Below are 57,671 nucleotides of genomic sequence, written 5' to 3'. Positions count from 1 at the left end.
CTAAAAATCATCTGAATAGCATGTATTTTGGTGTATTGGCGGTTGGTGCAGATGTTGCCGGTGGTTTTATGGCGATGAGTAAAGCACAGTCTAGAGGGAACAAGGTTTCACTTGCATTTAAGGCTGTGGAAGGACACTTTTTGAAACGACCTGAAGCTGATGTTCATTTTATTTGTAACGATGGCGCACTTATCGACGACATGTTGGATCAAACGATAAGCTCAGGAGAAAGGGTAAACGAAGTGGTAAAAATTACGGCCATTTGCCCCACACTACATGGTATGGAACCAATGGCCGAGTTTGATCTTACTTTGTCACTGAAGCGAATGGATTAAATGGGTCTTCAATCTCCATCTGCTCGATAGCGACAATCTTGCTTCGGTTAAGTACGATTTTCCAACGATAAAATTTTGGTTTACCGTCATGGTTGTCTTCTTTGGCAATTAGGTTAATCAGATGGCGTTTTTCTACAGATTCTTTGGTTACTTGCCCATTATTCAATGTATAAATCTTGCTTGACCCCTTATCCATCAGGCGAGTCAATGGGCGCATACTGACCATTAACGATTCGCGTGTTTCTTCATAACCACTTAAAAACTTAGAGGTCGACATTTCGGCTTCAGAGCGGTAGTGCAGAATTTGTTCTTCTCGTTGAACGACCCGTTTTTTACGAATCGTTTTGATTCTATCGGGCAGTTTTGACAGCGAGGTATACTCTAGCCACTCCAGTTTCTGCCCAACGGCTTTATTGGTTGTTGGATCTTTATAGCGCTTGCGCCATTTAGGTTTTCCTTTTCGAATAACGCGCCAAAGAACATCGCGCAGATCATCTTTGAATATTTCTCTCAGCGCGTAAACAAATGACATAGCAACAATGAAAGAAGCAGTAATTTCTCCCCAGTAATCTCGGGCGAGAATCACTGTAATGGTGACAAATAACATTACGAATCCAGTTGCTAAACCTTTCACCATCCGCTTCATGTTATTGCCAAGAGAAATCGTTTTCTCCTTCAAAACGATAGGGTGCTCAATTAAGCGTCTAAGGAGTCGCATTTTATTGCTCATCCGCGTTACGTCGTCACGTACACTTTGAGAATTATAGTTATTGAGTTTACGATGCGCTTTCTCACGCTCCACAATAGTGATGAGACGCTCTTTTACCGTTTTATAATCGCCTTCACGCGGCATATGAGCAACAAGCGACATAAAACGCTGCTCTGTATACCAAGAGAGGTAATTGTCAATATTGGCATAGTAGCGTTTAAGACTCTCTTCGTAGGGAATACTACGTCTTAAACGTTTAAGAATATCGAGAGCAAGCTCTATGACTTCGTCGACTTCTTCGGTGGTGACACTATCCTTATTGTGTTTGTTAAGTTCATTAACTGCTTTGTCTAGCGCAATCACATATTGATAGGCGAACAAACTCAAACTGACTCGGTACTGAGTAGATGATAGCTGGCCACGTTTCGCTAATCGGCTGTGTACTAAGGGAAGTAGTGTTTTGTCACTGTAATACGCTCGTTTTTGGGTTATTGAGCTGTAGTAGAAATCGCTTTCCTTGAGAACTTCTGGTGAAAGTCCAAGTTCGCCTGGAATAAAAAAGTAGAGATCGAGGTCGGACTCCTTGGTCGAAGCCATGGCATGAGCGATTTTTAGTGTTATGCCGTCATGCTTGTCAACGGTGATCAATGAAAGCTCCAGAAAATATAGAATTATCTTTCGAAAGCATATCAGACTTTAGGTATAATCACCGCAAATTTGTAGTGTATAACCTTCCGCCTTCTAAGCACTTTTTAATATTTGAATGATCATGCATCGACAGACTGGAACGGTGGAATAAATGGGTAGAACGCTATAGTCAATGTAAGAGCTGCGATAGAGCTTTTTGAGAATTACCTTGTTGGTAGCAATGCTACGGACAAAAAAAGAGATAAATTGAAATGATTAAAGTAGGTCAGATAAATCATCTGGAAGTTGTGAAACGTGCTGATTTTGGCGTGTTTCTAGAAGCTGGCGACTATGGGATGACGTTGCTACCAAACCGATTTGTGCCTGAAGGGACCGAAGTCGGCCAATCACTTGATGCTTTCTTGTATTTTGACTCTGACAATCAGTTGGTTGCAACAACTGAAACACCTATTGCCCAAGTTGGAGAGTGGGGGCTAATGAAAATTGAAGGGGTGAATAGTACTGGTGCGTTTGTGAATTGGGGAATTAAGGGTAAAGACCTATTGGTGCCTTTTAGTGAACAACGTGGTCGCTTGAGTGCGGGCCAGAACATTCTTGTGTATGTCTATACGGATAAGGCTTCGGGGCGTATTGTTGGTACAACAAAATTCAACAAACTGTTGGATAAAACCCCTGCAAATTACCAACAAAACCAGCAGGTTGATTTACTTATTGCTGAACGAAGTGACCTTGGTTATAAAGCAATCATCAATGGTCAGCATTGGGGCGTGATTTTCAAATCGGATGTCTTTGGTAAGCTGTTCATTGGTAAAAAGGTGAAGGGTTATATCAAGCAAGTTCGTGAAGACGGTAAAATCGATTTAGCGTTGCAGAAAGTCGGTGTCGATAAAATGGATGATCTAAGCAGCAAAGTTGTAGAGTTGTTAGAAAAGAAAGGTGGCTTCTTACCACTTAATGATAAATCTACACCGGAAGCGATCTTCTCTGCATTTCGTACCAGCAAGGGAACATTCAAGAAAACAATCGGTGGTCTGTACAAACAAGGTAAAATTGTCATCGAGAAAGATGGCATTCGCCTTGTTTAGAATTGATTGAGTTGAAAGGGCGCATTTAGCGCCTTTTTTATTGTCAAAAAAAGACCCAAAACGTCTTTGTTCTGGGTCTAGGGGAAGGGCTCCTACAGAGCCTGCGCTAACTTTTTGATATACTTCATGTAACCATGATTTAATTGTAGTACATCATATAGCGTATGCTGGCTTATGTAAGAATTTCATACTAACGTTTATCGATTAGAAAAGATTTTTATCTCTAACTAGCTCTCTTGGTAGACCGTTTTTTACACGATTTCCTACCCATTTACCTAAACCAATCACATCGTTACCGAGTTTAACAATCACTTCCCCTTTACCTGATTGCTGTTCTGGTCGAAGATCTCGTCCCATATACCATTCTCTGGCTTCATCAACTGAAAGTGCTATGGCACAAGGCTCATCCCCGGTTGCTAACGTTGTGGCTACTTGGTGCTGCCAACGGTAACCTTTCTTATGTGCTTCTGCGATTTTTATCCCCATCCGTGAGAAACGCAGTTCGCCAAGCATAGGTTCTAAATCTTCAGGAAACAGCCAAACGTCATTGTCTCTTAACCAGACTGAGCTATTTGCTGGTAAAACGATACCTAGCGTTTGTTCCAGTTGTGTCGCGATCTCTGAATGGATTTTTTTGGAAGCTTTTTCAAATGGGAATTTACCTAAACGCTTTTTTACTGCGGGAGGTGTCACGGATTGTTTTTTATTGATTTTAGCGACGAAAAATCCTTCACAGTCGTACACCTGAGGGAATATGTGCAAAAACCCTTCATCTGTTAACGCTTTTTCTGCTTGTGGGAATAAGCCTGTTAGAGGTTCAAAATCAACCGCTTCTCCAAACGTTTCTTTTAAGTGATTACAAACTTGTTGGTTCTCTTCTACGCTCAACGTACAGGTTGAATATACAAGGCTACCACCGGGTTTTAACGCGTGAAATGCACTTTCTATCAACGCTTTTTGAGTGTCTGAGATTGAAAGAACGGATGCTTTACTCCAATTTTTCATGGCGTCTGCGTCTTTACGCACAGTACCTTCACCAGAGCAAGGTGCATCGATAAGTACGGCATCAAATTGTTCAGGTAGCCACCCGCCAAAGACTCTTCCATCAAAGTTCGTCAGCGCGGCATTGCGGATACCGCAGCGTTCGATATTCGCGTGGAGAACTTTGACACGGCTTGATGAAAACTCGTTCGCAACTAAAATGCCGTTGTTTTCCATCAAAGCTGCTATTTGCGTTGTTTTGGAACCGGGTGCGGCTGCCATATCCAACACCGCGGTAAAATGTGCATCATCTGAGTTAAAAAGTGCCGAGACGGGCATCATCGAGCTGGCTTCCTGGATATAAAAAAGGCCTGCCATATGTTCTGCGGTATTACCCAGTGGTACCTTTGACTCATCTGCTTCAATCCAGAAACCTTCTTTACACCAAGGAACTGGAGACAACTGCCAACCTTTTAATTCCGCGCGTTGACAAAATTCCTCGACCGATATTTTTAAGGTGTTCACGCGAATACTTTTACGTAATGGGCGCTGACATGCTTGAATAAAGTCCTCCATATTTAGCTGTGATGGCAGGATGGACTCGATCATGGTGAGGAAGTCGTCTGGCAGATAAACGTTTTGGTGCACTGAGTTAATCTCGATTAGGTGTAAAGGAGTGGGATTATAGCGAAATGGATAAAAAAACGCAGCGGATATGCTGCGTTTTTAGTAACAATGAAGCGTGGCTTACGGCTTAGGAATTGCGGTTCGCCATTTAGGCCAACTTTCTTCCGGTGTTGGATACAAGTAGAAAGCATGACCTGAACGAGCAGGAGATTGCAGGTGTGCATTTTCCGGTGTTCCAAAGGTGATCCCACCTCGGACAATACTATCTAATGTGCCTGCTTTGATGTTTGCTCCAGACAAACCGATTGAAACATCAACGCCAGAGGTATTCCAGAACACACTGTTTTGTCTTACAAGGTATGCGTATTCAGGTTTAATAATAATGGTAGAGATAACGCGATCTGCGAAATCACCTAATTTAACATCCGTTACTTTTCCAACTTCAATTTCACGGTAAAGCACGGGCGTACCTACGGTGACAGAGCCTCGGCTTTCACTTTGAAGGGTAAACTTAACCCCTTTTGTAATTTGAGCTTGATGATGGAGCTCAAATTCACTGTGGGCAGCACCAGTGCCGGGAAGAACATTAATTGATTGCGATAATAAGTTCTGTAAATTCTTCACGCCATCTAAGCCAACTTTTGTTTTGGGAACCCAGAAATAGGAGCCTGCTTTTGCAAGTTTGGCGGCGTACTCCGGCATAATTCGGGCTTTAATCTCCACTTTATCATTTGTAAAGTTTGGAATGACAAGCGTGACTTCACCAACTTTTACACCGTTATATTTGATTGCGGTGCCTTGAGTGATGGTATTTTCACCCTTCGACATTAATGTAATCAGATGGCCAAATTTTCTTGCGGTATTGAAGTCTTCATAAAGTAGCCACTTTCCGTTTTGCTTGTTTTCCACACCCGGTAGGGAGTCGAAGGCAATTCCACCTTGAATCATGGTTTTTAATGGTGCGGCTTTAACGCTTACACCAGCTAGGCTCGCGTTCACTTCCACGCCGGAGCGATTCCAAAACACGGTTTGTGCTGTAATTAAGTGCTGATACTGTTTTTCGATACTTGCGGTGATATAGACGCCGCCATCAACCAAATGGAAGTCAGCCACATTACCCACTTGAAGGTTTCGGTAGAGTAGAGGGCTGCCTTTCGAAATTGGTGGAAGCTCATGAGCAAATAGCGTGATTTTTGTTGACCCTGATAGGTTGTATTTGGCTAGCTCAGCTAGGGATTTACTTTGGAATAGACGGTATTCTTCCAGTGCGCTATTACTGCCTTCACTTACAAAGCTGATTGAACCAGTTAAAAGCTGTTTGGCTGGTGGAACAGTAATATTAAGTCCAGATTCAGTGAGCTCAGCGCTTGCACTGCCTGTCACAAAGAATCGGTTCTGTGACTTGATAAGATGAGCGTACTGGTTGTCAATGAGTGTGTCGAATCGAACTTTATCACCATCAAGTGAAACCTTAGTGATGGAACCGACGGTGATCCCTCGATAGAGGATATTTGCCCCAACATCTAAACCAAATGAGTTATCAGAAACCAAGCTGACGCTAGTTGAGCGAGCTTGTTGCTTAGCAAAGTCATTTTTGCGTACGGCAGTGAAGTATCTTGAACGGTCACCTTTACCCGGCACGAGTGTCAGGAAGTTACCTTTAACTAGATTGGATAAGTTTTCTACCCCAGAAAGAGACACTTTGGCTTCTTCGAGGATAAATCGGCTGCCTTTAGTTAACATATCGTTAAATGCAGGTTGGATTGCCGCTGAAGCGATGATTTCTTTACGACCTTCACTGAGCTGCAAATCAGTCACTTGGCCAATTTCAATGCCGCGATACATGATTGGTGCGCCTGAAGCACTGATTTGGTTTTCATCAGGTAAGGTGATTTTGATTGGAATACCGCGGCCAGCCGTTTTCAAATCTCGGTAAAGGCGAAATTGAGTATTGTCCGCGACTGGTTGGCCGTCATCAGGAGAGTCAACAGCGATAGAGCCACCAATGAGAGCACTTAGGCTTTCAAGACGCACGTCAACGCCTTCGAACCCAATTTGCGCACCGATGCCACTGACGTTCCAAAAACGGCTTTCGTCGGTAATGATCTTGCGGTACTCATCTTTGATTGATGCTTGAATAATAACGCTCTTCGCATCGTTATTTAGCTGATAGTTGTATACTTCACCGATAGGGATCTTTTTGTACACAATCTGAGAACCGACGGATATTCCACCAAGGTCACGTGCTTTCAGTGTAATGTTGAGCCCATTTTTAGTCAGAATGTCTGAAGGAGCGCGTTCAAGAGCATGGAACACCGTTTCTGGCTCCGACTCTTCGGCTGAATCGCTTGGTTGAATGGCAATATAGTTACCCGAGACAAGCGTATCAAGGCCGGAAATACCCGACAAACTTGCGGTTGGCTTAACCATCCAAAATCGAGTTTCTTTTGAAAGTAATTTAGTCGCTTCAGGGTAGATATCGGCATCGACATAGATGCTTTCCAGATCTTCAGTCAGGTTAATTTCTCTTACCATCCCAACTTCTAAACCCTGATAGCGAATGGTCGTGCGACCAGCCACCAGCCCTTGCGCATCTGAGAAGTAGATTTGAACTCGTTGACCTGCGTCATGAATGGCCTTTGCCACGAGCCAACCGGCCAGCAGCATCGTTAAGATCGGGAGAATCCACAATGGAGATATGCCACGATTTCGTTTGATATCTGGCATATGGGATTTTTGGTTAGAAGATGGGTTACTCATTCAAAGTCTCTTCTTTTTCTGACGGTTGGGGATAGTTATCCCAAATAAATCTTGGGTCGATACTTTCAGCAGCAAGCATTGTAAGAACGACCACCATGCCAAAGGCTACGGCTCCGTATCCCGGCGTAAAGTCGAGTATTTGGCCTCTGTCGAGCAGAGTCATCATAATCGAGATCACAAACAGATCCATCATTGACCATTTACCTATCCATTTCACAAGGAAATAGATGGTCATGCGTTGTCTGTGGTATACCGAACGTTTGAATTTAATTGCGAGTAAGATGTAAGCCAAACCACAAATTTTAGCGACAGGGACAACGATACTTGCAACAAAAATAATGATAGCGATGCCTGTCATACCACTTTTTACAAGTGAGGCAACACCGGAAAAAATAGTGTCTTGCAGCCTTTGTCCATTCGTCAGCAACACAGATATGGCGATGAGGTTAGCTGGAAAAATAGCGATGGTAGCCGCGATTAAATAGGCCCATGTTTTTTGTAATGAACGGGGCTTACGGTGGTGAAGAGGGCTGTGGCATCGTATACATTGTTCCCCTTCAGGCTGTGACAGGTGACAGCTATGGCAATGGATTTCTTTCTTTTCGAACTGGTAGTTTTTCTCTTGATCCCAAGCTTCCCAATATCGCCTTACACTGACACGACTGAGTAACAATACAGTAAATAGTTGCAGTAATAATAAACTGTATAACCCAGGCCCAACAAAAATATCGGAATAATCTTGCAGTTTAAAACAGCTGATAGCCACGCTCACTAAGAAAACATCAATCATTACCCAATGTTTGAGGTGGTGGACTGTTTTTAGTGACCATTTGAGTAACTTGAAAGAGCGTATTTTAAGTGCGAAGTGCGCCCCAGTAACCGAAGAGCAGACCAAAAATGGTGCAATAGAGCTACAGAAAATAATGAGTAGAGATAGGAAGTAGAAACCTTCCTGAAGTAGGGTGAATACACCCGATGGGAGTGTTGCCGGTATCATCACTCCAAATAAACGAATTTTAATGAAATCAAAAAAGTGCGCTGGGAATAAAAGCAAAAGACAGGTGATGGATATTGCCAAGTTACCTGACAAGGATGGGCTGCCACCTCGATAGAGTTGGGTGCCGCATCGTGGACAATGAGCGCTTTTACCTTGCTTTACATCCAATACATCAACGGGTAATTCACAACCCTGACAAAGGCGAATGGAGGTAGGTGTGGCTTCATGAGAAACCAAAGGAGAACTATGGCGCTTCATAGTGCTGAAGCGCCTAAATAGATAGTTACATTGTCACAATTAAGCGTGAGATTGTGCACTGCCGTATAAGGTTTGATATAAGCCTTCTTGTTCAACTAGCTCTCCATGTGTACCAGCCTGACTCACTTGACCGTCTTCTAGTACATAAATTAAATCTGCTTGTTTTACCGCTGAAAGGCGGTGCGCCACAATCAATGTGGTTCTACCTTTCAAAAACTCCGATAGGGCTGTGTGTAAGGCTGCTTCTGTTGCAGTGTCCAAAGCGGAAGTTGCTTCATCTAGAATAACAAACTGAGGATTGCTCAAAATCATTCGAGCGATCGCTAAACGTTGTCGTTGACCACCAGATAGACGGATACCGCTTCGTCCTATTTGTGTATTAAGCCCATCACTCAGTTGAGTGATTACATCTTGCATTTGCGCAACTTCTAACGCTCGCCACAATTCAAGATCGCTGTAGTCGGAACCTAAGGTCAGATTATGCCTCAGGCTATCGTTAAATAGTATAGGTTGCTGTAATACGACAGCTATTTTATCGCGAATAATATCAAAAGTGATATCGTCGCTTGTTTCACCGTTGAAGCGAATTAAGCCTGAATCAGGTCTATAAACACCAATAAGTAGTTGAATTAACGTGGACTTACCACCACCACTTGCCCCGACTAATGCCACCTTCTTTCCTGCAGGAATAGTTAGGCTGAGGTTATTTAGTACTTTATGATCTTGGTTGTAGGAGAAATTTACGTTTTCTACTCGAACATCGACCTCTTTCTCTGGAGAGAACGGGTTCACTTTGCTATTAGGCCGGTACTCTTCTTCCAACTCCAACAAAGTATTGATTCTCGTTAACGCAGCTTTTGCACTATACCAAGAAAACTGGATACTTAAGATTTCTTGAACAGGACCGAGCATAAACCAAAGGTATCCAAAGACCGCAAAAATCTGGCCAATGGTTAAGTCGCTAAATAATACCATCAGCATTGCGACGGCTCGGAATAATTCGAAGCCTAGCAAAAAGAGTAAAAATGAAACCCGTCCCGCTGCCTCAGACTGCCACGCATATTTGTCCACATCGGAGCGAATTTGGTCTGCATGGGCATTTAATTGGTTGAGAAATTCACGTTCTTTGTTTGCAGCGCGCAGCTGATAGATACCATCAAGCGTTTCAACTAAACGATTTTGAAAACGCTCGAAAGACTGGTTTTCTCTCTTTTTTAAGTGCTTAACCTTATTCCCAAGTTTGCGTGAGAAGTAGACGACGATTGGGTTGACCAGCAAAATGAACAGACCTAGTCGCCATTCAAGCCAAAGCAACACAGCAGCGGTGCCAATAACGGTTAACAGACTGATCAGAAATTTGCTTAATGTTGAGCCAATGAACTGATCAATTGTTTCGATGTCTGTAACCAAGTGGGCGTTGATACCGCCGCTTCCTCTTGTTTCATATTGACGAATACTGATCTTACCAAGCTTCTCGATCATTTTCTGACGCATACGACAGGTAATGGTTTTGGAAACAAGTGTAAACTGGCGGCTTTGTAGAATATTTAATGCTTGGCTAGCGCTACGCATTAAGATGACGAGGAAAAGAGTAAAAAAGATATATCCGGTTGGTGTGTGCCATGAAGCTGGGAGTACAGCATTCATGATTTCCAACCCAGTAGCGGGTTGGTTTAGTAGCACTTCATCAACCATTAATGGCATCATTAATGGGATCGGGACACTGATAAGCGTCGCGATGATGGCGATGATATTCGCCCCAATCAGTTTGCGCTTGTGTAATTTCACTTGTGTAATCAGCCAAGAGCGGCTAATTGTGTTATCGTTTTTATTCATTACTTAAATGAGAATGCTTAGTATTTAATGTCTGCGAGGGATTGTACGCACATCCGGCATGCAAGTCTCTCGTTTTCAAATGGAAGTTATTATGAAAATAGAGCATTACCAGCGCTTAACCAAGCAGGCTTTAGCATTGCTGGAAGATGAAACTGACTTAATCGCTAATTTATCTAACTTGAGCGCTTTGCTAAATATGGAACTCGAAGATCTCAATTGGGTTGGTTTTTACCTGATGAAAGAAGATGAGCTTGTTCTTGGTCCTTTTCAGGGGAAGCCAGCTTGTGTACGAATTCCTGTAGGTCGAGGTGTATGTGGTACTGCTGTCGCGTCTAATCAGGTGCAGCGTGTTTATGATGTGCATGAGTTTGAAGGTCACATTGCGTGTGATGCTGAAAGTAATTCTGAGATCGTGATTCCTTTTTCATTAAAAGGCACCGTTGCAGGAGTGCTCGATATAGACAGCCCAAAAGTTGGCCGATTCTCACAAGTTGATGAAGAAGGGCTGACATTTTTGATGAAGGAAGTAGAAAACCTGCTTAATTCACACGCTATCAAGGCATAAATTAACCTTTCCCTGTGGTTTTTCGCTTGCAGGTCACTATAATACCTGAAATATTTATCTTAATGCTCGCGGAAAGGCCGCTATAACCAGGAATCCTCATGGAAAACACTGAAAAGTTAAAAAACAGCAAAGAAGTTATCGCATATATTGCTGAATGTTTCCCTAAGTGCTTTACTTTAGAAGGTGAAGCAAAACCACTTAAAATTGGTATTTTTCAAGATCTTGCGGAGCGTCTAACCGACGACCCGAAAGTAAGCAAGACACAGCTTCGTGCAGCGTTAAGACAGTACACTTCATCATGGCGTTACCTACACGGTGTTAAACCGGGTGCTGTACGTGTTGATCTAGATGGTAACCCATGTGGTGAACTTGAAGCAGAACATGTTGAACACGCGCAAACTGCACTAGCTGAAAGTAAAGCAAAGGTGCAAGCTCGTCGTAAAGAGCAAGCACAGAAGGCTCGTGAAGAGGGTAAGGCGAAAGCGAAACCAGCTAAAAAGCCACAAAACCGTCGCCCACAAGCGAATAAAGCACCAAAGGCCAAACAGCCAGTAGAAACACGTGCACTTAATGCTGATGAAATTACCATTGGTAACGAAGTGAACGTAAATATGGGCAAAGGAAATATGGCTGCGACTATCGTTGAAATTAATAAGGAAGATGTGCGCGTTCAACTGACTAACGGCCTACAAATGGTTGTTAAAGCGGAGCACCTGCGCGCATAAAGGAGATACTCCTACGCATGAAATGCCGTTCAAAAATGTCGCTGATTGCTGCTAGCCTATGGCTAGCAGCGTCTTCAGCTCACGCCGTTGATGCTAAAATCAAACTAGAGGACCTTCCGGTTCTTGTTCCTGAAGCTCAACACCAAACTGCTAGTAAACGAGTTACTTCTCGCTTTACCCGTTCTCATTACAAACACTTTTCCCTTGACGACAAGTTTTCTCAAGCCATTTTCGAGCGTTATATCGAAATGTTGGATTACAATCGAAATGTGTTTACGCAAGCTGATGTCAATTCGTTTAATAAATACGCGGTTGCTATTGATGATCAATTGAAATCTGGTGATAACCAGATCGCATTTGATGTGTACAATTTATCGATGAAGCGTCGTTATGAACGCTTTAAATATGCGTTATCGTTACTCGACAAAGAAATGTCGTTTGATGTCGATGAGTCCATTCAGCTCGATCGTAGTGAAGCGAATTGGCCGAAAGATAAAGCAGAGCTTGATGAGTTGTGGCGTAAGCGGGTGAAGTATGACGCGTTGAATCTCAAACTGACTGGCAAAGACTGGAAAGAAATCAAAGAGATTTTAGGCAAACGTTATAACAACGCATTAAAACGCTTGAGCCAAACGCATAACGAAGACGTATTTCAGCTCTACATGAATGCGTTTGCGCGTGAAGTCGATCCTCATACCAGTTACTTAAGTCCTCGAAGCGCAGATCAATTCCAAACAGAAATGAATCTGTCTTTAGAAGGGATTGGTGCTGTATTGCAAATGACGGACGATTATACCGTTATTCGTTCATTAGTTGCTGGTGGTCCTGCTTCTAAGAGCAAGCAGCTCGCTGAAGGCGATCGCATTATCGGTGTTGGTCAAGAAGGCGAAGAGCTTGTTGATGTCATTGGTTGGCGATTGGATGATGTTGTTCAGCTTATCAAAGGGCCTAAAGGCACAAAAGTTAACTTGCAAGTGTTACCTGAGGGTAAAGATGCGAAAGCGGAAGTGATTACGCTGATTCGCGACAAGATTCGTCTGGAAGATCGCGCCGTTAAATCTGAAGTCTTTGAGAAGGACGGCAAAAAGGTGGGTGTCTTAGAGGTACCAAGCTTTTATGTTGGACTAGCAAAAGATACAGATAAACTGATCACTCAGCTTAAATCAGATGGTGTTGAAGGCATTATTGTTGATTTGCGAAATAACGGTGGTGGTGCATTAACGGAAGCGACTGCATTATCTGGACTGTTTATCGAGAGTGGTCCTGTTGTGCAAGTCCGTGATAGTTACGGCCGGGTTAATGTTAACAGCGATACCGATGGCAAAATCAGCTACACAGGACCGCTAATGGTCTTGGTTAACCGTTATAGTGCTTCGGCTTCTGAGATTTTTGCGGCAGCAATGCAAGATTACGGTCGTGGCATTATTTTGGGTGAGAACTCATTTGGTAAAGGAACCGTACAGCAACATCGTTCTTTGAATCATATTTATGACCTGTTTGATAACGAATTAGGTTATGTTCAGTATACGATTCAGAAGTTCTACCGCATTAATGGTGGAAGTACACAGAACAAAGGTGTGGCTCCGGATATTGCATTCCCTACAGCAGTGGATCCAAGTGAAACTGGTGAAAGTATGGAAGACAATGCATTACCATGGGACAGTATTGATCATGCCAAGTATCTTAAGTTACAAGGTAACGAAGCACTTATTGGTAAACTGACGGCTAAGCATCAGGTGCGAATTGCTAAAGATTTAGAGTTCCGATTTATTGCTGAAGATATCAAGCGCTACAAAGCAGAAAAAGACGACAATATGTTGTCTTTAAATGAAAAAATGCGCAAAGAAGAGAGTGATAAAGCGGATGATGAACGTTTAGAACGCATTAACCAGCGTCAAAAAGCACAGGGACTGAAAGCCTTCAAAACGCTTGATGACGTGCCAAAAGACTATGAAGCACCAGATGCGTATCTGGATGAGTCAGTTGCGATTATGGTTGATATGATTCGTTAATCTCTAACTTATTGAAATACAAAGCGAGCTTATATAGCTCGCTTTTTTTATGCCAATAATTAATGTGATTTAGATCGAAAATTTAGCGTTATTCAGAACGGCAACCTACGCTTAAAAGGTAAGTGAGGGATGCGCTATGAGATTCATTATTATTGTTTTAGCTTGCTTAAGCTTTTCGCTTTCAGCGAATGACACAAAGAAAAAGAATGATTTAACACAATTTGACTCGCCATTCTTGATTGGGGATTGGTATTTGATAAATCCAGAACCTGAAAAGTCTTCTGAGAATTTTTTGGCGATCAAATTAACACTGGACTCAAACTATAACTTCAAGATCGATATCCAGAAGAAAGATTATAGTGTGGATCATTGGGAAGGGCTCTACACTGCAAACGAGAATACAATTATCTTGGGAGTGGATTCATCAGAACCACAACTGTATGAATACTCAGTCAACCACAACTTGCTGAATCTGAATGGTGTAACGTTTACTAAAGCGTTATCTAACTCATTAGCAGGGATCTGGTCAAGTAAGCACCTTTCTGGCGAGGATATCCATGATGCACATCGGATGGATTTAGTGCTGCAACCAGACTTTATTTTTATGTTTAAAGTGAGAAATCAATCCGGTGATGAAGCGGTACATAGAGGTGTTTATTACACCGAAGGTAATCACTTGGTACTGCTGTATGAAAATGGAGAGCATGATACTCGCTACACTTTAAACAGCGATACTTTAACGCTAGAGATTGAGGAAGGCGGTATGTACGCAGTCCTAAATAGGATACGTTAACCATCTACAGATGGATTAAAAAATAGTCAATATGATTGTTTGATAGAGTTTTGATAGCAAAATAACTAGGTATTTAAGGTTTATACCTCGTTTTTTTGCATTTAGAGTTGTAAGCTTCTTTGACATACTTTGTGTTCAGAAGGATTTAGACATGGCTCTAACACCACAAGCCAAATATCGTAAAGATTATCAATCACCAAGTCACACGATTACCGATATCGATCTAACATTTGATTTGCATGATACGGCAACAACCGTCACGGCAGTTTCTAACGTCAAACAAGTATCAGATAACACCTCACTGAAATTAGACGGTGAAGGTCTTGTATTAAAGCGCGTAGAAGTTGATGGTGAAGAGTGGACGAACTACCAAGAGGCTGAAGGGTGTTTAGAGTTACACCAGTTACCTGAGCAGTTTAATTTAACCATTATTACTGAAATAAACCCTGAAGCGAACACGGCTTTAGAAGGGCTCTATAAATCAGGTGGCGCATTCTGTACTCAGTGTGAAGCCGAAGGCTTCCGCCGTATCACTTATTATATGGACCGTCCGGATGTGCTAGCAAAGTACACAACGAAAGTGATTGCAGATAAAGCTGAGTATCCATTTCTATTAAGTAACGGTAACCGAATTGCAGAAGGTGAACTTGAAGCAGGTCGTCATTGGGTTCAATGGCAAGATCCGCACCCTAAACCAGCTTATTTGTTTGCCCTAGTTGCTGGCGATTTTGATGTATTACGTGACAAATACATCACACGATCTGGTCGTAATGTTGAGCTTGAAATCTTCGTTGATAAAGGGAATTTAGACCGTGCTCCGCACGCGATGACGTCGCTGATTAACTCGATGAAGTGGGACGAAGAACGATTTGGCCTAGAGTACGATCTCGACATCTATATGATTGTTGCTGTCGATTTCTTCAACATGGGCGCAATGGAGAATAAAGGGTTAAACATCTTTAACTCTAAATTTGTCCTAGCAAATGATAAAACGGCAACAGATACGGATTATTTAGGCATTGAAGCGGTTATTGGCCATGAGTATTTCCATAACTGGACAGGGAACCGAGTGACATGTCGAGATTGGTTCCAGCTAAGCCTTAAAGAAGGTTTAACCGTATTCCGTGACCAAGAGTTTTCTTCTGACCTCGGTTCAAGGGCTGTGAATCGAATTAACAATGTTCGCATTATTCGTGGTCCTCAGTTTGCCGAGGATGCTAGCCCGATGTCTCATCCAATTCGACCTGAGAAAGTGATTGAGATGAACAACTTCTACACGCTAACCGTGTACGAAAAAGGCAGCGAAGTCATTCGAATGATGCACACTTTGCTTGGTGAAGAAGGGTTCCAGAAAGGCATGAAGTTGTACTTCGAGCGTCACGATGGTACGGCGGCTACTTGTGAAGACTTTGTTTCTGCGATGGAAGATGCTTCTGGTGTGGACTTAAAACAATTCCGTTTATGGTATAGCCAATCGGGTACACCAAAGCTAAAAGTGTCGAGTGAATACAATGAACTGGATAAAACTTATTCGCTGACGGTTGAGCAATCAACGGAAGCGACACAAGACCAAAATGACAAACAAGCATTACATATTCCGTTTGATATTGAACTGTATCAAGCAAATGGTGATGTAGTTGAGTTACGCCGTAACAATTCTCTAGTAAACAATGTTTTGAATGTGACTAAAGACAAGCAAACATTTGTTTTTGAAAACGTGAATGAAAAACCAATTCCATCAATGCTTAGAGAATTCTCAGCACCAGTCGTTATGGAATATGATTACAGTGATGAAGAGCTGACTTTCCTAATGGTTCACGCGCGTAATGAATTTGCGCGATGGGATGCAGGGCAGATGCTCTTGGCAAAATACATTCGCAGTAATGTACAAGCCGTTCAAAATGATGAACAGTTTGATTTGCCAGACTCTGTTATCGATGCATTCCGCGGTGTTCTATTAAACGAAAACCTCGAACATGCGTTCATCGCGGAAATGTTATCGCTTCCAAGTCACAATGAAGTTTTCGGTTGGTATAAGCAAGTTGATGTTGATGCTGTAGCATCCGTCCTAAAGTCAATCAAAGTTAAATTGGCAACTGAGCTGGAAGACGAGTTCAGTGCAATTTACCACAGCTTGAAACAAGCGAACTATTCGATAGAACACTCAGCAATTGGTCAACGTTCGCTACGTAACACCGCACTTTCTTATCTTGCGTATACCGAGCAAGGAAATCAGTTAGCGAAAGCTCAATATGAGCAAGCAAACAATATGACAGATACGATTGCCGCAATGTCAGCAGTGAACAGCGCACAGCTTGAATGTCGTGAAGCGTTGATGGCAGATTACAGTGCAAAATGGAAACATGATGGTTTAGTCATGGATAAATGGTTTGCGTTACAAGGTGCAAACCCTTCAGAAGATGTTTTGGATGTTATTAAACAAACGATGGGCCATGAAGCATTCAGTTTGAAAAACCCAAATCGTACGAGAAGTTTAATTGGCTCATTCTTGAATATGAACCCTGTTCGTTTCCATGCGAAAAGTGGTGAAGGTTATAAGTTCGCGGGCGAAATTCTACGTGAACTTAACAGCAGCAACCCACAAGTGGCGTCACGTTTAATCGATCCATTGTTGAAATTCCGCAAATATGATGAAGAGCGTCAAGTTCTCATCAAGGCTGAGTTGGAATCACTGAAAGCATTAGATAACCTAGCTAAGGACTTGTTTGAAAAAGTGTCTAAAGCATTAGAATCTTAAAATATGACAGCCGGTAACTAAGGCAGTTACCGGCTCTTTATCTCGATGAACTATTACTATTTCTCACTGAACATTTCATATCAAACCTTCCTTTCTCATTATTCAGGGGCAGCAAGCTCAGTATTAGTGATTACAGACAATGGGTTACGGCTACAGCTTCCTGCAACACGATTTCGGCCTTTTTTAACCCAAATCGGAGTTAAAGGGCGCTTTCGACTGACAACTGACCAAGAAAACAAATTTATTAAGTTAGAAGTTCTGTGAGCAACTGATTTAATAGAGCTTTAAATAGAACCTTAATCACATTCTCAAACATTTCATCTTCTTAAAGGTTTAAATAATTAACCTTTTGTCAATAAAGCTTTTACAATAACCCTGCATTACCCGTGTTAAGCACTATGCTTACAACATCCCCAACAAAAACATACAATTCTAATTGTGGAGTGTGATTATGACCGCGCGTGAAACACTGATGCCGGTTCTGCTTGAAAAAGTATATAAGCTTATTCAAGACAAACTCGAGCTTGCTCATCAGCCTTTAGTCACTCAACTTGCTCAGCATCTTTTCAGCAATATTTCTCAAGATGATCTTGTGGAAAGAAATGAATCTGATTTGTATGGTGCCGTTGTTAGTCTTTGGCATCATATAAATGAAAAAAAACCGGAAGATATTTCCGTTCGAGTATTTAACCCATCAGTCAGTCGTCAAGGCTGGCAATCGACTCATACTATCGTTGAAATCGTCGTACCTGACAGCCCGTTCCTTGTTGACTCAACCAAAATGGCATTAAGCCGCCTTGGATTAGACTCTCACTTAATGTTGCATGGTCCAACACAAGTTGAGCGTTCAAAGCAGGGAGAGATCATCAATCTGAATAATGGTACTGGTGTTATGCAGTCCTTATTCCACGTAGAAGTAGACCGCTTAACGGATAAATCAGAAATGGCTTCTCTGAAAGAAGAGCTGTTATCCATTTTGCTCGATACGGGCCTTGTCGTTCAAGATTGGCTGCTGATGGTTGAAAAACTGGAAGAAGTAACGAACCAAGTTGAATCGAAACAAGGTAAGTTTGATATTGAGCGAGATCGTTGGGATGAAACTATCCAGTTTTTACGTTGGCTAGGGAATCACAACTTTACCTTTATGGGTTACAAAGAATATGACTTGGTTACAGTTGATGGTGACACCGAATTGCGTCCAACCAAAGAGAAAGGGTTAGGTCTTTTCGCGAATGAACATCGTGTTCGTAGCGTTAAACTTTCAAATTTCCCTGATTCAGCCAGACTTGAAGCGAAAAAGCCATTCTTACTTATTGTGACTAAAGGCAATACACCGAGTCGCATTCATCGTCCAGCGTATACCGATTATATCGGGATTAAAAAGTTTGATAAGAACGGTAAAGTGGTTGGGGAACATCGATTCACTGGTTTATACACGTCTGCGGTATATAACCAAAGTGTGTCCGGTATTCCGCTGATACGTGAAAAAGTAGGGCGAATTCTTGAAGCGAGTGGTTACCGTGAAGGCTCATATTCTTATAAAGCGTTACACAATATCTTAGAAAACTACCCAAGGGACGAACTGCTGCAAGCAAAAGAAGAAGAGCTGCTAGAAGTCGGCATGGGTGTCGTTCAGATGCAGGATCGTGATTTGCTTCGTTTGTTCGTACGAAAAGATCCGTTTGGTCGTTTCTTTAGCTGCATGGTTTATGTCACCAAAGATCGTTACAACACCGAATTACGACGTCAGACTCAGCGTATTTTGCAGCAGTATTTTGGTTGTGAACAAGAAGTTGAGTTCACCACATATTTTTCTGAAAGTCCTTTAGCTAGAACGCATTACATCGTCCGTGTCGATAATAACAACATGGATATCGACGTAAAAACAATTGAGCAAAACTTAATGGAAGCATCTTCTACATGGGATGATCGTTTGAAAGAAGCGATCATTGCGAACTTTGGTGAAAGCAAAGGATTACCGCTATCGAAAGATTATATGCGTGCTTTCCCCCGATCGTATAAAGAAGATGTGATGCCGGGATCGGCGGTTGCCGACATTGAACGACTTGAGTCACTAAGCGATGACAACAAATTGGGCATGTTGTTCTATCGTCCGCAGGAGTTGGGTAGTGATTCCAAAGCCGTCCGATTGAAACTCTATCATCGCGACGAACCTATCCATTTATCTGATGTCATGCCGATGTTGGAGAATTTGGGTCTTCGAGTGATTGGTGAATCACCTTATGAAGTAAGAAGTGCGAATGGACAGATTTATTGGATCCTAGATTTTTCTATGCTTCATAAGAGCGATAAGAGTGTTGATCTACGTGAAGCTCGCGATCGTTTCCAACAAGCTTTTGCTGCTATTTGGGCTGGTGAGCTTGAAAGCGATGGATTTAACCGCTTGGTGCTAGGTGCATCACTTACAGGAAGAGAGATCTCGATTCTTCGAGCTTATGCTCGCTACATGCGCCAAGTTGGTTTCCCGTTTAGTCAACATTATATCGAGGAAACCTTAAGTCATTATCCTGATCTTGCTAAAGGGTTGGTGGATCTTTTCGTTAAACGTTTTGATCCGAAACACAAAGGAAGTGAGAAAGGACAAAAAGACCTGATCAAGAAAATGATGGAACAGCTTGATCACGTAGAAAGTCTTGATGATGACCGGATCATTCGCCGTTACATGGAAATGATTACGGCGACATTACGTACCAACTATTATCAGCTCGACACGAATAAACAGAATAAGCCTTGGTTGGCATTGAAAATGAAGCCAAGTGACATTCCTGAAATTCCTCAACCAGTGCCTGCATTTGAGATCTTCGTTTATGCTCCAGATATTGAAGGTGTGCATTTACGTGGTGGTAAAGTTGCTCGTGGTGGCTTGCGTTGGTCTGATCGCCAAGAAGATTTCCGTACAGAAATTCTCGGGCTGGTAAAAGCACAGCAAGTTAAGAATACGGTTATTGTCCCAGTTGGCGCTAAAGGGGGCTTTGTCTGCAAACGCCAACACATGCTGACATCCCGAGATGAGATTTTTGCTGAAGGACAACGCTGCTACAAACGCTTTATCCGCGCATTGCTTGATGTGTCAGACAACATCATTGAAGGTGAAGTGATCCCTCCTAAAAATGTTGTTCGTCATGATGAAGATGATCCATACCTCGTGGTGGCGGCGGATAAAGGAACCGCAACGTTTTCTGATCTCGCTAACTCTGTGTCGGAAGAATACAATTTCTGGCTAGGAGATGCATTTGCCTCTGGTGGCTCAAATGGTTATGACCATAAAGCCATGGGCATCACGGCAAAAGGTGGTTGGGAGTCCGTTAAACGCCATTTCAGAGAAATGGGAATTAACTGCCAAACAACGGACTTTACTGCGGTAGGTGTCGGAGACATGGCCGGTGATGTGTTTGGTAACGGAATGCTGTTGTCGAAACATATTCGATTGCAAGCTGCGTTTAACCATTTACATATTTTCATCGATCCAAATCCAGATTCTGCTAAAGGCTGGGAAGAGCGTAACCGCTTGTTTAACTTGCCACGTTCGAGCTGGGAAGATTACAACCAAGAACTGATTTCAAAAGGTGGTGGCGTATTTTCTCGTAGAGCGAAGTCGATCAGTTTGACTCCAGAAATTCAGAAAATGATCGGTACGAAAAAGGCATCGTTAGCTCCAAATGATCTTATTAAAATGATCTTAAAAATGGAGGTCGATCTTCTTTGGAATGGTGGTATCGGTACATACGTTAAAGCTTCCACTGAAACTCACACCGATGTAGGGGATCGTGCGAACGATGTCCTTCGTATTGACGGAAAAGAGCTAAAAGCCAAGGTTGTTGGCGAAGGTGGTAACTTGGGTATGACTCAGCTTGGGCGTATTGAATACGCGTTGACTGGTGGCCGAGTAAATACCGACTTTGTCGATAATGTGGGTGGTGTAGATTGCTCAGATAATGAAGTGAATATTAAGATCTTCCTGAATACCTTAGTTGCGCATGGTGATCTCACCGTTAAACAGCGTAACCAGATACTGGAATCAATGGAAGATGAAGTGGGTGAAATCGTTCTAGATGATGCGTACTGCCAATCAGAGTCAATTTCAGTCACTGAACAACAAGGGGTTTCTTTAGTTAAGGAACAAATCCGCTTTATCCATACAATGGAGAAAGCAGGGCATCTTGATCGTGCATTGGAGTATATTCCTGATGATGAAACGCTTCTTGAACGCGAAAAACAAGGCTTTGCTTTAACAAGACCTGAACTTTCTGTACTGGTTGCATACGGTAAGATGGTATTGAAAGAGGAGCTAGTCCACGATGACATCGCAAATGATGAATATCACGGTCAGCAACTCATTAATTACTTCCCAACCGAGTTACGCCGTAACTATTCTGTTCATATGCAAGAACATCCATTGCGTTCAGAGATCATTGCTACTGCGCTAGCAAACCAAATGGTTAATGAAATGGGCTGCAACTTTGTTACTCGGCTTCAAGAAGAGACAGGAGCAAATGTTGTTGATATCGCCAATGCGTATGCGGCATCCCGTGAAATATATGGGTTAGGGCGAATATTGGAGCAGGTCCGTGAATTAGATAACGACGCGGAAACCTCAGCGCAATACGATATGATGTTTTATGTTAGACGCACTTTGAGAAGACTTTCTCGTTGGTTGTTGCGCAACCGAACTGGTAAGCAAAGTGTTAGGGAGTTAATTGAGTTGTACCAATCTGATGTTCATGCCATTACTGACAAACTGGATGACATGTTAGTTCCTGCTGAAGTGGAAGAACACAATGACATGGCTAAAGCATGGATAGAGAAAGGTATTAGTGCCGATATTGCGAGTTATGTGGCTCGTCTATCAAGTCTGTACTCAGTACTGGATATATCTACAGTGTCTCGTGAAAAAGGCAAATCCATCGAGCAGAGTGCTAAACTCTACTACAATCTTGGTGATCGATTGTCTCTGCATTGGTTCTTAAAACAAATCAATACTCAAGCCGTTGATAACCATTGGCAGGCATTGGCAAGAGCGGCCTTTAGAGAAGATCTAGATTGGCAACAGCGTCAATTGACAGGTCAGGTGTTAAGCTGCAGTTGCTCGGCAGAAGATCTTGATGTGATGAAAGAACTGGATCAATGGATCTCGAATAACGAACTCTCACTTCATCGTTGGGAAAATATTCTTAATGAATTTAAAGTGGGTTCCGTCCATGAATTTGCAAAATTCTCAGTCGCATTACGTGAATTAATGCTATTAAATTTGAATTGTTCCTCAAATGAGTAAATAATAAGGCCCCGTTTATACGGGGCTTTTTTCTTTCGGAGGCACAATGCTTTACCGCTTAGCCAGAACTGGCTTTTTCCAACTTGATGCCGAAAAGGCACATGATCTAGCAATTCAAAACTTCAAACGCTTTACCGGCACACCTCTTGATATTTTCTACCGTCAACAACTTCCAAATCGACCAGTCGAATGTATGGGCATTACTTTCCGTAACCCAGTAGGGCTTGCTGCGGGTTTGGATAAAAACGGCGAATGTATTGAAGCATTTGATGCGATGGGGTTTGGCTTCGTTGAAGTCGGGACAGTAACACCACGTCCTCAATCAGGAAATGATAAACCACGTTTGTTCCGCCTTGTTGAAGCGGAAGGAATTATTAATCGCATGGGTTTTAACAACCTTGGTGTAGATAACCTGATTGAGAATGTTAAGAAAGCTAAGTTTGATTGCGTACTTGGCATTAACATTGGCAAGAATAAAGATACTCCAATAGAAAAGGGCGCTGAAGATTATTTAATCTGCATGGAAAAAGTGTACGAGTATGCCGGTTATATTGCAGTGAATATTTCTTCACCAAATACTCCTGGATTACGTTCACTGCAGTATGGTGAAGCTTTAGATGAACTTCTATCTGCACTAAAAGAGAAACAAGCGGAATTAGCCGAGAAACACGATAAATATGTTCCACTTGCATTAAAGATCGCGCCGGATCTTAGTGATGATGAAATTAGTCAGATTTGTGAGTCTTTGATCAAAAACAACATTGATGGTGTGATCGCAACAAATACAACATTAGATCGCACAATGGTCGAAGGTATGAAGCATGCTTCAGAAGCTGGTGGTTTAAGTGGACGACCAGTACAGTCCCGCAGTACCGAAGTTGTGCGTAAACTTCATGAGGAGTTGGGTGATAAGTTACCTATCATCGGTGTAGGTGGGGTAGATTCATTTGTGTCTGCAAAAGAGAAACTGCTTGCGGGTGCAAAACTTGTGCAAGTGTACTCTGGCTTTATTTACCATGGTCCTGGTTTAGTACGTGATATCGTCAAAAACCTAAATTAAATTGGTGACGCCGTCACACTGACGTAACTATTAAAATCTAAGTATTTTCGAGAGGAAATGAGTAATCATTTCCTCTTTTTTTTTATTAATTCACCAATAGAATCTTCAGTACATTTGGAAAGGTAATTAAGCGTTTCAACCTTATAACGCACAATCAGGATATTGGAATTATGCTTAAACCCAGTGATCGATGGACATGGTATTACGAAGACAGGGAAGGCCACTTAATGCTGGACCTGGGCAATGACATGGTCTTCAAAACTAACCTTTCCAGAAAATTGATAGTCGATTGTGCGATCGGCATTAACGAATTCTCTGTTGATGATGCAGCTGCTTTCGAAGTATACAAAGAGCAAATTGCTCTATTAGATATTAGTGAGCCTCGTCAGGCAGAGTTGGCGTTGTATTGTGTCGCAGCTAAACGCTTTCATAAGCCTGTCCAACCTAAGAGCTGGTTTTTTGATTGCATTTCAGACGGTGCCGTTCCACAAGAAGGGGATTTCATTTATTTAAGCAATTCCTATGGTGGTGGCTACTTCTTAGTATTGGAAGTAGGAGAGAGTGCGAGTCTTTGTGCGTCAATTAATTTGGACACTTTTGTGCTCAGCAGCGCAAAAGAATTGGTTTTTGGTGAAGCAATTAAAGTCATGCATGATCGCATGGTTATCGCAAATCAGGATTTTATAGCAAGCCCGATGGCTCTCGTCGGGTAAACAGTTCCCTTTAAATGAACAATCGTTCCTTTGTTTCATTTCATTTCCCAGTCGGCCTTAGCGCCGACTTTTTTTTGGCTTTATAAACTTTCCATATTAGGGGAGTTGTTTACTCACTTATCAAACCAATTCACTGGAGACCTAGTGTTTCATATGTGAGATAGATTCAATTATCTAAAGTCTAAAGCAGAAACATTTGCTTCATTTGTTGTTCATTTTATCTACTAATTTATCCAAAATTCCTCTATTAAGGTGTTTCTGTAATTAATTTACATCCAAATCAACCTGTTGGTATAGACCAATTTTAAGGTAAATAAGTATTCACTTTCTCCAGGGGTGTAGGAAAAAGGTTGTGATTACTCTTGAAGGCCAAAAAATGAACTTTGTTGGTTGTTTTCAAAAAGCTGTTGAATTGATGAGCAGTTGAATGAGTGTTTTTCGAGATTTTCAGACTTTCGGTAACGATGTTTATGTTTGTCAGGTATAATGCGGGGTCATTTTTTATCTAAATAAGAACGCTATGCATCAATATCTTGCGGTGACTTCAAACGGTCTGGAAAATCTATTAGTTGAAGAACTCACTTCGTTGGGAATTTCAAATGCTAAACCTGTGCAGGCCGGGGTGAAGTTCAAAGCTACAAATGAACAGGTTTATCGCTGTTGTTTATGGAGTCGTTTGGCGTCTCGTTTTGTTCGAATCTTGTCTGAATTTACATGTCAAGACGACATGGACCTTTACTTGGCGACATCAGCAGTCAACTGGGTGAATCACTTCCATAGCTCAAAGAAATTTGTTGTGGATTTCAACGGAACGAACCGCGAGATTCGAAATAGCCAATACGGGGCTATGAAAGTAAAAGATGCAATAGTTGATTGTTATAACAAAAAGAATCTACCTAGGCCGACGATCAGCAAAGATCATTCAGATCTTCGAGTTCACGTTAGATTACATAAAGATAAAGCGCTGCTTGGTATTGATATGGTGGGTGGAGGCTTACATCAACGTGGTTACCGCCCAGCATCAGGCAAAGCTCCACTAAGAGAAACACTTGCAGCAGCAATAATCCTGCGTTCTGGTTGGGACTTTAGTAAATCATTACTCGACCCTATGTGTGGTTCAGGAACATTACTGATTGAAGCAGCAATGATGGCTGCAAACATGGCTCCTGGCGTTAATCGCAAGAAATGGGGCTTTGAAGCTCTCGAAGATTTTGAGCCAGAAGCATGGGCTGAAATCAAATCTGAAGCTGCTGTGCAGGCACGAAAGGGTGTCAAAAAAGTTGACGCTAAGTTCTTTGGTTTTGATAACGATGAACGAGTTTTGCAAACAGCAAAAGATAATGCGCGTAGAGCTGGTGTTGAATCCTTAATTGAATTTCAACTTGGCGATGCAGCAAAAGTGGCTAAGCCAAAAGAGTTTAACTCTGGAGTTATCGTATGTAACCCTCCATACGGCGAACGTTTAGGAACACATCCCGGGCTTATCGCTTTATACACAGCGTTTGGCGCTCAATTAAAAGCTGAATTTGGGGGCTGTCAAGCGTCGATCTTCTCAAGTTCTGATGAATTGCTTAGTTGTTTAAGAATGAGGGCAGATAAGCAGTTCAAATTAAATAACGGCGCGTTACCGTGTCACCAAAAGAACTACAATATTTCTGAGCGCTCAATAGAATCAAAAGGTGACACCGTCACTGAATCTGTAGTCGCGCCAGACTTTTCTAATCGATTGAAAAAGAATATCGGTAAAATTGGCAAATGGGCGCGCAAAGAAGAGCTCGATTGCTACCGAATTTATGACGCAGACTTACCTGAATACAATGTTGCGATAGATATCTATCAAGACCATTTGGTAATTCAGGAATATGCAGCACCTAAAAACATCCCTGAAGAAAAAGCGAAGAGACGCCTAACTGATGTTATTCGTGCTGCAATTCAAGTGACAGGCACTGAAGCGAACAAGGTTGTTTTAAAAGTTCGTGAGAAGCAAAAAGGTCGCTCTCAATACCAAAAGCTATCACAACAATCAGAAACACTAGTTGTGAATGAATATGGTGTAAACCTTACCGTTAATTTGCACGACTATCTGGATACGGGGCTGTTTTTAGATCATAAGATCACACGTCGTAAACTCGGTGAAATGGCACACGGAAAAGATTTTCTTAATCTCTTTGCTTATACCGGATCTGCCACAGTGCATGCTGCGTGCGGCGGTGCTAAATCAACAACGACGGTTGATATGTCTAAGACTTATTTAGACTGGGCGAAAGAGAACATGAAGCTCAATGGCCAAGTTGGTCGTCAGCATCAGTATGTACAGGCCGATTGTTTACAATGGCTTGAAAATGAAAAAGGAACTTACGACCTTATTTTTATCGATCCGCCGACGTTTTCTAACTCAAAGCGTATGGAACAGAGCTTTGATGTTCAAAGAGATCATATCCAGCTCATGACGAATCTAAAGCGTTTGTTGCGTCCAAATGGGACAATTGTTTTTTCGAATAACAAACGTCATTTTAAGATGGATTTTGAACAGCTTCAGCAGTTGGGATTGCATGCCCAGAATATTTCCAGTCAAACGCTACCGTTAGACTTTTCGCGTAATAAACACATCCACAATTGCTGGTTAGTGAGCCATATAGAAGGGTAAATTTAACGTGTCTATCAAGCTATACAGTACTGAAGGGTGCCATCTGTGTGAAAATGCATATGAGTTGACGAAGCAAGCTGGAATCGCTGAACTGATTGAAATCGTTGATATTGCACATGATGACACATTGTTTTCTCGTTACGGCGTCACGATTCCCGTGTTAAATACTAACGGTTCTGAGTTAAATTGGCCGTTTGACTTTGAAGAATTGCAGAAATGGTTAGAAGAAAATGGCATTACTTACCATAAATAATGGATTACTTGCGTTCGGTGATCATCCGTTGTTGGACAATGCAGATTTTGCACTGCAAGAGAACGAACGTGTTTGTCTCGTAGGACGAAATGGCGCTGGCAAATCAACACTGATGAAAGTGTTAGCCGGCGAGGTTTTGTTAGATGATGGCAAATTGACGGTTACCCAAGACGTAGTTGTGTCTCGATTGGAGCAAGATCCTCCACGAAATGAAGATGGAACAGTTTATGATTATGTTGCTGGTGGACTTGCGGAAGTAGGCGAACAGCTGAAGATCTACCAAGATCTGCTTGATTTAGTTGCTAATGAGCCATCAGAACAAAATATCAACAAGCTTGCTCGTACTCAGGAAAAGCTTGAGCATTCTGGTGCATGGCGATTTGAAGATCGGATCAAAAATGTTTTAACCGCATTGAAATTGGATGGTCACACCAAACTTACCGATCTATCCGGTGGATGGCAAAGAAAGGCGGCTTTAGCCCGTGCATTAGCACGAGACCCTGATGTTTTATTGCTAGATGAGCCAACGAACCACCTTGATGTTACAACCATCGAGTGGCTAGAAGGCTTTTTAAAAGATTTCCGTGGTTCGATTATCTTTATTTCTCACGACCGTGCGTTTATTAAATCAATGGCCACACGTATTGTGGATTTAGATCGTGGGCAATTGGCATCTTTCCCTGGGAACTATGAAAATTACTTAGTTGAAAAGGAAGAGATGTTACGTGTCGAAGAAATGCAAAATGCAGAGTTCGATAAGAAGTTAGCACAAGAAGAAGTTTGGATCCGTCAAGGGATCAAAGCGCGTCGCACTCGTAATGAAGGTCGTGTTAGGGCTCTTAAAAAGCTTCGAGAAGGGCGCCAGAACCGTCGTGAGGTTCAGGGCAAAGCAAATATCCAAATTGATGATGCTGCTCGTTCAGGCAAGATCGTCTTTGAAGCTGAGAACGTGAGTTATTCTATCGACGGCAAGTCAATTATTTCAGATTTTTCGTTTAACGTTCAGCGAGGCGACCGTATTGCCTTAATTGGTGCCAATGGTTGTGGTAAAAGTACGTTGCTAAGACTAATGCTTGGAGAACTACAACCGGATTCCGGTAAGTTACATTGCGGTACAAAGCTAGAAGTTGCTTATTTCGACCAATATCGTGAAGTGCTAGATCCAGAAAAATCAGTGATTGATAACCTAGCTGATGGTAAGCAAGAAGTTATGGTCGGTGAGCGCCAGCGTCATGCTTTGAGCTACTTGCAAGACTTCTTATTCGCACCAAAGCGTGCGCGTACACCAGTCAAAGCACTTTCTGGCGGTGAAAAAAACCGTCTTCTTCTTGCTCGGATCTTTTTAAAATCTAACAACTTGTTAGTTCTCGATGAACCGACCAATGATTTAGACATCGAAACATTGGAACTTTTAGAAGATTTGCTTGCCAATTACCAAGGCACATTGCTATTGGTTAGCCACGATCGTCAGTTTGTCGATAATACCGTGATGACAAGCTGGATTTTTGAAGGTGAAGGCATAGTCGAGGAATTTGTTGGTGGGTACCATGATGCTCAGCAACAACGTGAGCAAGTGATCAAGTCTCGTGAGGCAGAAAAAGTTGTCTCAAAGACGAAAGTGGTTGAGGAAACTCCCAAAACTGTATCTCCGAAGACAAAACCTAAGAAGTTGTCTTATAAACTACAGCGTGAACTTGAGGTCCTGCCAGCTAAATTAGAACAGCTGGAAGTAGAAATTGAAACACTGCAAGAGCAGGTAAACAGTTCCGATTTCTTTAGTCAGTCTGTTGAGCACACACAACCCGTTTTAGATAAGTTAACTGCGCTAGAGCAGGAACTTGAAATTGCTTTCGAGCGCTGGGAAGAGCTTGAAGCAATGCAACAGGAAAGTTAAGAACAAATGAGTAGTCAATTATTTAAAGTATCGACAATCGCAGCAACGGTTTTCTCTGCATTAAGTGCAAATGCTGCTATTTATCAAGTTGAAGATTTTGCTCCAGAAGGCGCATCAGTAAGCACATATGGCGTTGCAGTTCAGGCGTCTTCAGGTTCTGAGGATTGTTGGAACGGCACGTGTGGTAATTATGAAATTGCTGCAGAAACAAAAAAGAAAGAAGAAGGATACAACTACCGCGATGAAGCGCCTTTCTTCATGCCTTTTGGTTTCGATTATCTTGATGATAACTGGGATGGTTTCAGAAACTACTGTCGTTCATTCTTAGGATATTCAGATTCTTTGTGTGACAGTTGGGCTGATAAGCAATGGGACGGCTATTCTTACGAAAAGAATGGGAATTATACTAATTCTCTTGCTTTTGTTAGCCCATCGCAAAGTGAGATTTACCCTGAAAATACAGTAGTGAACGCATTAAACAGTGCGGGCAATGCGATCGGTAACCGCCGTGATAACACCAATAGAAATGTAGGTTTTGTTGAAGGAACCTATAGCGCTACTGAATTGCTACCATCGGGTGCAAAAGCATCTCACGTATGGGCTGAATTGGATGTTTCAGGCAAATCTTTTATTGCAGGAAGTGTTTCTCGTAAGCATGGCTCTTCTGAGATTGAAGTAACCTCGAAAGCCACTGTTTGGGTAGATGGTGCTGCTAAAGAAATTTCTTGGGAAGGCGCAGAAGCCCGCGATTCTGTTCGACCACAAGGCAGTGCGAGAGACTTAATGTCTGATGGTACAAATGTGTATGCCGTTGGTTACAACACGGATAGTGACGAGCGTTTCTTTGCATCTGTATTTAAATCTACAGACTCTGGGGCTACTTGGACCAATAAATTTGTTACAGGGTACCCATACGAAACCGACAAGTATTTAAATACTGTATTTAGCTCGGTAAACGACAATAGTGTTGCAATTGGTACTGCTAAGTTAAGAGAAGCACAAAATGGTGCTTACGCTAATGGCTTATTCTACGTTACAAGCTTAACTTCTCCAGTTTATCGCTCATTTTCAGGCCCAATCTTCTTTACGGGAGCAAATGGGAAGGCTGGAGCGATCAACAACTTCAATGAAGTCGTTGGACAGATTGATTTCGAAGATCACCGTGAAGTAAATGGTAAACCACGAGCTCACCGAGGCTTTATTGCACCGTTAAATGCTAGCAACACGGATGATTCTCGAACGAGTCGCTTACAGTCACGTGCGTGGTATTTAGATGACTTGACCAATGATGGCGTTGCTTCATCAACCAACAACCAGTACCGTATTATTGATGCCACAGACATCAATGATGCTGGTGTGATTTCAGGTACTGCATATAAATGTGCTGGTGGTTATGAAACAACAAATATTGACTCGCGTTGTGCGGGAACAGAATCTGTTGTTGCTGTGAAATTAACCCCAATCACAGGTGCTGCATCTTCTGATATTCAACCTCGTGGAATTACTCAAGAAACTGTAGAACGTAAGGGCGGAACCATTGGTTTATTGCTCTTAAGTGTTCTTGGTTTTATTGGGTTCCGTAGAAAATAGGTTAAATTTCATTCTATGGCGCAGGCTCACAAAAATGGGTCTGCGCTTTTTTTATGCCTTGAGAAAGGGAGCCATTTGATCGATTCTTAAAGGTGGAGTCATTAAATCTCCATAAAAATTTAATAGTAGTACGTTAGACACAATATATGTATGAGGACGACACTATGAAGAGACAAAAGCGTGACCGCTTGGAAAGAGCTCAATCTCAAGGATACAAAGCAGGTCTGAATGGCCGGTCCATGGAAACTTGCCCGTATCAACAGATGGATGCTCGATCCTATTGGCTAGGCGGTTGGCGTGATGCCAGAGAAGACAAACATATGGGTCTCTACAAATAAAACGACACTCTCCACATACACTAGAAGGAATACCGAGCCCCGAAAGGGGCTCACATTTTAAATCTTAATGCACTATAACTAAATCTGTCGCATACAAAAAAGCGACTCTATTGAGTCGCTTTATCATTAAAACTTGTATTAAAACGCAGAAGTGTCTTGGAACAGACCAACTTTTAGGTCTTTTGCTACGTAAATCTCTTTACCATCCACTAGAACGCGACCATCAGCTAATCCCATTACTAGCTTGCGGTTAACAACACGTTTCATGTGAATTTCATAGGTAACTTTTTTCGCTGTTGGTAGGATTTGGCCAGTAAATTTCACTTCACCAACACCTAGCGCACGACCTTTGCCTTTGCCGCCAACCCAACCAAGGAAGAATCCAACCAATTGCCACATTGCATCAAGGCCTAAACAACCCGGCATTACTGGGTCACCAGGGAAGTGGCAGTCAAAGAACCATAAATCAGGTGTAATATCTAGCTCAGCAAGAATAAGACCTTTACCGTAGTCACCTTCAGTTTCAGACATCTTAGAGATGCGATCCATCATCAGCATATTTGGTGCTGGTAATTGAGGATAACCCGGGCCAAATAACTCACCTTGGCTTGAAGCTAGAAGATCTTCACGGTTATATGATTCACGTTTGTTTTGCATTATCAATGACTCCAATTTTTGATAGCAGCATGTTAGTGAACACGTGTACGCTAAACAACTCCGATCAGTACTAAACAAACCAGTTTTTGATACGGTCCACAATTCCTTGTGGTTGCTCATGAGCTGCAAAGTTTTCAATACGTTGTGCAATTTTAGCGATGACGCTGCTCTCGTCATCACCACGGAAAGGTTTATCCATTATGATTGGTATTGCCTCATCCACATTTGATACTGACCAGATATGAAATTCGCCTTTTTTTATGCTTTCAGCAACATCTTTATGCAATGCAAGGTTCTTCAAGTTTGAGTTCGGAAGAATAACTCCTTGACTTCCAGTAAAGCCTTGGTGTTTACAGACGTGATAAAAGCCTTCAATCTTTTCATTTAACCCACCAACAGCCTGCACTCGACCAAATTGGTCTACAGCACCAGTAACGGCAATTTGCTGATTAATTGGATACTCAGATAGTGCACTTACAAAAGAGCAAAGCTCTGCAAGTGACGCACTGTCTCCATCAACTTCGCAGTAGGATTGTTCGAAAACAACGGATGCTGAATAAGGTAAAGGTTCATCCAAATTGAGCGCAGAACTGACAAAGGCTTGCATGATCATCATACCTTTGGCGTGCAAGTTTCCACCTAATTCAGCTTTACGTTCAACGTCGGAGATATCGCCATCTCCAAAGTGGATAACACAAGAGATACGAGCTGGCTCACCATAAGAAAGAGGGTGCCCAGGTAAATCTATAACCGTCAACCCATTCACTTGGCCAACACATTCTCCCTGAGTTTCGATAACAACTTGACCATCAAAAATATCAGAAAGAGCACGTTCTGGAAGGTAGGACTCTCTGTAGTAACGTTGGTCTATTGCTTTATCCAATGTATGGAAATCCAACTTGTCACTACTGCAGACGACTCTGGCTTCTTCGAAAAGAGCTCGGTACCAAAGGATGTCCAATGGCATATAGTTTTGATCTTCGGTGTGTCTAGCACCAGCGATCATCAAACGGTGAATTGCTTCAGAAGATAGGCTAGGTAAGTTGTAGTACTTGGTTAACCAGTTTAAGAAGGCAAGGTATGAACTTATGGTACGATTATTTAGAGCAATTTCAGTTTCAATTTCACTAAACAGTGACAAACCAGTGTGTAGCTCAGACTCTAAATACTCTAACTCAGACAGCTGATCGCGATCTCCAAGAACAATGATCTTGCCTTTAAAGTGATAGTCTAATGAAGTTGTTATTGGTTTCTTTAGATCTAAGTTTAATGGACTGATTGTTTGGCCAAGCAATGCGCTTTTGAGCTGTAGCCAACAAGTAGGGTTTGCGAGTAACAAATTTGCAGCAATAACGACATAACTATTTTCTTCCGATTGCAGAAGCCCTGGATTGAAAAATTCAATTTCACCTTTACTGTCGGCTCGGTAGCTGCCTAAAAGCACCTTTTCGTCAATCGAATCAGTAGCAATTGCACTAAGTTTCGTTTTATGAGTTATCGTGTTGGCAATTAGTTGACGATAAACCGAATTATCTGGACCATTTACAACGAGGAGTTTGTTAAACCCTTGTAATGATACAAAACAGTTTAATGCTTCATTTAAGCGAGGTTGAACGTTAATGAAGGAAGAGGGAGTGATGCCAATGACATCTTCTATTATTTCATTAAAGTGTGTGTACTGCGGAGTAACGGCTTCCCAGCTTTCTTGTATCATTAGCAACGTAGAGTTTTGTATAAAGGTGCAAGATTATATATACAAAGTCATACGAATAACACCGGAATCCTTTGAGTCACTCCCAAAAAGCAAATTAGACATAAGATAAGATGGTCAAAGCAAAAGTAGGGCGAGTGTATTGATCTTCATCTGATTTTAAAGATCCTAATAATTGTATCACTTGTCAATTTGGGTTACGCTGTAACCATAATGAATGGAGTTTGCTTAAGACATGAAATATCAACAACTCGAGAACTTAGAATGTGGCTGGAAATGGAACTATCTGGTAAAGAAATGGAAAGATGGTGAGCAAATTACTCGTCATATAGACACGAGTGAGATTGATTCTGCAGTTCAATTGCTTAGGCAGTTAGAACATGAACCAACAAAGGTTCTTGAGTGGATAGATAATCACATGTCTCCGGAGCTTGATAATAAACTTAAACAAGCGATTCGGGCAAAGCGTAAACGCCATTTTAATGCAGAGCAGGTTCATACGAAGAAAAAGTCGATTGATCTCGACTATCGTGTTTGGGAAAAATTATCGCAACGTGCGAATGACTTGGGTTGTACATTGTCTGATGCCATTGAATACTTGCTTTCTGAAGCGTCTCGTAGTGAAAAAGCGAGTAAAACGGTTAGTAGTCTACGTGAAGACCTGTCTAAGCTTTTATCAGACTAAGGGGACGGCATGTTATATGTAATTTTGATAGCGGCAGGTGTTATTTTTTGGCTTGTTGCTATAGATCGACCAGTTTTGAAAGTTAAGTTTAAAGGCGGTGCAATAACAGAAGTGAAAGGGCACTTTCCTCCAAAATTCAAACACAACGTTACAGAGATTGGTGAAATCGTTCCTTTTGATGGAGAATTTAAAGTTTATCAAACTCGAAATGGCGCGAAATTAGTTTTTTCCAAAATTGTTCCTAAAAAGGTTCAGCAAAGGATTCGAAATGTCTTTCCTCACCAAGGTTTTAAAAAGGATCAGGGCAAAGTAAAAACAAGATAACAAACTTATCATTTCCGTTCATTTATATACCCGCTCTCAAAAGGCTCTCTTCCTAGAGAAAGGCTGCACAAGCGCTGTTATCCTAAATCACAATAGGAGGCGCTATGAAACATCCAACATTTCTTATACTTATCTTATCTTTTCTTTTCTGATCCCTGTTACTGGCCTTGCGAACGGTGATGACGCAACACGAAACGAAGTCGCTAAGAAACTTAAAGCAACAGCACTTAAGAAACTAAAAAATAAAGACTTAAATGGGTTTTGTGACATCTTTATAGAGATGGAATATGGCCACAAATATGGTCATGTAGTGAAGGTTACTAGCACAGGGAGTAGTCTATATTGCGCTAAAGTAAAGAAGTTTATAGATAAGCGAACACGTTATAAGTATGAGTATCCCGAAAAAATAATTCATTTACATATTTCAAGTTGATTGTTAGCCATACATCTACGGTGTGCTAGCCTTAAAATATGGCTTTTTTCCGAGTAAACGCACTTGCTAATAACTAATAAAACATATAATCAAGAAGCGAATGAGTTGGCTGATAAAATCACTTTAATGACGAAAGAGAGATATTCTAAGTGGTTGATAAGTCATAAATATATAGTTGATCAGTCTGATGTTGATGGCGTGTTAAGCCGACAAAGTGAATTTTGTGACACTGTAATTATAAAAGAGGCGGAAAGAGTTACAGAGAACCAAAGGTTATTACTAGAGTGTGAGAGTGCTCGTGTAGAAGAAAAGCAGAAAGCTTTGATCGATCGTCAAAAGGTTTTTCAATCTGTAGTTGATGAAGTGACACGCTATACAGAAGAATTAATGATCAACAGGTTGTCGGAACTTAATGTATTAAGGCTATTCGGTAAGTTCCCTGATTTTTCTTACTTTCTAGAGATGGCGTATTCTCCATCTTTAACGTACTCAAAACTAAGTACTTTAATAACTAACGATAATCAATTGAAGAACAACGTTGTAGAGCTCGTAAACAATCCTAAATTCTGTTCAAGAATTGGAAAGTCAGTTAGAGGAATAGCTGATCCTAAGGTGGCTTTGGGGGTTTTAGGTATCGATAATTGCAAAGTCCTTTTCCCAATCTTAATGGCCAAACCATTGTTGCGTTGGCATGAAAAAGTAACGAAAGCCATCGCACCTAAGCTATGGCAGCACATGATTTTAACCGCCAACGTGACGAAGTTAAGGCTACAGGACGCTGAATTAAAAAACTCTGAGCAAGGCATTGCGCTAGGTGTTTTGCGTACAATTAGTTATTTCGCGATCGTGAATCAATTTCCACAGCTTTTTGAAGATGCCTTGATCGAAAAGATGCAGGATTTTAGAAATAAAGACCAACGTGAACAATATTACGCTTGTGCGGAAATCAAGCCGACGTTAAAAGTTCTACCAAATGTCATCATCAAACTTGAAGAAAACCTGACGAGAAAGGTAGTTGAAAGTATTGAATGGACACCATTTAATATCCATTTGAAAAATGCATTGCTTGAAGATTTAGATCATGTGCCAGTGAAAGAACGCAGTGATCATGGTAAGGCATTGGCGCAAGCATTAGCGTATTCAGTGTATGACTCAATGGACAGAAGTAACGCATTTGTGGAAAAACATAAGCCGTTTTGGTTTGCAAGCGTACTGATGCCACCAGAATCTTTGAAAAAGCTCCGAGCTGTTGGTGCTGGGAAAAAGCTATTACAATGAGCTATATTTAAGTGCGTATTATCTATCTTATGTTAAATGAGGTGTTTAAATCCTGAAGGTTCTATCGAAGATAACTCCTCTCTCTTACTTACTTGCTGTATGTGAATTGAACATAATGGATTTACCATAAAATACCTAATAATCAGTTTTATTATCTGACGATATAATCTGATTATTAGGTGTGATATCACGACAAAATTTTTGATTATTTCAAGCTTACCACTATGGTGTAGTTTTCTTTCTCATTTAATAACATAATTTGATTGTTTTCTTGTACCAAATCTTCAATATTGACCTTCCAAAAATCTCGTGTATTGATACTTTTTTTATTATCCTTGAGCTGTGATATTTTCCACTCCATATTTGGCCTAGAAATCACGACAAATTCACCTTTTTTGTCTATTACAAAGTGATTAGTTGTCACATTAAACTCACACTTGTTATCAATTTCACAATTGAATTTATGCACTTCTTGATAGCTCCACGTACGCCAGAAAAAGGCAGTGACTAAAATGGTTAACATGATGATTATTTGAGCAAAACGCACACGTGTTAGTTTCTCTGCCGCCATGTTCGGGTGTTCTCCGTGTAACAAAGTTCAAAGTTTTAAAATAAAAGGACTAAAACCAGAGCGACTGTAAGGTTACTACTCTGTCATTGAATTGTTAAATGAAGTATAGTTATCGCTTGAAAATGCCACTTTTTTTTAAAATCGGCCAGATTTATTAACCTATTGAAATAGGTTCTTTTTCTAAATGATTTGGGTGGCATTACGACATGAGTCGTGTTGGAAGTAAAGTGTAGTTAATTAGAAATTGGAAGCATGCAAATGAGCCAAGAAAAGCAGCTTGAACAAAACTACAACTATACGGTCGTTCGTCAATTTACCCTTGTTACTATTTTATGGGGTATTGTCGGTATGGCTGTTGGTGTTTTGATTGCCGCTCAATTAGTTTGGCCACAGCTAAACTTTGATACGCCGTGGTTGACGTACAGTCGCTTACGTCCTCTGCATACTAATGCGGTTATTTTCGCGTTTGGTACGAGTGCCCTATTCGCAACATCCTACTATGTTGTGCAGCGTACTTGTCAAACTCGCCTCTTTGGTGGCCCCCTTGTCCCATTCACATTCTGGGGATGGCAAGCAATAATCCTTGCTGCTGCAATCACTCTACCGTTGGGTTATACCTCTGGTAAAGAGTATGCAGAGCTGGAATGGCCTATCGACATTGCTATTGCAGTTGTATGGGTAGCATACGCTGTAGTGTTCTTTGGAACACTCATTAAGCGTAATACTTCTCACATCTACGTGGCAAACTGGTTCTTCGGTGCCTTTATTATTACTGTAGCAGTGCTACATATAGTGAATAGCATGGCTATTCCAGTTGCGCTTGGAAAGTCGTACTCGATCTATTCAGGTGCAGTAGATGCAATGGTGCAATGGTGGTACGGTCATAATGCGGTAGGTTTCCTACTTACGGCCGGTTTCCTAGGTATGATGTATTATTTTGTACCCAAGCAAGCTGAACGCCCTGTTTATTCTTACCGTTTATCAATTGTTCACTTTTGGGCTCTAGTCTCTCTTTATATTTGGGCTGGTCCTCACCACCTTCACTATACCGCGTTACCTGACTGGACTCAGTCTTTGGGAATGGTTATGTCTTTGGTCCTATTTGCTCCTTCATGGGGTGGTATGATTAACGGTATCATGACACTGTCTGGTGCTTGGCATAAGCTTCGCTACGATCCAATTTTACGATTCTTGATCGTATCTTTATCATTCTACGGCATGTCGACCTTCGAAGGTCCGATGATGTCAATTAAGACCGTAAACGCGCTTTCTCACTACACTGACTGGACTGTTGGTCATGTTCACTCGGGTGCGTTAGGTTGGGTTGCTATGGTCTCCATCGGTTCGGTTTATCACTTAATTCCTCGTTTGTTTGGACAAGAGCGTATGTACTCTGTCGGTTTGATCAATGCGCACTTCTGGTTAGCGACAATCGGTACTGTTCTGTATATCGTTGCAATGTGGATCTCTGGTGTTATGCAGGGCCTGATGTGGCGTGCGGTTAACTCAGATGGTACGTTGACATACAGCTTTGTTGAGTCTGTACAAGCCTCTTATCCGTTCTACACTGTTCGCTTTATTGGTGGTTTTATTTTCTTATCAGGAATGTTCCTAATGGCATACAACGCCTATAAGACAATTAATGCACCTAAAAATAGCCTGAAAGCTATACAGCAACCTGTCTAAGGAGATTTAAGAATGAGCTCAAATTCTAACAATCGCCATGAAGTTGTTGAACGCAATGTCGGCTTACTGGCTATTTTAATTGTTTTTGCTATCAGTTTGGGGGCCTTGGTAGAAATCACACCGTTGATTTTCCAAAAGCAAACAAATGAAGCTGTAGACAATCTACGTCCTTACACTGCGCTTGAAATGGAAGGTCGAGATGTCTATATCCGAGAAGGTTGTAATGTTTGTCACAGCCAAATGATCCGTCCATTCCGCTCAGAAACAGAACGTTATGGTCACTACTCTGTTGCTGGTGAAAGTGTTTGGGAACACCCTTTCCTTTGGGGTTCAAAACGTACTGGTCCAGACTTAGCTCGTGTTGGTGGTCGTTACTCAGATGAGTGGCACCGAGTCCATTTACTAGACCCTCGTGAACTTGTTCCTGAATCAAATATGCCTGCATTCCCTTGGCTTGCAGACAACGTGCTTGATGGAAAGTTGACGCAGAAAAAACTAGAAGTGTTCCGCAACCAGTTTGGTGTGCCATACACGGATGAGCAAATTGCAAATGCAGCGAAAGATGTCGAAGGGAAAACAGAGATGGATGCCATCATTGCTTACCTTCAGTCTCTTGGTCATGCAATGAAGTAAGGGGAAAATTATGGATATCGGTACTATTCACAGTATTTGGACCATAGTTCTTTTTGTTAGCTTTCTAGGTGTAGTCTGGTGGGCTTATGGCAAAAGTCGTAAAGCTCGTTTTGATGAGGCTGCAAACTTAGTATTTGCTGATGAGGAGAAGACCCCCTCAAAAGAACAAGGAGTGACTAAGTAATGACTACATTTTGGAGTCTATGGATCATCGTAATCACCGTTGGTACATTGCTTGGCTGTGCTGCGCTTTTGGTCTGGTGCCTAAAAGATAAAATGGGTGTCGAAGAAGGCGAAGACATGGGGCATGAGTACGATGGTATTCGCGAGCTTAATAACCCACTGCCTAAGTGGTGGACTTACCTATTCGTCGGTACGTTTGTATTCGCTGCTATCTATCTAACACTGTACCCTGGTCTGGGTAACTTTAAAGGTGTACTAGGCTGGCAAAGCTCGGATCAAACCGTAACTTCCCTAGAGCAATCGAAAGCCTCTATTAGTTCGGCTCAAGAAAACAAGCGTTTAGTTCAATATGCAAAAGAGTTAGACGATGCTGATGCTTACTTTGGTGAAGCATTTAAACAACTTGCTTACAATGAAAACGGCTTACGCCCAATTCATGAAATTGCTTCTAATGAGGAAGCCGTTAAAGTTGGTCAACGCTTGTTCTTGCAAAACTGTTCTCAGTGTCATGGTTCGGATGCCCGTGGTCAGAAAGGGTTCCCTAACCTGACTGATAATGCATGGCTATACGGTGGTGAGCCTCAAGCAATTGTCACAACAATCATGCAAGGCCGTATTGGACAAATGCCAGGTTGGAAAGATGCGCTTGGTGAAGACGGCGTAAAGGAAGTTGTTAGCTATACACTTAGCCTATCTGGACGCTCAGTAAATGCTCGTGAAGCAGAAGCTGGCAAAGCTCGCTTCGTTGTGTGTGCGGCTTGTCATGGTACTGATGGTAAGGGTAACCCTGCTGTTGGTGCACCTGATTTGACCGACCAATATTGGTTATTTGGTGGTTCACGTGCAGATGTAACTGAAACAGTCATGAATGGCCGTTCTGGTGTGATGCCAGCATGGAAAGATCTTCTTGGTGAAGATAAAGTTCAGCTTGTATCAGCTTATGTTTGGAGCCTAAACAATTCTGACAATAAGTAACATTTCAATAACAGCCCCTTTCTAAGGGGCTGTCTTTCCTATAGATTTATCCTGTTTCATTTAGTAGTTGAGAACTTTTTTATGGTAAAGCCTTGGTATAAACAATTCTGGCCGTGGTTTCTAATCATTCTACCGCTGACAGTAGTGGTATGGACGATTATCACGGTAATTGTATTCTCACAAAATTCAGTATCTCTTGTTACTGAGGATTACTATAAAAAAGGTAAAGGTATAAATATCGATCTTTCTAAAATAAACATTGCGAAAGAATTAAAACTGGGTGCATCAGTTTATTCAGATGGCAATGATATTGTAATCCGTTTTGATAAAGGTGAGCTTGAGCATTACCCTGCAATTACCGCAATGTTTGCTCATCGGACTCTCCCTGATCGTGACTTTAGTAAGTTGCTCACTTCTGACGCCAAAGGCATGTATCGCTTCACTCTAGAACAAGAGCTTCAAGGCCCATGGTTTATTGAGCTCACCCCTCATAATTCTGAGTGGCTCATTCAAGGACGAGTCGGCTTCCCATCGTCATCTCCAACCCAGCTAATGAATTAAGTAATATGTGCAAATCGTGTTATCACTGTGGTGAAGAAGTACCAGTCAACACGGACTACAACGTGGAAATATTAGGTGAAGTCCGCGATATGTGTTGCCCAGGATGTGAGTCCGTAGCACGTACCATTATCGAGAGTGGGCTTGTCTCCTATTACCAATATCGAACAGCGCCTGCTGAAAAAGCAGACTTAGTACCCGAACAACTTCAAGCTTTGATTCATTACGATAATGAAGAAGTACAATCTGAATTCGTGCGAAATCGAGACAATCTATCCGAAGTGACATTGTCACTTGAGGGTGTGTCTTGTGCTGCTTGTGCATGGTTGATTGAGAAGCAATTAACTAAAGAGCTTGGTGTCTATTCGATTCGCGTTAATACAACGACTAATCGAGCCCTACTTACATGGGATAAATCTAAAGCCCGGCTGAGTGAGTTACTTAGTATCATTCATCGATTAGGCTATAAGGCCGCACCTTTTGAAGCTGATAAACAAGAAGCTTCTTACCATCAAATGATGAAGCAATACCTTTACAGATTAGGCATCGCAGGTTTAGCAACTATGCAAGTTATGATGCTTGCAGTTGCATTGTACCTTGAGGTATTTGGTGATCTTGAACCAGAATTTAAAAGCTATTTCCGTTGGGTTAGCTTGATCTTCGCTACACCCGTGATGCTCTACTCTGCTCTACCTTTTTATCTTAACGCATGGCGTAGCTTGAGGAGCCGCACATTAGGCATGGATGTGCCGGTTTCTATTGCGATGATTTTTGCTTATTGCGCCAGTCTCGTTGCCACTGTCACGGAGCAAGGTGAAGTATTCTTCGAATCTATCTCCATGTTCGCTTTCTTTCTTTTGGTCGGGCGATTTCTTGAAATGCGAGCTCGCCGTAAAGCTGCGGCAGCAAGTGGTAATCTATTAAAGCTTATCCCAGCAATTGCCACGACGCTTGATGGCGATCAGATCCCGGTCAAATCACTTAAAGTAGGCGATAAAATCCGTGTTCTACCTGGTGAGCACATTCCTGCCGACGGTAAAATCATCAAAGGACGCGTTCATATTGATGAATCAATGCTGACAGGCGAATCTATTCCTGTTGTAAAACAAACCGATGATTTCGTGTATGCAGGAACACTAAATGGTGAAGAGTCTTTCGAGTTAGAAGTCACTTCTTCGAAAGCCGACTCTATGATTTCTAATATTGTACGCTTACAAGATGAAGCTCAGATGTCCAAACCTAAAATTGCTGAGGTTGCGGACATAGTTGCCCGTTATTTTGTCGGCGCGATCTTGATTATCGCAGCTGCTACCTGGTTTTTCTGGCATGACGCGAAACCTGAAGATGCATTTTGGATCATGCTTTCGGTTTTGGTCGCTACTTGTCCGTGTGCCCTATCCCTTGCCACTCCAACGGCTCTAACATGTGCAACGTCTCGTATGGGCAATTTTGGAATTTTGCTCCGTAAAAGCCACGTTTTTGAAACCTTGTGTAAAGTAAACCACCTTATTGTTGATAAAACCGGTACCTTGACTCATGGTGATATTGAAATAAGCGACGTGGAGATTATTGGAGATGTTAACAAGGAAGAAGCACTTGCTATTGCTGCGTCATTAGAGGCACATGCAAATCATCCTATAGCTCGTGCTTTTAAAGTGTATTCGAATCAAAACATCAACGTGACGGGTGTAGTGAATGTAATTGGATCTGGCTTAAAAGGTATTTACGAAGGTGAGCCAGTTAAGATTGGTAGCGCTCAATTTGTGTTAAATGACGCCACTAACTTACATCCAAGCTCTGTTTACATGTCAATTAGTGGCAAACATGTTGCGACGTTTTCTTATCATGACCCTATTCGTACAGAAGCAAAGCTGTTTATTGATCAGTTTAAAAAATCAGGTGTGAAAGTAACTTTGTTGACTGGCGATATTGAGCAAAATGCTCAAGCAGTTGCGACTAAAATTGGTATTTCAAATGTAGTTGCAGGTGCAAAACCGCAAGATAAACTTGCTTATTTAAAGGCACTTGAGAGCTCAGATATTACGATGATGATTGGCGATGGTATCAACGATGCCCCAACTCTGGCTGGTGCTCACTTATCTATTGCTATGGGGGGCGGCGCCGATGTGGCAAAAGCGTCAGCAGATATGGTGCTTTTAGGTGACCAGCTTGATCGTGTCCTAAAAGCTCGATATTTGGCACTGAGAACTCGCAAAATTATTCGTGAAAACCTAGCTTGGTCTCTTGGGTATAATTTATTGATATTGCCTCTCGCTGTTGCTGGGCTTGTTGCTCCTTATATTGCAGTTGTTGGTATGTCTGCAAGCTCAATTATTGTAATATCGAACTCGCTACGTTTGCTAAAGGAACAAGACCGCTAATGGAAAGTCTGTATATATTGATCCCTATTGCTATTGCGTTGGTTTGTGTGGCGGTAGCCGTATTTTTATGGGCTGTGAAAAGTGAACAGTTTGAGGATCTAGAACGCCAAGGTCACAACATTTTGTTTGATGAAGATGAAAAGAACGATAAGTCATGACACCTGATTGGATTGGTGCGTTTTTCGTTGGTTTGATCGGTGCGGGCCATTGTATGGGGATGTGTGGAGGTATTGCCTCGTTGTTATCTTCTTCCAAGCCTCACCCTGCAATTCCTCTGTTTTATAATTTGGGGCGACTTATTAGCTACGCTCTATTTGGTTTTATCATCGGGGGGGCTGTCGCGTCCGTCGCAGAATTTAGCCAAATTAATAATGTATTGGCTTGGTTAAGACTACTTACCGCATTGTTTATGATTTTATTGGCTTTGTATATTGGTCGTTGGTGGCACGGACTACTCGCTATCGAAAAAATAGGGCAATATTTGTGGCGGTACATTTCCCCTGCGGGTAAGTTTTTTCTTCCGTTGAAAAGCCCTTTTTATGCGCTGCCCTTTGGTTTCATTTGGGGATGGCTCCCATGTGGGCTCGTGTACTCTATGCTCACTTGGGCGGCGGTTTCAGGTAGCTCAATTAGCGGTAGCTTAGTAATGCTGAGTTTTGGCTTAGGCACCCTACCTGCGATGCTATTCGTCAGTTATGGAGCCTCGTATTTACATAAATTGCAACAAAATCTCTATTTCAGAAATATTGGTGCTCTGGTTATTCTTATTTACGGCATTCATACAGCGTATGGAACGGTTAAATTACTCGCACTTAGTTGATAGATATCTGTTTTAGGGCACCTTTTTTAGCTGTCCTTTATAGGTAATGGATGCTAAAATATTGATGTATATCAAATAGTGAAAGGTTATTATGATTTCTGAAAAGCCTGCAACCAAACGCATTCAATCTGGTGGTTGTGCTATCCATTGTCAGGATTGCAGTATTAGTCAGCTTTGTATCCCATTTACACTTAATGAGTCTGAGCTCGATCAATTAGATCAGATCATTGAGCGTAAAAAGCCGATACAAAAAGGTCAGGAGCTTTTTAAAGCTGGTGACGAGCTGAAATCTCTATATGCGATTCGTTCTGGAACAATAAAAAGTTACACCATCACGGAACAAGGCGATGAACAAATCACAGCTTTTCATCTTGCCGGAGATTTAGTGGGCTTTGATGCGATTACCGGTGATGCTCACCCTAGTTTCGCTCAGGCTTTAGAAACCTCGATGGTATGTGAAATACCCTATGAAATCCTAGATGACTTATCAGGAAAGATGCCTAAACTGCGTCAGCAAATCATGCGTTTAATGAGTAATGAAATAAAAGGTGATCAAGAAATGATCCTTTTACTTTCAAAGAAAAATGCTGAAGAACGACTTGCCGCATTTTTGTATAACCTTTCTACTCGCTTTTCTCAGCGTGGCTTTAGTCCGAGAGAATTTCGTTTAACAATGACTCGTGGCGATATTGGTAACTACCTTGGTTTAACAGTAGAAACCATTAGTCGCCTACTAGGTCGTTTCCAGAAATCTGAAATTCTAAGTGTTAAAGGCAAATACATCACTATTTTGGATCACGATGCTCTTATGGAACTTGCAGGCGTATCCAAAGAATCGTAATTAAGTCAATGATGTAGCTCTAAGCTGAGCTACATCATACTTCTCTTAAAATCCTTCCGTTTTTTCTAAAACTCTTAATTGAATTAGGCTACATTAGTCATATGACTCAACTCTCTGTAAGGAGTTCATATGAGCATTTATAATAAAATATTAGTTGTTGCAGACGTTAATCGTGACGAACAACCTGCTTTAGCCCGAGCAATGCAATTAGCTGCCAAAAGTCGTTCTCCTAGCCGAGTGACTTTCTTCCTTTCTATTTACGACTTTTCTTATGATATGACATCCATGCTCTCGATCGATGAGCGTGATGCGATGCGTCGAGGTGTGATACACCAAAGGGAACAGTGGATGAGAAATATCGCTAAACCCTACATGAATAAAGAAGTCGAGTTTAATATTGTAGTGGTTTGGCATAATCGGCCTTACGAAGCCATTATTGCTGAGGTGTTTGCTGGTGAGCATGACATTGTGATCAAAGGAACACGTAAACATGACATTTTGGAAGCGGTTATCTTTACTCCAACAGACTGGCATCTATTGAGGAAATGCCCTTCTCCTGTTCTTCTGGTTAAAAACGAAGAATGGCCGGATAACGCTAGCATACTTGCTTCCGTTCATGTTGGATCAGAAAATGACACCCATATCGACTTAAACGATATCATGGTCGAACAATTAACCAATATCTCAGGGCGTCTTGGCGCAAAACCTTATTTAGTAAACGCCTATCCTGTAACCCCGGCTAATATTACGATTGAGTTGCCTGAATTTGATCCAACTACCTATACCGACGCGGTAAGAGGACACCACTTAACGGCCATGAAGTCATTACGACAAAAACATGGTTTTGACGAGGAACAAACCATTGTAGAACAAGGTTTGCCTGAAGATATTATTCCCGAGGTAGCCGAAAAGCTAAATGCTGCGATGGTTATTATTGGTACCACAGGGCGCACAGGATTATCTGCAGTCTTTATAGGAAACACAGCAGAGCACGTCATTGATAAGATTAATTGTGACGTATTAGCACTGAAACCTTTGGGTTATATCAGTCCTTTGGACCCAAAAACTGCGATTTAACGTAACCATCCCTGACAAAATCCCCTCATTCGAGGGGATTTTTTATTTAGTGGTGATTAGAACTGGCATATAGGCAATTTATCCGTATCATACGCACTTCATTTTGTTTTGATGATTTATAAGACAGCAAGTAATGACAGAGCATACTCAAGAGCGCACTAAAGCTCAGCAATACAACTTTAATAAGCTTCAAAAACGTATTCGTCGTAATACTGGTCAAGCCATTCAAGACTTTAATATGATCGAAGATGGTGATCGTATTATGGTTTGCTTATCAGGCGGTAAGGATAGCTTTACTATGCTTGAGATCTTGATGAGTTTGCAAAAAAGTGCACCGATCTCTTTCTCATTAGTTGCTGTTAATCTTGACCAAAAACAGCCAGGGTTCCCTAACCATATTCTGCCTGAGTATCTTGAGTCTTTAGGTGTTGAATATAAGATTGTCGAAGAAGACACCTATTCAATAGTGCAGGATAAGATCCCGGAAGGAAAAACGACCTGTTCCCTATGTTCCCGACTTCGTCGTGGTATTTTGTACCGTACAGCGAAAGAGCTTGGAGCGACAAAAATTGCTTTAGGCCATCACCGTGATGACATTCTTGAAACCCTATTCTTGAATATGTTCCACGGTGGGAAAATGAAAGCGATGCCACCTAAGCTAGTGTCTGATAATGGTGAGCATGTGGTGATTCGTCCTTTGGCATATTGTCGCGAAAAAGACATCATCAAGTATTCCGAGATGCGTGAGTACCCAATTATTCCATGTAATCTATGTGGTTCTCAACCGAACTTGCAACGTCAAAACATCAAGCAAATGCTTAACGACTGGGACAAGCGTTTCCCGGGTCGAATTGAGACAATGTTCCGAGCGATGCAAAACGTAGTTCCTAGCCACCTTGCTGATTTTGATTTATTTGATTTTAAATCAATCGATAAGGATTCCGGAGTGATTAACGGTGGTGACATCGGCTTTGATAAAGAAGATATTCAAGCTCAACCTGTTGTTGATGAAGACCAAGTTCAAGAGTTTGACCCAAGTCTTCAATTAAATGTAACGAATCTATAAAAAAGGCGACCATATGGTCGCCTTTTTTATTTTCCGAACTCTACTTTTTTGCATTCGGCAAATATGGGAGTACTCTAATTGTGGCTTGAGGCAGAGTCATAAAACCACCTTTTCCAATATCCTTGAGTGCTACTTGAGCTTTACCATCTCGAATTTCTATTTGCTGACCGCCAGAAAGATCAATGTAAGAATTAAGCTGATTAGCAAATTCTAATGTCACGCCTTCAACGTCAGGGGTAAACCAACTTGAAAACATGCCCCCCAAATCTTCAAGTATGGTTTGCATTTGAGGCATCAGTTTTTCAACCTCTTCGTAGGTTACTTTTCCGTCAAAAGGTACTTTGGTCATGACAACCATTGAGAAGTCACATCGCTTGTCTTTAGGTGTTTGGACAAAGACTAACGGATTAGCCTGACGCAAGTTGCTATCTAGGGGAACTAATAGTTCTTTAGCCGGAGAAATAGATAACTCTTCATAGTGCTCTTCTTTCTCCATCCAAGCTTTTTCGATATCACACAATTGTTTTGTTTTCGCGTCAGTAAAGAAAAAACCAATTTTAATATCATCATGGCCTTCTTTTGAATTCGCTTTCATTTGAGTGAAAAGCTTAGAGTAGGTAAACATGTACTCTTGAGCTGAAACTGGCGCGATTGCACCAAGCATCGAGGTGAGCAGTAAGGCTAACGTCACTTTTTTCATTATTTGCATTCTACTGTTTTAATTCCAAAACACTTCATTATGCTGAATCATCGCTTGTAAATCGTTGACGTATGCCTCACCTCGCTCTGAGTACTTTAATAAACCTTTAGTAAGAGCGATCGCAGCTTGAGTGTCTGTGAGGCTCTTTTTATTCATATGCCGCTTATAACGAATTTCGCGAAGCTCATAATAAGCATTGTTGCGGTTTACATTCATAAAATATCCATGTATTGATTCTTGTACTGAATGAAACTTAGCAACCTCGTGTGTTTTTCCTTCCGCTCGTTGTTGTGGGATTAAGCCACAACCGCGTTGATAACACCATTGACCAAAATAGTTGTTTGCTTTTGTAGCAAACCTAGAAGTGCCCCAAGCTGATTCATTAGCGGCTTGGATTAGTACGAGCGCTTCAGGTAATACATCGACACGATGGAGCATTCGATTGAGCCATATTCGGTCGATGCCGTCTTCAGGTAGTGGCACATGGTATAAATGCCCTAGCCTTTTGGCATATAACATGTCGTCATTAGAGAGCGTCATCTTGTCAAAATGTTCTTCTATTCGCTCTAATCGACTTCGTTCTTTTAAGATTCGTTGATTCTCGAGTGCAATGCCGGGACGAAGATAATTGAAAAAGGCCTGTTTTTTGAGCTTTGAGCCTGAGTACTGTTTGAAATCCGGCGCATTGCCGACATTCGCAGCCACCAAGTCTGTCGATCGAAGTATGTCTGAGCTTGTCCAATTATCTTCGAGGGTAAACTCGTAGCGGTAAAACGCAAAGCTGGCCATAAGGCCAGCAATAACGATGAGAAGACGTTCAGATTTATGCATTAAACACCTGTGAATCGTCATCTCCATCTTTGGGTTTACCAGAAGCGACAATCTTGAGCCTAATACCGAACATGTTTCGATAGATGATGCCCTTCACATGGAAGAAGAATGGCAACACAAAGATAAGACCAATGCCATAGAACATTGCACCTACGATAAACATCATGGTGACAATCAAGTAGATACCCGCAAGTGGTATTATCTTTTTATTCACGGCACGTAATGACAGTAACAGTGATTGCATTGGTGGAATTTGCTTCTCACATATCAGCAGGATTGAATTACTGAACGCAAGTGACAGGTACATCGATAAGAATGGAAGGAGCATACCTGCAATTCCTTGTAACGTCAGGCTAAACAATGTTGCCAAAATGACAGGAATAGTATGTTGGAGCCCTTTTCCGATATGTTTTGGTTTGGTTTTCAAACCAGCAGAATGGCTCATTGCCATCAAACATATGCCGGCATAAATTGGAGCGCTGACCACTTCATAGCTAAAGTTGGCGACGAAGATAGCGGAAATAATACGTTCATCAAATGCTTCTGGATTTTGAAGCGCGTTTAAAATAACGGATGGATCGCCAAGCTGCAGCTTCAGTGCAATATAAAAAATGGCAAGTTGTACCGCGAGGAGAATGACAATAGAAGGAGAGAATGAAAGGAAGTTTTTCATTGTATGATTCCATGCTTCTCTCAGAACATCACTGGCTTTGAGCTTATAGTCCCCAGAGATAGCCTGCTCTATACTTCCACCTAAATTAAAATCTTTTTCGATATCATCGTTCATTATTGAATCCGGTATCCTATTCCTAGAATAAGAAAGACTAACTAAAAGTTACGTGCATTATACTTAAAAGCTAACAACTTAAAATCGCAATACAATCAGGCGCTTGCTTTCTCGGTTTTTTGGTTAATAATTAACCACCTGCCGCACCAATTGAGCCTTTAAATAAGTATGGTAAGAAATGTTTACTTTTACCTGCAAAATTTTTTGTGTTTCAAGGTAAGAAAATACTTTGAATTCACAGTTTTGGTGATTATGATGCGCGCCTCTATTTATGTAACTACAGGTCATTATTTAAGACTGAGATAGTGGCCCATGTGGGAGAAAAACAGACGTTGAACGCTAAACAACACGCAGGACAACCAGTTATTCGCTTAACTGGCATCAACAAAAGTTTCGATGGTAAGGAGATCATCGGCAATTTTAACCTTGATGTTAATCATGGTGAGTTTTTAACGATTTTGGGTCCATCAGGTTGTGGTAAGACAACGGTTTTAAGGATGATCGCGGGTTTTGAAACCGCAGATAATGGTCAGATCCTTTTAGATGGTCAGAATGTTACTCAGCTACCTGCAGAGCAAAGGCACGTCAATACTGTTTTTCAAAGCTATGCACTATTCCCTCATATGACCGTTTTCGAAAACGTTGCATTTGGTTTACGCATGCAAAAAGTGTCCGCTCAGGATATCGAACCTAGAGTGATGGAAGCATTACGCATGGTGCGGCTTGAAAAAATGGCACAACGCAAACCGCACCAGCTTTCTGGTGGTCAGCAGCAACGTATCGCTATCGCTCGCGCTGTTGTGAACAAGCCTAAAGTACTGTTGCTTGATGAGTCGCTCTCTGCTCTGGATTATAAACTGCGTAAACAGATGCAAATCGAACTTAAGCAATTGCAACGTCAATTAGGCATTACCTTCATATTCGTTACTCACGACCAAGAAGAAGCTCTCTCGATGTCAGACCGCATCATTGTTATGCGTGAAGGGGTTATTGAGCAAGATGGCTCTCCTCGTGAGATTTACGAAGAGCCTAAAAACCTGTTTGTCGCTCGTTTTATCGGTGAAATCAACGTGTTTAATGCAACGATGATTGAGCGTATTGATGAAAAACGCATTCGCGCTGAAATCGAAGGGGTTGAGTCGGTTGTTTATTATGATAAACAGGCTGATGCTGGCGATAAATTGCAAGTGCTGCTTCGCCCGGAAGATTTACGCATTGAAGAAATCAAAGAGTCTGAAGAAAAAGGTATCGTCGGACACGTTACCGAACGCACTTACAAAGGTATGACTCTGGACTCTGTGATTGAACTGGAATCCGGCATGCGTGTGATGGTTAGTGAGTTTTTCAATGAAGATGATCCTGATGTCGATCACTCTCTTGGTCAAAAAGTCGCTATCACTTGGGTTGAGAGCTGGGAGGTAGTGTTAAATGATGAGCACAAAGCTTAATCTGCAAAATGCCATTATCGCCCTCATTGTTGGTTGGTTAGGTTTATTTGTATTAGTGCCTAACTTGATGATCATTGGCACTAGTTTCTTAACTCGTGATGAAGCGAATCTCATTGAGATGACCTTCACCTTAGATAACTACTTGCGTTTGATGGACCCGCTGTACGTTAAAGTATTGTGGCATTCATTCTACATGGCGATTATTGCGACCCTAATTTGTTTGGTGATTGGTTATCCTTTTGCTTACATTGTCGCGAAAATGCCTGCGAAGTGGCGCCCTATTATGCTGTTTCTAGTGATAGTACCTTTTTGGACTAACTCACTTATTCGTACTTATGGCTTAAAAATTGTACTTGGAACACAAGGTATTCTGAATAAAGGCTTGTTAGCTCTAGATATTATCGATAAGCCCTTACGTCTGATGTATACCGAAACAGCAGTAATGATTGGCTTGGTCTACATTTTGTTGCCGTTTATGATTTTGCCGCTGTATTCCGCCATTGAGAAGCTTGATGATACTTACATCGAAGCTGCTCGAGATTTAGGGGCGAATAAACTACAAACACTGACAAAAGTCGTCTTGCCGTTAACCATGCCAGGTATTATTGGCGGCTGCTTATTGGTACTGCTCCCTGCTCTTGGGATGTTCTACATTGCTGACTTACTAGGCGGTGCCAAGAACTTGTTAATTGGTAACGTTATTAAGAGCCAAGTACTGAATGCACGTGATTGGCCATTTGGTGCTGCAACCAGTATAGCTCTGACGATTGCGATGGCTGTGATGCTCTATGCCTACTATCGCGCTGGCAAATTATTGAACAAGAAAGTGGAGCTAGACTAATGGGACGCACAGTTAGATTTAGCTTTATGACGTTGGTATATGCATTCTTGTATTTACCTATCATCGTCTTGATCGTGAACTCCTTTAATGCCAATAAATTTGGTATGAAATGGGGTGGATTTACAACGAAATGGTATGAGACGCTGGTCAATAACGACAGCTTAATGCAAGCGGCATGGCACTCACTGAATGTGGCTGTGTTTTCCGCAACGGCAGCAACCATTATTGGTAGCCTGACGGCTGTCGCCCTATTCCGTTATTCATTTAAAGGAAAAGGTCTTGTCAACGGTATGTTGTTTGTTGTGATGATGTCTCCGGACATCGTGATGGCGATTTCTCTGTTGGCGCTGTTTTTGGTGTTAGGTGCGCAACTGGGCTTTTTCACCTTGTTGATTGCTCACATTACGTTTTGCTTGCCATTTGTAGTGGTCACGGTATACAGCCGACTCAATGGCTTTGACGTAAAAATGCTGGAAGCGGCAAAAGATCTCGGAGCGAGTGAATGGGTAATTTTGAAGCAAATCATCTTGCCATTAGCAAAACCAGCAGTTGCTGCGGGATGGCTACTTAGCTTCACGTTGTCGCTTGATGACGTCATCATTAGCTCGTTCGTGACAGGTCCAACGTATGAAATCCTTCCATTGAAGATTTACTCGATGGTAAAAGTGGGAATTTCACCGGAGGTTAATGCCCTAGCAACTGTCATGTTAATCGTTTCTCTTGTGCTTGTTGTGACCTCACAATTACTGGCAAGGGAGAAAGTGGAGTAATTCACTATTAAACTCTAAGCATCCATGCTTAGGTTTACCACGAAACAGAATGGCAAAGTGCCATTCTGTTTTTCTATCTAGCGCCGCTATTACTAAGGCGGTGACGTTTGGTTTGGAGCTAACGTAAATGAAAAAATGGGCTACTTTATTAGCTGGTAGTGCATGTGCGCTTTCACTGTTCTCAGGTTCAGTTGCAGCGGACGAAAATAAAGAACTGGTATTTATGAACTGGGGGCCGTATATCAACAGCGACCTGCTGGAACAATTTACTAAGGAAACTGGCATCAAAGTTATTTATTCCACCTATGAATCGAATGAAACTTTGTATGCAAAGCTAAAAACACACAATCAAGGTTATGATTTGGTGGTTCCATCCACATACTTCGTCTCTAAGATGCGTGATGAAGGCATGCTTCAGAAAATCGACAAGTCGAAACTGAGCAACTTTAAGAATCTAGATAAAAACTATCTAGATAAACCTTACGATCCAAACAATGACTACTCTATCCCACACGTTGTTGCGATCACGGGCTTAGCCGTCAATACCGATATGTATGATCCAGAAGATTTTCAAAGCTGGGCTGACTTATGGAAGCCTGAGCTGGAAGGCCAAATCATGCTGATGGATGATACTCGTGAAGTGTTCCATATTGCTCTTCGTAAGTTGGGTTACTCAGGCAACACTACGGATGAAAAACAAATCGATGAAGCGTATGCAGAACTACGTAAGCTGATGCCAAATGTGCTGGTCTTTAACTCAGATAACCCTGGTGCACCTTACATGTCTGGCGAAGTCGGTGTTGGTATGCTTTGGAATGGCAGTGCTGCTGCAGCGCAAAAAGAAGGGCTACCAATTAAACTGGTTTTCCCTAAAGAAGGTGGCATCGGTTGGGTTGATAACTTTGCCATTTCATCAGGCGCTAAAAACGTAGAAGCGGCCCATAAGATGATCGATTTCTTACTGCGCCCAGAAATGGCTGAGCAGATTTCTCGTGACACGGGTTACCTCACCGCGGTTGCAGAATCCAATGCGAAATTCAAAGACGTTGCTCCACTGTTCCCTTCGCAGGAAGACCTAGACCGTGTGGAATGGCAGGCCGCTGTCGGTGATAAAACCGTGAAATATGAAGATTACTTCCTCAAGTTAAAAGCAGGCCAGTAAGCAAGCGAACTCAGATAAAATAGGCAGCAAAAGCTGCCTATTTTTCTTATTGGCTGATATAATTAACGGCTGTTACATTTATCTTCACGATAAAACTTTCATAACGGTTGCAGAGTGTTACTTGGATGTACGTCAGGAAATCTCTGCACACATAAAACGGAAAAGTAATGAAAAGTAAAATCTACGCAAGCGCACTTTGCGCAGCGACCCTAATCGCTTCTCCTGCAATGGCTGCTGATCAAGAACTCTATTTTTACAACTGGTCTGAATACATTCCAAATGAAGTTCTTGAAGACTTTACAAAAGAGACAGGAATTAAAGTTCGCTACTCTACGTATGAGTCTAACGAAAGCATGTATGCCAAGCTTAAGACTCAGGGTTCGGGCTATGATTTGGTAGTACCGTCTACCTACTTCGTATCTAAGATGCGCAAAGAAGGCATGCTTCAGCAAATCGACAAAGCGAAACTATCTCACTTCTCAGATTTAGACCCTAATTTTTTAAACAAACCTTTTGACCCGAACAACAACTACTCGATCCCTTATATCTGGGGTGCGACAGGCATTGGCATCAATGCTGACATGTTAGATAAGTCATCGGTCACGAAATGGGATGACTTTTGGGACAGTAAGTGGGAAGGTCAGCTCATGTTGATGGATGACTCACGTGAAGTGTTCCACATTGCGTTGACTAAGCTAGGCTACTCGCCAAACACAACAAACCCAGATGAAATTAAAGCGGCTTATGAAGAGTTGAAAAAACTAATGCCAAACGTATTAGTGTTCAATTCAGATTTCCCTGCCAACCCTTATTTAGCCGGTGAAGTTTCATTGGGTATGCTGTGGAATGGTTCTGCTTACATGGCACGCCAAGAAGGTGCATCAATTGACATTATCTGGCCTGAAAAAGGTACGGTATTTTGGATGGATAGCCTAGCAATCCCTTCTGGTGCAAAAAATGTTGAAGCGGCACATAAAATGATCGATTTCTTGCTTCGCCCTGAAAACGCAGCAAAAATTGCATTAGAAATCGGCTACCCAACACCAGTGAAAACAGCGCATGACCTATTACCTAAAGAGTTTGCGAATGATCCGATGATCTTCCCTCCTCAGAAAGTAATGGACAGTGGTGTTTGGCAAGATGAAGTTGGTGAAGCGAGCGTGCTTTACGACGAGTACTTCCAGAAATTGAAAGTGGATAACTAAGTAATTCCATTTACACTTAATAAAGCGGCTTATGCCGCTTTATTTGTTTTCACGTTGATTAGGATAGAATGTACAGACTTACCCTTTTATTCGTTTCCCTTCTAATTGCAGTATCATTTGCGATGCTACTGCTCAGCTATTATGTCGACATAGACTCTCAATATGATCTGTTGTTTGAGACCAATACCCTACTTCTGGTTTGTTATCTAAGCTTTGTGTCTCGTGAGGCATTAAAAAACAATCGGACAATACGTCTTGGCGTCACGTTGCTCATCATTAACAGCGCCTACGAAGTCATTACGGAAATTACTTACTTTAACTTGATTGCAAATGACTACCCAATGATCGATTCCATCATGGAAGATGGGTTGCTACAGCTTTCATTTCTGCTGATTGCATTTGGTATCACCAATACGGTTAAGCGTATACAAGAACGCGCGAATATTGATGAACTAACGGGGTTATACAATCGTAAGAAGCTCAGAGCAATCACCCTCAATGAATTCGACTTAATCTATATCGATTTAGATGGGTTGAAGCATATAAATGACACGAAGGGGCATTTGGCTGGGGATTTGTTGATCGTTCGTTTTGCGCAAGTGCTGACAAATAATATCAACCGACGAGAGCAAGCATTTCGTCTCGGTGGTGATGAGTTTGCTATCACCGTTCAGCCGGGACGTTCTGTTGAATTTATCTGTAGTATACAAGAAGAGCTTTTCAGCGAAAAAATTCGGTTTAGCTATGGTATTGAACGTACAACGCGCGATAACTTGAATGCCGCTCTTGAGAAAACGGACCAAGCGATGTATGAAATGAAACACTCTCAACGTCAGCGTTGAGAGTGTTGTAATGAATTAGGCTTGTTTTTGCGAAGGAGATTGGAGTGCGAGAATATCTTCTACCAACTTTGGTACTTCAATGCTTGCTCTCCCGTATCGTTTTTCTTCAAACTCACTTTCTACCGCACTTGGTTCAAGGTTCAGTTCAATGGTATGGGCACCGTGCATTTTCGCATCGTGAACAAACCCTGCGGCAGGATATACAACGCCAGAGGTGCCAATAGAGATAAATAAATCGGCTTCTTCTAACGCTGCGTAGATATCACCCATACGAAGTGGCATTTCTCCAAACCAAACGACATGAGGCCGCATTTGCGAGGGTATTTGGCAACAATGGCATAGGTCACCCGTATTAATGTCCCCCGTTTCCTCAATAACTTGATTGGACTCACTGCATCTAGACTTTAGTAGTTCCCCATGCATGTGGATGACATTGTTGCTGCCTCCTCTTTCATGAAGGTTGTCGATGTTCTGAGTAATGATGGTCACTTTCCCATCAAGTTCTTGTTCCAGCTTCCCAAGCGCGATATGAGCAGCATTTGGTTTAATCGATTGTTCCTGTAGTTTTTGTCTTCTCAAGTTGTAAAATTCTTGTACAAGATCTGGGTTACGATTGAAACCTTCTGGTGTTGCGACATCTTCAATTCGGTGGTTCTCCCATAAACCATCTTGTGCTCGAAATGTCTGAATGCCAGACTCAGCAGAGATCCCCGCTCCGGTTAAGATGACAATATTTTGGTAAGGGAAATTCATACGACGTCCTTGTGGTTTGCTTATCTTCAAAGTTTAGCATCTTGGAGATAACAACAGTAGCAGTATGGGTTTAGACGTTGGTCGCATAAGGCGATGAGAAAACAGCTTATACAAACCAAATGTTCTTATAAAACTTCTTCGACGCTATATAGACGTATGTAGGATAAATAAAAAGCCCCAGAGGTTTTCTGGGGCTTGGTGTTTTATAAGTTTGGTCCGGTTGAAGGATTGTGAGGTTGGTTATTTCTCAATTGCTGCATGCCTTGGAACATACGGATAAACCAGACGATAATGGCCAAAACTGCAAATATCATACCTATGTACGGAATCACATAGGCAACAGTATCAATCAAAGAACTATGTAACCAATAATCGCTCACACCAACTAGCACGCCATTTGATGTTGCAACTGTTACGATCAACACAACAAAGAACGTTAAGTAAAGGAAAAAGGTACGAATTAACCCATAGTAATGAGAGTCAATAATGTCTCCATCTTCACCTTTATCCAACCGATAGCCCGCATAGATGATGGCAATAACACCTGAAATCAGAAACGTAAACGGTGTTAAGCAACTTAAGATATACGCTACCCAAATCCCATTATGAGGTTTGTTCATTTGTATGCGCTCCTTTGACTGCTTGATTATCGGTTTCTGGGCCTTTTGCTTTCATCTCTTCGTACCAAAGATCGTGGTGCTCTTTTGCCCACGTCTCATCGACTTCACCAGTGACCATCCCCTCAAGTGCACCTTCCATACCGAACAGACCGATATAGATGTGGAAAATGAAACCACAAATTAGGATCAGTGCAGACAGCATGTGTAGCAGGTTCGATAGCTCCATATCTCGACGCGTTTGGCCAAAGATTGGGAAATCAAGAACCAAGCCACTAATAGCCGCAACAGCGCCAAAAGCAATCAACAGCCAGTAGATCGCTTTTTCACCACCATTGGAGAAACCTGCTGAAGGATGTGTTCCTTTATGTTTACCAACCATGCCGCCCATTTTCATAAACCAACGTACATCAGTCATTGTCGGGATAGACTTACGCCACCACTTAAGCAGCACAAGGATTAGCAATACAAAGAACAGCGGGCCCATGTAATTATGGTATTGCTTCGCTAGCATCACAACAAAGCCCCAAAATTCAGTTGGTACGTAAGGCTTTAAGAAGTGTTTGCCGTAAACAAGCATTAAGCCGCTAAAAGCTAGCGTTAGGAAGGTAAACGCCATGCTCCAGTGAAGCGCCCTGTCCATACGAGACCAACGCTTCAGCTTTTTGCCCGTTCTTGGCTTACTTAGCATCAGTGGGCCAACAAAAATGTATGCCAGTGCCACCATAGTAATACTGCCAAAAATAGCAACGGCACCTGCTGGCGACATCCATTTTTCTTTTAGTATGTACCACGTTTCTCCAGGAGTACTGATTAGCACACCATGCTCAGGAAACTGAGACGTAGTGTAACCTTCTTGCCCCTCTTTTACCTGACGCCAGAAATCCGCACCAGCTAATTGAGTCATTTCTTGCTGCGCGGACTGGGAGCTATTCTCTTGTGCGGAAGCTGGAAGCGAA

At 41.8% G+C, this 57,671-nt stretch carries 50 protein-coding genes (2 of these 50 running past the window's edge); 36 read left to right on the top strand and 14 right to left on the bottom strand.

Annotated elements, in window-relative coordinates; genetic code table 11:
* Positions 1–335 carry the 3' portion of a PaaI family thioesterase gene (locus ACQEXS_RS15160; protein ID WP_367986463.1) on the top strand. 142 nt of this gene lie to the left of the window's left edge, so only the last 335 of its 477 coding nucleotides appear in the window; its start codon lies off the left edge, out of view; the stop codon is at positions 333–335.
* On the opposite strand, the gene ACQEXS_RS15155 is transcribed toward ACQEXS_RS15160, so the two are convergent.
* Positions 307–1,692, bottom strand: a complete 1,386-nt coding sequence (locus tag ACQEXS_RS15155; protein WP_427014392.1) for a hypothetical protein — start codon at positions 1,690–1,692, stop codon at positions 307–309. The two genes, ACQEXS_RS15160 and ACQEXS_RS15155, sit on opposite strands and share 29 nt — an antisense overlap.
* A gap of 251 nt (positions 1,693–1,943) precedes the next feature.
* On the opposite strand from ACQEXS_RS15155, the gene ACQEXS_RS15150 reads away from it, so the two are divergent.
* A complete protein-coding gene (locus ACQEXS_RS15150; protein WP_427014391.1) occupies positions 1,944–2,777 on the top strand; it encodes a CvfB family protein in 834 nt (277 codons plus the stop codon).
* A gap of 204 nt (positions 2,778–2,981) precedes the next feature.
* Here ACQEXS_RS15150 and rsmF read toward each other — a convergent pair whose 3' ends face one another.
* From rsmF to ACQEXS_RS15130, 4 genes are all read right to left on the bottom strand, one after another.
* Positions 2,982–4,406, bottom strand: a complete 1,425-nt coding sequence (rsmF, locus tag ACQEXS_RS15145) for a 16S rRNA (cytosine(1407)-C(5))-methyltransferase RsmF (protein ID WP_427014390.1) — start codon at positions 4,404–4,406, stop codon at positions 2,982–2,984.
* Between the two features lie 99 nt (positions 4,407–4,505).
* The gene (locus ACQEXS_RS15140; RefSeq protein ID WP_427014389.1) at positions 4,506–7,145 is read right to left on the bottom strand and encodes an MlaD family protein; all 2,640 of its coding nucleotides are present in this window, start codon (positions 7,143–7,145) and stop codon (positions 4,506–4,508) included.
* Entirely contained in the window at positions 7,138–8,400 is a 1,263-nt protein-coding gene (locus ACQEXS_RS15135; RefSeq protein ID WP_427014388.1) for a PqiA/YebS family transporter subunit, read from the bottom strand. The genes ACQEXS_RS15140 and ACQEXS_RS15135 overlap by 8 nt, the downstream gene beginning before the upstream one ends.
* Positions 8,401–8,439: 39 nt before the next feature.
* On the bottom strand, positions 8,440–10,236 hold the full coding sequence (locus tag ACQEXS_RS15130; RefSeq protein ID WP_427014387.1) for an ABC transporter ATP-binding protein: 1,797 nt from the start codon (positions 10,234–10,236) through the stop codon (positions 8,440–8,442).
* A gap of 91 nt (positions 10,237–10,327) precedes the next feature.
* Here ACQEXS_RS15130 and ACQEXS_RS15125 point away from each other — a divergent pair, with 91 nt between their 5' ends.
* The 14 genes from ACQEXS_RS15125 to rmf all read left to right on the top strand — a co-directional run bounded on the left by ACQEXS_RS15125 (position 10,328) and on the right by rmf (position 30,877).
* Positions 10,328–10,801: a GAF domain-containing protein gene (locus ACQEXS_RS15125; RefSeq protein ID WP_427014386.1), complete on the top strand. Its 474-nt coding sequence runs from the start codon at positions 10,328–10,330 to the stop codon at positions 10,799–10,801.
* A 98-nt stretch (positions 10,802–10,899) separates the two neighbouring features.
* The gene (proQ, locus tag ACQEXS_RS15120) at positions 10,900–11,526 is read left to right on the top strand and encodes an RNA chaperone ProQ (RefSeq protein WP_367986453.1); all 627 of its coding nucleotides are present in this window, start codon (positions 10,900–10,902) and stop codon (positions 11,524–11,526) included.
* 17 nt (positions 11,527–11,543) lie between these two features.
* The gene (gene prc, locus ACQEXS_RS15115) at positions 11,544–13,538 is read left to right on the top strand and encodes a carboxy terminal-processing peptidase (protein WP_427014385.1); all 1,995 of its coding nucleotides are present in this window, start codon (positions 11,544–11,546) and stop codon (positions 13,536–13,538) included.
* Between the two features lie 136 nt (positions 13,539–13,674).
* Positions 13,675–14,331, top strand: coding sequence for a hypothetical protein (locus ACQEXS_RS15110; RefSeq protein WP_427011145.1), 657 nt, complete (start codon positions 13,675–13,677; stop codon positions 14,329–14,331).
* Between the two features lie 151 nt (positions 14,332–14,482).
* On the top strand, positions 14,483–17,089 hold the full coding sequence (pepN, locus tag ACQEXS_RS15105; protein WP_427014384.1) for an aminopeptidase N: 2,607 nt from the start codon (positions 14,483–14,485) through the stop codon (positions 17,087–17,089).
* Between the two features lie 45 nt (positions 17,090–17,134).
* Positions 17,135–17,353 carry a DUF2835 domain-containing protein gene (locus tag ACQEXS_RS15100; RefSeq protein WP_367986448.1) on the top strand — a complete coding sequence of 73 codons (219 nt, stop codon included), beginning with the start codon at positions 17,135–17,137 and terminating at the stop codon, positions 17,351–17,353.
* A gap of 187 nt (positions 17,354–17,540) precedes the next feature.
* Positions 17,541–22,382, top strand: coding sequence for an NAD-glutamate dehydrogenase (locus ACQEXS_RS15095; RefSeq protein WP_367986447.1), 4,842 nt, complete (start codon positions 17,541–17,543; stop codon positions 22,380–22,382).
* 46 nt (positions 22,383–22,428) lie between these two features.
* Positions 22,429–23,442: a quinone-dependent dihydroorotate dehydrogenase gene (gene pyrD / locus ACQEXS_RS15090; protein ID WP_367986446.1), complete on the top strand. Its 1,014-nt coding sequence runs from the start codon at positions 22,429–22,431 to the stop codon at positions 23,440–23,442.
* A 170-nt stretch (positions 23,443–23,612) separates the two neighbouring features.
* On the top strand, positions 23,613–24,155 hold the full coding sequence (locus ACQEXS_RS15085) for a cell division protein ZapC (protein WP_367986445.1): 543 nt from the start codon (positions 23,613–23,615) through the stop codon (positions 24,153–24,155).
* Between the two features lie 520 nt (positions 24,156–24,675).
* On the top strand, positions 24,676–26,802 hold the full coding sequence (rlmKL, locus tag ACQEXS_RS15080; RefSeq protein WP_427014383.1) for a bifunctional 23S rRNA (guanine(2069)-N(7))-methyltransferase RlmK/23S rRNA (guanine(2445)-N(2))-methyltransferase RlmL: 2,127 nt from the start codon (positions 24,676–24,678) through the stop codon (positions 26,800–26,802).
* A gap of 7 nt (positions 26,803–26,809) precedes the next feature.
* A complete protein-coding gene (locus ACQEXS_RS15075; protein ID WP_427014382.1) occupies positions 26,810–27,055 on the top strand; it encodes a glutaredoxin family protein in 246 nt (81 codons plus the stop codon).
* Complete coding sequence (locus tag ACQEXS_RS15070; RefSeq protein WP_427014381.1) at positions 27,033–28,949, top strand: ABC transporter ATP-binding protein; 1,917 nt, start codon at positions 27,033–27,035, stop codon at positions 28,947–28,949. Before ACQEXS_RS15075 ends, ACQEXS_RS15070 begins: the two co-directional genes overlap by 23 nt.
* Positions 28,950–28,955: 6 nt before the next feature.
* Positions 28,956–30,539 carry a DUF3466 family protein gene (locus ACQEXS_RS15065; protein ID WP_427014380.1) on the top strand — a complete coding sequence of 528 codons (1,584 nt, stop codon included), beginning with the start codon at positions 28,956–28,958 and terminating at the stop codon, positions 30,537–30,539.
* Positions 30,540–30,703: 164 nt separating this feature from the next.
* Positions 30,704–30,877, top strand: a complete 174-nt coding sequence (rmf, locus tag ACQEXS_RS15060) for a ribosome modulation factor (RefSeq protein WP_367986440.1) — start codon at positions 30,704–30,706, stop codon at positions 30,875–30,877.
* A 138-nt stretch (positions 30,878–31,015) separates the two neighbouring features.
* Here rmf and fabA read toward each other — a convergent pair whose 3' ends face one another.
* Both fabA and ACQEXS_RS15050 read right to left on the bottom strand, forming a co-directional pair.
* On the bottom strand, positions 31,016–31,534 hold the full coding sequence (fabA, locus tag ACQEXS_RS15055) for a bifunctional 3-hydroxydecanoyl-ACP dehydratase/trans-2-decenoyl-ACP isomerase (RefSeq protein ID WP_367986439.1): 519 nt from the start codon (positions 31,532–31,534) through the stop codon (positions 31,016–31,018).
* 70 nt (positions 31,535–31,604) lie between these two features.
* On the bottom strand, positions 31,605–33,248 hold the full coding sequence (locus ACQEXS_RS15050; RefSeq protein ID WP_427014379.1) for a S16 family serine protease: 1,644 nt from the start codon (positions 33,246–33,248) through the stop codon (positions 31,605–31,607).
* Between the two features lie 232 nt (positions 33,249–33,480).
* On the opposite strand from ACQEXS_RS15050, the gene matP reads away from it, so the two are divergent.
* The 3 genes from matP (at position 33,481) to ACQEXS_RS15035 (ending at position 35,965) form a co-directional block, all read left to right on the top strand.
* Positions 33,481–33,930, top strand: a complete 450-nt coding sequence (matP, locus tag ACQEXS_RS15045) for a macrodomain Ter protein MatP (RefSeq protein ID WP_367986436.1) — start codon at positions 33,481–33,483, stop codon at positions 33,928–33,930.
* A gap of 9 nt (positions 33,931–33,939) precedes the next feature.
* Positions 33,940–34,254 (top strand): DUF3634 family protein, encoded by a 315-nt coding sequence (locus tag ACQEXS_RS15040; RefSeq protein ID WP_427011154.1) that lies wholly within the window; start codon positions 33,940–33,942, stop codon positions 34,252–34,254.
* Positions 34,255–34,750: 496 nt separating this feature from the next.
* Positions 34,751–35,965 carry an HDOD domain-containing protein gene (locus ACQEXS_RS15035; RefSeq protein ID WP_427014378.1) on the top strand — a complete coding sequence of 405 codons (1,215 nt, stop codon included), beginning with the start codon at positions 34,751–34,753 and terminating at the stop codon, positions 35,963–35,965.
* A 205-nt stretch (positions 35,966–36,170) separates the two neighbouring features.
* On the opposite strand, the gene ACQEXS_RS15030 is transcribed toward ACQEXS_RS15035, so the two are convergent.
* Positions 36,171–36,536 (bottom strand): hypothetical protein, encoded by a 366-nt coding sequence (locus tag ACQEXS_RS15030; protein WP_427014377.1) that lies wholly within the window; start codon positions 36,534–36,536, stop codon positions 36,171–36,173.
* A 258-nt stretch (positions 36,537–36,794) separates the two neighbouring features.
* Here ACQEXS_RS15030 and ccoN point away from each other — a divergent pair, with 258 nt between their 5' ends.
* From ccoN to ttcA, 11 genes are all read left to right on the top strand, one after another.
* A complete protein-coding gene (gene ccoN, locus ACQEXS_RS15025; protein ID WP_367986430.1) occupies positions 36,795–38,222 on the top strand; it encodes a cytochrome-c oxidase, cbb3-type subunit I in 1,428 nt (475 codons plus the stop codon).
* Between the two features lie 12 nt (positions 38,223–38,234).
* Complete coding sequence (ccoO, locus tag ACQEXS_RS15020; RefSeq protein ID WP_367986429.1) at positions 38,235–38,855, top strand: cytochrome-c oxidase, cbb3-type subunit II; 621 nt, start codon at positions 38,235–38,237, stop codon at positions 38,853–38,855.
* A 10-nt stretch (positions 38,856–38,865) separates the two neighbouring features.
* Positions 38,866–39,039: a cbb3-type cytochrome oxidase subunit 3 gene (locus ACQEXS_RS15015; protein WP_367986427.1), complete on the top strand. Its 174-nt coding sequence runs from the start codon at positions 38,866–38,868 to the stop codon at positions 39,037–39,039.
* Positions 39,039–40,013, top strand: coding sequence for a cytochrome-c oxidase, cbb3-type subunit III (gene ccoP, locus ACQEXS_RS15010; RefSeq protein WP_367986426.1), 975 nt, complete (start codon positions 39,039–39,041; stop codon positions 40,011–40,013). The genes ACQEXS_RS15015 and ccoP overlap by 1 nt, the downstream gene beginning before the upstream one ends.
* 81 nt (positions 40,014–40,094) lie before the next feature.
* Positions 40,095–40,574, top strand: a complete 480-nt coding sequence (locus ACQEXS_RS15005) for a FixH family protein (protein ID WP_427011183.1) — start codon at positions 40,095–40,097, stop codon at positions 40,572–40,574.
* Positions 40,575–40,579: 5 nt separating this feature from the next.
* Positions 40,580–42,952 (top strand): heavy metal translocating P-type ATPase, encoded by a 2,373-nt coding sequence (locus ACQEXS_RS15000; RefSeq protein ID WP_427014376.1) that lies wholly within the window; start codon positions 40,580–40,582, stop codon positions 42,950–42,952.
* Complete coding sequence (ccoS, locus tag ACQEXS_RS14995; RefSeq protein WP_367986423.1) at positions 42,952–43,110, top strand: cbb3-type cytochrome oxidase assembly protein CcoS; 159 nt, start codon at positions 42,952–42,954, stop codon at positions 43,108–43,110. The genes ACQEXS_RS15000 and ccoS overlap by 1 nt, the downstream gene beginning before the upstream one ends.
* Entirely contained in the window at positions 43,107–43,772 is a 666-nt protein-coding gene (locus ACQEXS_RS14990; protein WP_427014375.1) for a sulfite exporter TauE/SafE family protein, read from the top strand. Before ccoS ends, ACQEXS_RS14990 begins: the two co-directional genes overlap by 4 nt.
* Before the next feature lie 91 nt (positions 43,773–43,863).
* A complete protein-coding gene (locus ACQEXS_RS14985) occupies positions 43,864–44,613 on the top strand; it encodes an FNR family transcription factor (protein WP_367986421.1) in 750 nt (249 codons plus the stop codon).
* A 129-nt stretch (positions 44,614–44,742) separates the two neighbouring features.
* On the top strand, positions 44,743–45,690 hold the full coding sequence (gene uspE / locus ACQEXS_RS14980; protein WP_367986420.1) for a universal stress protein UspE: 948 nt from the start codon (positions 44,743–44,745) through the stop codon (positions 45,688–45,690).
* A gap of 133 nt (positions 45,691–45,823) precedes the next feature.
* Entirely contained in the window at positions 45,824–46,756 is a 933-nt protein-coding gene (ttcA, locus tag ACQEXS_RS14975; protein WP_427014374.1) for a tRNA 2-thiocytidine(32) synthetase TtcA, read from the top strand.
* A 40-nt stretch (positions 46,757–46,796) separates the two neighbouring features.
* Here the strand turns inward: ttcA and ACQEXS_RS14970 are convergent, their stop codons facing one another.
* From ACQEXS_RS14970 to ACQEXS_RS14960, 3 genes are read right to left on the bottom strand one after another with little or no spacing between them, the layout of a single operon-like run.
* Positions 46,797–47,456, bottom strand: a complete 660-nt coding sequence (locus tag ACQEXS_RS14970; protein WP_427014373.1) for a DUF2987 domain-containing protein — start codon at positions 47,454–47,456, stop codon at positions 46,797–46,799.
* A gap of 18 nt (positions 47,457–47,474) precedes the next feature.
* The gene (locus ACQEXS_RS14965; protein ID WP_427014372.1) at positions 47,475–48,287 is read right to left on the bottom strand and encodes a glucosaminidase domain-containing protein; all 813 of its coding nucleotides are present in this window, start codon (positions 48,285–48,287) and stop codon (positions 47,475–47,477) included.
* Positions 48,280–49,074: a hypothetical protein gene (locus tag ACQEXS_RS14960; RefSeq protein WP_427011190.1), complete on the bottom strand. Its 795-nt coding sequence runs from the start codon at positions 49,072–49,074 to the stop codon at positions 48,280–48,282. The genes ACQEXS_RS14965 and ACQEXS_RS14960 overlap by 8 nt, the downstream gene beginning before the upstream one ends.
* A gap of 314 nt (positions 49,075–49,388) precedes the next feature.
* Between ACQEXS_RS14960 and potA the strand changes: the two genes are divergently transcribed.
* From potA to ACQEXS_RS14930, 6 genes are all read left to right on the top strand, one after another.
* Entirely contained in the window at positions 49,389–50,522 is a 1,134-nt protein-coding gene (potA, locus tag ACQEXS_RS14955; protein ID WP_427011191.1) for a spermidine/putrescine ABC transporter ATP-binding protein PotA, read from the top strand.
* Positions 50,506–51,363, top strand: a complete 858-nt coding sequence (potB, locus tag ACQEXS_RS14950; protein ID WP_367989174.1) for a spermidine/putrescine ABC transporter permease PotB — start codon at positions 50,506–50,508, stop codon at positions 51,361–51,363. The genes potA and potB overlap by 17 nt, the downstream gene beginning before the upstream one ends.
* A complete protein-coding gene (gene potC, locus ACQEXS_RS14945; RefSeq protein ID WP_367986414.1) occupies positions 51,363–52,133 on the top strand; it encodes a spermidine/putrescine ABC transporter permease PotC in 771 nt (256 codons plus the stop codon). Before potB ends, potC begins: the two co-directional genes overlap by 1 nt.
* A gap of 127 nt (positions 52,134–52,260) precedes the next feature.
* The gene (locus tag ACQEXS_RS14940; RefSeq protein WP_427014371.1) at positions 52,261–53,295 is read left to right on the top strand and encodes an extracellular solute-binding protein; all 1,035 of its coding nucleotides are present in this window, start codon (positions 52,261–52,263) and stop codon (positions 53,293–53,295) included.
* A 167-nt stretch (positions 53,296–53,462) separates the two neighbouring features.
* Positions 53,463–54,500: an extracellular solute-binding protein gene (locus ACQEXS_RS14935; RefSeq protein WP_367986412.1), complete on the top strand. Its 1,038-nt coding sequence runs from the start codon at positions 53,463–53,465 to the stop codon at positions 54,498–54,500.
* A gap of 68 nt (positions 54,501–54,568) precedes the next feature.
* A complete protein-coding gene (locus ACQEXS_RS14930) occupies positions 54,569–55,342 on the top strand; it encodes a GGDEF domain-containing protein (protein WP_427014370.1) in 774 nt (257 codons plus the stop codon).
* A gap of 15 nt (positions 55,343–55,357) precedes the next feature.
* On the opposite strand, the gene cobB is transcribed toward ACQEXS_RS14930, so the two are convergent.
* From cobB to ACQEXS_RS14915, 3 genes are all read right to left on the bottom strand, one after another.
* Positions 55,358–56,095, bottom strand: a complete 738-nt coding sequence (gene cobB / locus ACQEXS_RS14925; protein ID WP_427011194.1) for a Sir2 family NAD+-dependent deacetylase — start codon at positions 56,093–56,095, stop codon at positions 55,358–55,360.
* Between the two features lie 203 nt (positions 56,096–56,298).
* Positions 56,299–56,715 (bottom strand): hypothetical protein, encoded by a 417-nt coding sequence (locus ACQEXS_RS14920; protein ID WP_427014369.1) that lies wholly within the window; start codon positions 56,713–56,715, stop codon positions 56,299–56,301.
* Positions 56,699–57,671 carry the 3' portion of a formate dehydrogenase subunit gamma gene (locus ACQEXS_RS14915; RefSeq protein ID WP_427014368.1) on the bottom strand. The gene runs 68 nt beyond the window's last position, so 973 of the gene's 1,041 nt are visible here — the last part of the coding sequence; its start codon lies beyond the right edge, outside the window; the stop codon is at positions 56,699–56,701. The genes ACQEXS_RS14920 and ACQEXS_RS14915 overlap by 17 nt, the downstream gene beginning before the upstream one ends.

This window comes from Vibrio sp. TRT 17S01, from assembly GCF_050113695.1.
Lineage (GTDB): Bacteria > Pseudomonadota > Gammaproteobacteria > Enterobacterales > Vibrionaceae > Vibrio.
Note: the sequence above shows the minus strand (reverse complement) of the source record. Positions and strands in the feature narration are given on the sequence as shown.

What these genes read in the sequence shown, in the direction of transcription:
- ACQEXS_RS15150 (WP_427014391.1), top strand. Translation starts at nt 1,944, where the DNA reads ATGATTAAAGTAGGTCAGATAAATCATCTGGAAGTTGTGAAACGTGCT.
- pepN (WP_427014384.1), top strand. Translation starts at nt 14,483, where the DNA reads ATGGCTCTAACACCACAAGCCAAATATCGTAAAGATTATCAATCACCA.
- ACQEXS_RS15095 (WP_367986447.1), top strand. Translation starts at nt 17,541, where the DNA reads ATGACCGCGCGTGAAACACTGATGCCGGTTCTGCTTGAAAAAGTATAT.
- matP (WP_367986436.1), top strand. Translation starts at nt 33,481, where the DNA reads ATGAAATATCAACAACTCGAGAACTTAGAATGTGGCTGGAAATGGAAC.
- ccoO (WP_367986429.1), top strand. Translation starts at nt 38,235, where the DNA reads ATGAGCTCAAATTCTAACAATCGCCATGAAGTTGTTGAACGCAATGTC.
- ACQEXS_RS15125 (WP_427014386.1), top strand. Translation starts at nt 10,328, where the DNA reads ATGAAAATAGAGCATTACCAGCGCTTAACCAAGCAGGCTTTAGCATTG.
- ccoP (WP_367986426.1), top strand. Translation starts at nt 39,039, where the DNA reads ATGACTACATTTTGGAGTCTATGGATCATCGTAATCACCGTTGGTACA.
- ACQEXS_RS15065 (WP_427014380.1), top strand. Translation starts at nt 28,956, where the DNA reads ATGAGTAGTCAATTATTTAAAGTATCGACAATCGCAGCAACGGTTTTC.
- fabA (WP_367986439.1), bottom strand. Translation starts at nt 31,534, where the DNA reads ATGCAAAACAAACGTGAATCATATAACCGTGAAGATCTTCTAGCTTCA.
- ACQEXS_RS15050 (WP_427014379.1), bottom strand. Translation starts at nt 33,248, where the DNA reads ATGATACAAGAAAGCTGGGAAGCCGTTACTCCGCAGTACACACACTTT.
- ACQEXS_RS14970 (WP_427014373.1), bottom strand. Translation starts at nt 47,456, where the DNA reads ATGAAAAAAGTGACGTTAGCCTTACTGCTCACCTCGATGCTTGGTGCA.
- ACQEXS_RS14985 (WP_367986421.1), top strand. Translation starts at nt 43,864, where the DNA reads ATGATTTCTGAAAAGCCTGCAACCAAACGCATTCAATCTGGTGGTTGT.
- ACQEXS_RS14920 (WP_427014369.1), bottom strand. Translation starts at nt 56,715, where the DNA reads ATGAACAAACCTCATAATGGGATTTGGGTAGCGTATATCTTAAGTTGC.
- ACQEXS_RS15030 (WP_427014377.1), bottom strand. Translation starts at nt 36,536, where the DNA reads ATGGCGGCAGAGAAACTAACACGTGTGCGTTTTGCTCAAATAATCATC.
- ACQEXS_RS15110 (WP_427011145.1), top strand. Translation starts at nt 13,675, where the DNA reads ATGAGATTCATTATTATTGTTTTAGCTTGCTTAAGCTTTTCGCTTTCA.
- ACQEXS_RS15085 (WP_367986445.1), top strand. Translation starts at nt 23,613, where the DNA reads ATGCTTAAACCCAGTGATCGATGGACATGGTATTACGAAGACAGGGAA.
- potC (WP_367986414.1), top strand. Translation starts at nt 51,363, where the DNA reads ATGGGACGCACAGTTAGATTTAGCTTTATGACGTTGGTATATGCATTC.
- ACQEXS_RS15070 (WP_427014381.1), top strand. Translation starts at nt 27,033, where the DNA reads ATGGCATTACTTACCATAAATAATGGATTACTTGCGTTCGGTGATCAT.
- proQ (WP_367986453.1), top strand. Translation starts at nt 10,900, where the DNA reads ATGGAAAACACTGAAAAGTTAAAAAACAGCAAAGAAGTTATCGCATAT.
- ACQEXS_RS15015 (WP_367986427.1), top strand. Translation starts at nt 38,866, where the DNA reads ATGGATATCGGTACTATTCACAGTATTTGGACCATAGTTCTTTTTGTT.
- ACQEXS_RS14960 (WP_427011190.1), bottom strand. Translation starts at nt 49,074, where the DNA reads ATGAACGATGATATCGAAAAAGATTTTAATTTAGGTGGAAGTATAGAG.
- ACQEXS_RS14935 (WP_367986412.1), top strand. Translation starts at nt 53,463, where the DNA reads ATGAAAAGTAAAATCTACGCAAGCGCACTTTGCGCAGCGACCCTAATC.
- uspE (WP_367986420.1), top strand. Translation starts at nt 44,743, where the DNA reads ATGAGCATTTATAATAAAATATTAGTTGTTGCAGACGTTAATCGTGAC.
- ACQEXS_RS14965 (WP_427014372.1), bottom strand. Translation starts at nt 48,287, where the DNA reads ATGCATAAATCTGAACGTCTTCTCATCGTTATTGCTGGCCTTATGGCC.
- ACQEXS_RS15100 (WP_367986448.1), top strand. Translation starts at nt 17,135, where the DNA reads ATGAACTATTACTATTTCTCACTGAACATTTCATATCAAACCTTCCTT.
- ACQEXS_RS15040 (WP_427011154.1), top strand. Translation starts at nt 33,940, where the DNA reads ATGTTATATGTAATTTTGATAGCGGCAGGTGTTATTTTTTGGCTTGTT.
- ACQEXS_RS15135 (WP_427014388.1), bottom strand. Translation starts at nt 8,400, where the DNA reads ATGAAGCGCCATAGTTCTCCTTTGGTTTCTCATGAAGCCACACCTACC.
- ACQEXS_RS14990 (WP_427014375.1), top strand. Translation starts at nt 43,107, where the DNA reads ATGACACCTGATTGGATTGGTGCGTTTTTCGTTGGTTTGATCGGTGCG.
- ACQEXS_RS14930 (WP_427014370.1), top strand. Translation starts at nt 54,569, where the DNA reads ATGTACAGACTTACCCTTTTATTCGTTTCCCTTCTAATTGCAGTATCA.
- ACQEXS_RS15000 (WP_427014376.1), top strand. Translation starts at nt 40,580, where the DNA reads ATGTGCAAATCGTGTTATCACTGTGGTGAAGAAGTACCAGTCAACACG.
- prc (WP_427014385.1), top strand. Translation starts at nt 11,544, where the DNA reads ATGAAATGCCGTTCAAAAATGTCGCTGATTGCTGCTAGCCTATGGCTA.
- cobB (WP_427011194.1), bottom strand. Translation starts at nt 56,095, where the DNA reads ATGAATTTCCCTTACCAAAATATTGTCATCTTAACCGGAGCGGGGATC.
- ACQEXS_RS15140 (WP_427014389.1), bottom strand. Translation starts at nt 7,145, where the DNA reads ATGAGTAACCCATCTTCTAACCAAAAATCCCATATGCCAGATATCAAA.
- rlmKL (WP_427014383.1), top strand. Translation starts at nt 24,676, where the DNA reads ATGCATCAATATCTTGCGGTGACTTCAAACGGTCTGGAAAATCTATTA.
- ccoS (WP_367986423.1), top strand. Translation starts at nt 42,952, where the DNA reads ATGGAAAGTCTGTATATATTGATCCCTATTGCTATTGCGTTGGTTTGT.
- ACQEXS_RS15130 (WP_427014387.1), bottom strand. Translation starts at nt 10,236, where the DNA reads ATGAATAAAAACGATAACACAATTAGCCGCTCTTGGCTGATTACACAA.
- ACQEXS_RS15005 (WP_427011183.1), top strand. Translation starts at nt 40,095, where the DNA reads ATGGTAAAGCCTTGGTATAAACAATTCTGGCCGTGGTTTCTAATCATT.
- ttcA (WP_427014374.1), top strand. Translation starts at nt 45,824, where the DNA reads ATGACAGAGCATACTCAAGAGCGCACTAAAGCTCAGCAATACAACTTT.
- pyrD (WP_367986446.1), top strand. Translation starts at nt 22,429, where the DNA reads ATGCTTTACCGCTTAGCCAGAACTGGCTTTTTCCAACTTGATGCCGAA.
- ACQEXS_RS14940 (WP_427014371.1), top strand. Translation starts at nt 52,261, where the DNA reads ATGAAAAAATGGGCTACTTTATTAGCTGGTAGTGCATGTGCGCTTTCA.
- potB (WP_367989174.1), top strand. Translation starts at nt 50,506, where the DNA reads ATGAGCACAAAGCTTAATCTGCAAAATGCCATTATCGCCCTCATTGTT.
- ccoN (WP_367986430.1), top strand. Translation starts at nt 36,795, where the DNA reads ATGAGCCAAGAAAAGCAGCTTGAACAAAACTACAACTATACGGTCGTT.
- rmf (WP_367986440.1), top strand. Translation starts at nt 30,704, where the DNA reads ATGAAGAGACAAAAGCGTGACCGCTTGGAAAGAGCTCAATCTCAAGGA.